This window comes from Pseudomonas sp. TE24901, from assembly GCF_054058375.1.
Window position 1 is genome coordinate 1 of record NZ_JBSSAF010000023.1, and the last position, 53,867, is coordinate 53,867.

General features: G+C 61.6%; 57 protein-coding genes, 2 tRNA genes and 1 riboswitch (1 of these 60 running past the window's edge). Of the genes, 29 read left to right on the forward strand and 30 right to left on the reverse strand.

Translation table 11 applies throughout. From position 1 onward, the window contains the following. Positions 1-402: 402 nt before the first annotated feature. The 5 genes from ACVWVP_RS29455 to dapA all read right to left on the reverse strand — a co-directional run bounded on the left by ACVWVP_RS29455 (position 403) and on the right by dapA (position 4,091). Positions 403-492 (reverse strand) — tRNA-Ser (locus tag ACVWVP_RS29455). Between the two features lie 83 nt (positions 493-575). After that, entirely contained in the window at positions 576-1,289 is a 714-nt protein-coding gene (gene purC / locus ACVWVP_RS29460) for a phosphoribosylaminoimidazolesuccinocarboxamide synthase (protein ID WP_010212191.1), read from the reverse strand. A gap of 27 nt (positions 1,290-1,316) precedes the next feature. Next, positions 1,317-2,075, reverse strand: coding sequence for an MBL fold metallo-hydrolase (locus ACVWVP_RS29465; RefSeq protein WP_178921058.1), 759 nt, complete (start codon positions 2,073-2,075; stop codon positions 1,317-1,319). Between the two features lie 4 nt (positions 2,076-2,079). Then, positions 2,080-3,195 carry an outer membrane protein assembly factor BamC gene (bamC, locus tag ACVWVP_RS29470; protein WP_178921057.1) on the reverse strand — a complete coding sequence of 372 codons (1,116 nt, stop codon included), beginning with the start codon at positions 3,193-3,195 and terminating at the stop codon, positions 2,080-2,082. A 17-nt stretch (positions 3,196-3,212) separates the two neighbouring features. Then, on the reverse strand, positions 3,213-4,091 hold the full coding sequence (gene dapA / locus ACVWVP_RS29475; RefSeq protein ID WP_178921056.1) for a 4-hydroxy-tetrahydrodipicolinate synthase: 879 nt from the start codon (positions 4,089-4,091) through the stop codon (positions 3,213-3,215). 273 nt (positions 4,092-4,364) lie between these two features. On the opposite strand from dapA, the gene ACVWVP_RS29480 reads away from it, so the two are divergent. Beyond that, a complete protein-coding gene (locus tag ACVWVP_RS29480; RefSeq protein WP_176999172.1) occupies positions 4,365-4,925 on the forward strand; it encodes a glycine cleavage system protein R in 561 nt (186 codons plus the stop codon). A gap of 10 nt (positions 4,926-4,935) precedes the next feature. Next, the gene (locus ACVWVP_RS29485; RefSeq protein ID WP_259171716.1) at positions 4,936-5,409 is read left to right on the forward strand and encodes a peroxiredoxin; all 474 of its coding nucleotides are present in this window, start codon (positions 4,936-4,938) and stop codon (positions 5,407-5,409) included. A 114-nt stretch (positions 5,410-5,523) separates the two neighbouring features. Here the strand turns inward: ACVWVP_RS29485 and ACVWVP_RS29490 are convergent, their stop codons facing one another. Together ACVWVP_RS29490 and ACVWVP_RS29495 are read right to left on the reverse strand one after the other, a co-directional pair. Next, entirely contained in the window at positions 5,524-6,594 is a 1,071-nt protein-coding gene (locus ACVWVP_RS29490; protein ID WP_176999174.1) for an AI-2E family transporter, read from the reverse strand. 30 nt (positions 6,595-6,624) lie between these two features. Beyond that, the gene (locus ACVWVP_RS29495) at positions 6,625-6,864 is read right to left on the reverse strand and encodes a sulfurtransferase TusA family protein (RefSeq protein ID WP_178921054.1); all 240 of its coding nucleotides are present in this window, start codon (positions 6,862-6,864) and stop codon (positions 6,625-6,627) included. A gap of 95 nt (positions 6,865-6,959) precedes the next feature. Between ACVWVP_RS29495 and ACVWVP_RS29500 the strand changes: the two genes are divergently transcribed. Further along, complete coding sequence (locus tag ACVWVP_RS29500; RefSeq protein WP_178921053.1) at positions 6,960-8,393, forward strand: M48 family metalloprotease; 1,434 nt, start codon at positions 6,960-6,962, stop codon at positions 8,391-8,393. A gap of 66 nt (positions 8,394-8,459) precedes the next feature. Here the strand turns inward: ACVWVP_RS29500 and ACVWVP_RS29505 are convergent, their stop codons facing one another. From ACVWVP_RS29505 to rpoE, 4 genes are all read right to left on the reverse strand, one after another. Beyond that, on the reverse strand, positions 8,460-9,899 hold the full coding sequence (locus ACVWVP_RS29505) for a DegQ family serine endoprotease (RefSeq protein ID WP_178921052.1): 1,440 nt from the start codon (positions 9,897-9,899) through the stop codon (positions 8,460-8,462). Positions 9,900-10,133: 234 nt separating this feature from the next. Next, a complete protein-coding gene (locus ACVWVP_RS29510; protein ID WP_457409571.1) occupies positions 10,134-11,093 on the reverse strand; it encodes a MucB/RseB C-terminal domain-containing protein in 960 nt (319 codons plus the stop codon). Between the two features lie 15 nt (positions 11,094-11,108). Next, positions 11,109-11,696, reverse strand: a complete 588-nt coding sequence (locus tag ACVWVP_RS29515; RefSeq protein WP_065882095.1) for a sigma-E factor negative regulatory protein — start codon at positions 11,694-11,696, stop codon at positions 11,109-11,111. Between the two features lie 32 nt (positions 11,697-11,728). Next, a complete protein-coding gene (gene rpoE / locus ACVWVP_RS29520; RefSeq protein WP_003172477.1) occupies positions 11,729-12,310 on the reverse strand; it encodes an RNA polymerase sigma factor RpoE in 582 nt (193 codons plus the stop codon). 460 nt (positions 12,311-12,770) lie between these two features. Here rpoE and nadB point away from each other — a divergent pair, with 460 nt between their 5' ends. Then, on the forward strand, positions 12,771-14,387 hold the full coding sequence (gene nadB, locus ACVWVP_RS29525) for an L-aspartate oxidase (RefSeq protein WP_178921050.1): 1,617 nt from the start codon (positions 12,771-12,773) through the stop codon (positions 14,385-14,387). Here the strand turns inward: nadB and ACVWVP_RS29530 are convergent. After that, the gene (locus ACVWVP_RS29530; RefSeq protein WP_457409573.1) at positions 14,356-14,802 is read right to left on the reverse strand and encodes a hypothetical protein; all 447 of its coding nucleotides are present in this window, start codon (positions 14,800-14,802) and stop codon (positions 14,356-14,358) included. The two genes, nadB and ACVWVP_RS29530, sit on opposite strands and share 32 nt — an antisense overlap. Beyond that, complete coding sequence (locus ACVWVP_RS29535; RefSeq protein WP_176999181.1) at positions 14,786-15,040, reverse strand: FAD assembly factor SdhE; 255 nt, start codon at positions 15,038-15,040, stop codon at positions 14,786-14,788. The genes ACVWVP_RS29530 and ACVWVP_RS29535 overlap by 17 nt, the downstream gene beginning before the upstream one ends. Positions 15,041-15,180: 140 nt before the next feature. Here ACVWVP_RS29535 and ygfZ point away from each other — a divergent pair, with 140 nt between their 5' ends. Both ygfZ and ACVWVP_RS29545 read left to right on the forward strand, forming a co-directional pair. Further along, on the forward strand, positions 15,181-16,122 hold the full coding sequence (gene ygfZ, locus ACVWVP_RS29540) for a CAF17-like 4Fe-4S cluster assembly/insertion protein YgfZ (protein ID WP_178921047.1): 942 nt from the start codon (positions 15,181-15,183) through the stop codon (positions 16,120-16,122). Positions 16,123-16,158: 36 nt separating this feature from the next. Continuing rightward, positions 16,159-16,980, forward strand: a complete 822-nt coding sequence (locus ACVWVP_RS29545) for an HDOD domain-containing protein (RefSeq protein WP_178921046.1) — start codon at positions 16,159-16,161, stop codon at positions 16,978-16,980. Here ACVWVP_RS29545 and ACVWVP_RS29550 read toward each other — a convergent pair whose 3' ends face one another. Further along, positions 16,981-18,366, reverse strand: coding sequence for a sensor histidine kinase (locus ACVWVP_RS29550; RefSeq protein ID WP_457409576.1), 1,386 nt, complete (start codon positions 18,364-18,366; stop codon positions 16,981-16,983). It lies immediately after the preceding gene. Next, positions 18,359-19,030, reverse strand: coding sequence for a response regulator (locus tag ACVWVP_RS29555; RefSeq protein ID WP_010212220.1), 672 nt, complete (start codon positions 19,028-19,030; stop codon positions 18,359-18,361). Before ACVWVP_RS29555 ends, ACVWVP_RS29550 begins: the two co-directional genes overlap by 8 nt. 235 nt (positions 19,031-19,265) lie before the next feature. On the opposite strand from ACVWVP_RS29555, the gene ACVWVP_RS29560 reads away from it, so the two are divergent. From ACVWVP_RS29560 to ACVWVP_RS29580, 5 genes are read left to right on the forward strand one after another with little or no spacing between them, the layout of a single operon-like run. Beyond that, complete coding sequence (locus tag ACVWVP_RS29560; RefSeq protein ID WP_178921042.1) at positions 19,266-20,558, forward strand: OprD family porin; 1,293 nt, start codon at positions 19,266-19,268, stop codon at positions 20,556-20,558. Between the two features lie 36 nt (positions 20,559-20,594). Then, a complete protein-coding gene (locus tag ACVWVP_RS29565; RefSeq protein WP_178921040.1) occupies positions 20,595-21,578 on the forward strand; it encodes a Bug family tripartite tricarboxylate transporter substrate binding protein in 984 nt (327 codons plus the stop codon). A gap of 60 nt (positions 21,579-21,638) precedes the next feature. Continuing rightward, positions 21,639-22,097 (forward strand): tripartite tricarboxylate transporter TctB family protein, encoded by a 459-nt coding sequence (locus tag ACVWVP_RS29570; protein WP_178921038.1) that lies wholly within the window; start codon positions 21,639-21,641, stop codon positions 22,095-22,097. Between the two features lies 1 nt (position 22,098). Beyond that, entirely contained in the window at positions 22,099-23,613 is a 1,515-nt protein-coding gene (locus ACVWVP_RS29575) for a tripartite tricarboxylate transporter permease (RefSeq protein WP_178921036.1), read from the forward strand. Then, positions 23,606-24,643, forward strand: a complete 1,038-nt coding sequence (locus ACVWVP_RS29580) for an AbrB family transcriptional regulator (protein ID WP_178921034.1) — start codon at positions 23,606-23,608, stop codon at positions 24,641-24,643. The genes ACVWVP_RS29575 and ACVWVP_RS29580 overlap by 8 nt, the downstream gene beginning before the upstream one ends. A 65-nt stretch (positions 24,644-24,708) precedes the next feature. Here ACVWVP_RS29580 and ung read toward each other — a convergent pair whose 3' ends face one another. Then, the gene (gene ung, locus ACVWVP_RS29585) at positions 24,709-25,401 is read right to left on the reverse strand and encodes a uracil-DNA glycosylase (protein ID WP_259171727.1); all 693 of its coding nucleotides are present in this window, start codon (positions 25,399-25,401) and stop codon (positions 24,709-24,711) included. Between the two features lie 136 nt (positions 25,402-25,537). Here ung and ACVWVP_RS29590 point away from each other — a divergent pair, with 136 nt between their 5' ends. Then, on the forward strand, positions 25,538-26,650 hold the full coding sequence (locus ACVWVP_RS29590) for an enoyl-CoA hydratase/isomerase family protein (protein WP_457409581.1): 1,113 nt from the start codon (positions 25,538-25,540) through the stop codon (positions 26,648-26,650). On the opposite strand, the gene ACVWVP_RS29595 is transcribed toward ACVWVP_RS29590, so the two are convergent. After that, positions 26,647-27,009: a hypothetical protein gene (locus ACVWVP_RS29595; RefSeq protein WP_178921028.1), complete on the reverse strand. Its 363-nt coding sequence runs from the start codon at positions 27,007-27,009 to the stop codon at positions 26,647-26,649. The two genes, ACVWVP_RS29590 and ACVWVP_RS29595, sit on opposite strands and share 4 nt — an antisense overlap. A gap of 313 nt (positions 27,010-27,322) precedes the next feature. Beyond that, positions 27,323-27,424, forward strand: a riboswitch (guanidine-I (ykkC/yxkD leader). A gap of 60 nt (positions 27,425-27,484) precedes the next feature. Between ACVWVP_RS29595 and ACVWVP_RS29600 the strand changes: the two genes are divergently transcribed. The 10 genes from ACVWVP_RS29600 (at position 27,485) to ACVWVP_RS29645 (ending at position 37,808) form a co-directional block, all read left to right on the forward strand. Then, positions 27,485-28,552 carry a putative urea ABC transporter substrate-binding protein gene (locus ACVWVP_RS29600; protein WP_178921026.1) on the forward strand — a complete coding sequence of 356 codons (1,068 nt, stop codon included), beginning with the start codon at positions 27,485-27,487 and terminating at the stop codon, positions 28,550-28,552. A gap of 12 nt (positions 28,553-28,564) precedes the next feature. Beyond that, entirely contained in the window at positions 28,565-29,380 is an 816-nt protein-coding gene (locus tag ACVWVP_RS29605) for an ABC transporter permease (RefSeq protein WP_259171729.1), read from the forward strand. Then, complete coding sequence (locus ACVWVP_RS29610; RefSeq protein ID WP_178921022.1) at positions 29,377-30,141, forward strand: ABC transporter ATP-binding protein; 765 nt, start codon at positions 29,377-29,379, stop codon at positions 30,139-30,141. Before ACVWVP_RS29605 ends, ACVWVP_RS29610 begins: the two co-directional genes overlap by 4 nt. Beyond that, positions 30,138-30,863 carry an urea amidolyase associated protein UAAP1 gene (locus ACVWVP_RS29615; RefSeq protein WP_259171731.1) on the forward strand — a complete coding sequence of 242 codons (726 nt, stop codon included), beginning with the start codon at positions 30,138-30,140 and terminating at the stop codon, positions 30,861-30,863. Before ACVWVP_RS29610 ends, ACVWVP_RS29615 begins: the two co-directional genes overlap by 4 nt. A 9-nt stretch (positions 30,864-30,872) precedes the next feature. Beyond that, on the forward strand, positions 30,873-31,502 hold the full coding sequence (locus ACVWVP_RS29620; RefSeq protein WP_078741260.1) for an urea amidolyase associated protein UAAP2: 630 nt from the start codon (positions 30,873-30,875) through the stop codon (positions 31,500-31,502). 260 nt (positions 31,503-31,762) lie between these two features. Beyond that, complete coding sequence (gene uca / locus ACVWVP_RS29625) at positions 31,763-35,386, forward strand: urea carboxylase (RefSeq protein WP_457409587.1); 3,624 nt, start codon at positions 31,763-31,765, stop codon at positions 35,384-35,386. Between the two features lie 48 nt (positions 35,387-35,434). Then, positions 35,435-35,647: a cysteine-rich CWC family protein gene (locus ACVWVP_RS29630; RefSeq protein WP_457409589.1), complete on the forward strand. Its 213-nt coding sequence runs from the start codon at positions 35,435-35,437 to the stop codon at positions 35,645-35,647. Beyond that, complete coding sequence (locus tag ACVWVP_RS29635) at positions 35,647-36,339, forward strand: 16S rRNA pseudouridine(516) synthase (protein WP_457409592.1); 693 nt, start codon at positions 35,647-35,649, stop codon at positions 36,337-36,339. The genes ACVWVP_RS29630 and ACVWVP_RS29635 overlap by 1 nt, the downstream gene beginning before the upstream one ends. A 304-nt stretch (positions 36,340-36,643) precedes the next feature. Next, complete coding sequence (locus tag ACVWVP_RS29640) at positions 36,644-37,528, forward strand: alpha/beta fold hydrolase (protein WP_259171734.1); 885 nt, start codon at positions 36,644-36,646, stop codon at positions 37,526-37,528. A gap of 206 nt (positions 37,529-37,734) precedes the next feature. After that, positions 37,735-37,808: transfer RNA gene (locus ACVWVP_RS29645), tRNA-Gly, on the forward strand. A gap of 111 nt (positions 37,809-37,919) precedes the next feature. Here the strand turns inward: ACVWVP_RS29645 and ACVWVP_RS29650 are convergent. The 4 genes from ACVWVP_RS29650 to ACVWVP_RS29665 all read right to left on the reverse strand — a co-directional run bounded on the left by ACVWVP_RS29650 (position 37,920) and on the right by ACVWVP_RS29665 (position 41,052). Next, the gene (locus tag ACVWVP_RS29650) at positions 37,920-38,213 is read right to left on the reverse strand and encodes a helix-turn-helix domain-containing protein (RefSeq protein ID WP_457409594.1); all 294 of its coding nucleotides are present in this window, start codon (positions 38,211-38,213) and stop codon (positions 37,920-37,922) included. Further along, the gene (locus ACVWVP_RS29655) at positions 38,213-38,521 is read right to left on the reverse strand and encodes a hypothetical protein (RefSeq protein WP_178921007.1); all 309 of its coding nucleotides are present in this window, start codon (positions 38,519-38,521) and stop codon (positions 38,213-38,215) included. The genes ACVWVP_RS29650 and ACVWVP_RS29655 overlap by 1 nt, the downstream gene beginning before the upstream one ends. Positions 38,522-38,710: 189 nt before the next feature. Further along, positions 38,711-39,892 (reverse strand): MFS transporter, encoded by a 1,182-nt coding sequence (locus ACVWVP_RS29660; protein ID WP_457409597.1) that lies wholly within the window; start codon positions 39,890-39,892, stop codon positions 38,711-38,713. Further along, positions 39,889-41,052, reverse strand: a complete 1,164-nt coding sequence (locus tag ACVWVP_RS29665; RefSeq protein ID WP_457409600.1) for an MFS transporter — start codon at positions 41,050-41,052, stop codon at positions 39,889-39,891. Before ACVWVP_RS29665 ends, ACVWVP_RS29660 begins: the two co-directional genes overlap by 4 nt. A gap of 95 nt (positions 41,053-41,147) precedes the next feature. Between ACVWVP_RS29665 and ACVWVP_RS29670 the strand changes: the two genes are divergently transcribed. The 5 genes from ACVWVP_RS29670 (at position 41,148) to ACVWVP_RS29690 (ending at position 43,928) form a co-directional block, all read left to right on the forward strand. Continuing rightward, positions 41,148-42,041, forward strand: a complete 894-nt coding sequence (locus ACVWVP_RS29670) for a LysR family transcriptional regulator (protein ID WP_457409601.1) — start codon at positions 41,148-41,150, stop codon at positions 42,039-42,041. A gap of 168 nt (positions 42,042-42,209) precedes the next feature. Next, positions 42,210-42,392: a type II toxin-antitoxin system HicA family toxin gene (locus tag ACVWVP_RS29675; RefSeq protein ID WP_178921000.1), complete on the forward strand. Its 183-nt coding sequence runs from the start codon at positions 42,210-42,212 to the stop codon at positions 42,390-42,392. A gap of 22 nt (positions 42,393-42,414) precedes the next feature. After that, positions 42,415-42,825, forward strand: coding sequence for a type II toxin-antitoxin system HicB family antitoxin (locus ACVWVP_RS29680; RefSeq protein WP_178920998.1), 411 nt, complete (start codon positions 42,415-42,417; stop codon positions 42,823-42,825). A gap of 87 nt (positions 42,826-42,912) precedes the next feature. After that, a complete protein-coding gene (locus ACVWVP_RS29685) occupies positions 42,913-43,413 on the forward strand; it encodes a methylated-DNA--[protein]-cysteine S-methyltransferase (RefSeq protein WP_457409604.1) in 501 nt (166 codons plus the stop codon). Positions 43,414-43,502: 89 nt separating this feature from the next. Then, complete coding sequence (locus tag ACVWVP_RS29690; protein WP_178920994.1) at positions 43,503-43,928, forward strand: low affinity iron permease family protein; 426 nt, start codon at positions 43,503-43,505, stop codon at positions 43,926-43,928. 54 nt (positions 43,929-43,982) lie between these two features. Here the strand turns inward: ACVWVP_RS29690 and ACVWVP_RS29695 are convergent, their stop codons facing one another. The 3 genes from ACVWVP_RS29695 to ACVWVP_RS29705 form a co-directional block, all read right to left on the reverse strand. Next, the gene (locus tag ACVWVP_RS29695) at positions 43,983-44,510 is read right to left on the reverse strand and encodes a DUF4142 domain-containing protein (RefSeq protein ID WP_457409607.1); all 528 of its coding nucleotides are present in this window, start codon (positions 44,508-44,510) and stop codon (positions 43,983-43,985) included. A gap of 120 nt (positions 44,511-44,630) precedes the next feature. Then, positions 44,631-45,272, reverse strand: a complete 642-nt coding sequence (locus ACVWVP_RS29700; RefSeq protein WP_176999214.1) for a LysE family translocator — start codon at positions 45,270-45,272, stop codon at positions 44,631-44,633. 172 nt (positions 45,273-45,444) lie between these two features. After that, entirely contained in the window at positions 45,445-46,365 is a 921-nt protein-coding gene (locus ACVWVP_RS29705) for a LysR family transcriptional regulator (RefSeq protein WP_457409647.1), read from the reverse strand. A gap of 77 nt (positions 46,366-46,442) precedes the next feature. Here ACVWVP_RS29705 and ACVWVP_RS29710 point away from each other — a divergent pair, with 77 nt between their 5' ends. Then, positions 46,443-46,931, forward strand: a complete 489-nt coding sequence (locus tag ACVWVP_RS29710) for a DMT family transporter (protein WP_457409610.1) — start codon at positions 46,443-46,445, stop codon at positions 46,929-46,931. Here ACVWVP_RS29710 and ACVWVP_RS29715 read toward each other — a convergent pair whose 3' ends face one another. The 6 genes from ACVWVP_RS29715 to yiaY form a co-directional block, all read right to left on the reverse strand. Next, on the reverse strand, positions 46,932-48,263 hold the full coding sequence (locus ACVWVP_RS29715) for an MFS transporter (RefSeq protein WP_178920986.1): 1,332 nt from the start codon (positions 48,261-48,263) through the stop codon (positions 46,932-46,934). A 59-nt stretch (positions 48,264-48,322) separates the two neighbouring features. Beyond that, positions 48,323-49,264: a hydroxymethylglutaryl-CoA lyase gene (locus ACVWVP_RS29720; RefSeq protein WP_457409614.1), complete on the reverse strand. Its 942-nt coding sequence runs from the start codon at positions 49,262-49,264 to the stop codon at positions 48,323-48,325. Next, positions 49,261-50,454, reverse strand: a complete 1,194-nt coding sequence (locus tag ACVWVP_RS29725; RefSeq protein WP_178920982.1) for a CaiB/BaiF CoA transferase family protein — start codon at positions 50,452-50,454, stop codon at positions 49,261-49,263. The genes ACVWVP_RS29720 and ACVWVP_RS29725 overlap by 4 nt, the downstream gene beginning before the upstream one ends. A 261-nt stretch (positions 50,455-50,715) precedes the next feature. Next, complete coding sequence (locus ACVWVP_RS29730) at positions 50,716-51,627, reverse strand: LysR family transcriptional regulator (RefSeq protein ID WP_457409617.1); 912 nt, start codon at positions 51,625-51,627, stop codon at positions 50,716-50,718. Continuing rightward, positions 51,627-52,301: an NAD(P)H-binding protein gene (locus ACVWVP_RS29735; RefSeq protein WP_457409620.1), complete on the reverse strand. Its 675-nt coding sequence runs from the start codon at positions 52,299-52,301 to the stop codon at positions 51,627-51,629. Before ACVWVP_RS29735 ends, ACVWVP_RS29730 begins: the two co-directional genes overlap by 1 nt. Before the next feature lie 109 nt (positions 52,302-52,410). Continuing rightward, on the reverse strand, positions 52,411-53,559 hold the full coding sequence (gene yiaY / locus ACVWVP_RS29740; RefSeq protein ID WP_178920976.1) for an L-threonine dehydrogenase: 1,149 nt from the start codon (positions 53,557-53,559) through the stop codon (positions 52,411-52,413). A 123-nt stretch (positions 53,560-53,682) separates the two neighbouring features. On the opposite strand from yiaY, the gene ACVWVP_RS29745 reads away from it, so the two are divergent. Next, positions 53,683-53,867, forward strand: partial view of a DUF4917 family protein gene (locus tag ACVWVP_RS29745; RefSeq protein ID WP_178920974.1) — the 5' end (the start) only. It continues 832 nt past the right edge of the window; 185 of the gene's 1,017 nt are visible here — the first part of the coding sequence; its start codon is at positions 53,683-53,685; the stop codon falls past the right edge of the window.

Consider the following 53,867-nt stretch of genomic DNA (forward strand, 5'->3'; position numbering starts at 1 on the left):
TCAAGTGATTATTTTCAGAAGTTTTTGAAGATTTCTTCAACAACTTCAACCACTTGCGCTTCCGATCTCTCGTTAGCGGGAGGCGAATTCTACAGATTTAAATTATGCGGTCAACCCCGTTTTAGAAATTCTTTTTACTCATCAAAGAGCCGAAGATTGCCGCTATAAAAGCCTGCTTCAGCGGGCCATCCAATCAATAGTTGTCGCAACCAAAGATAGGGCGTGAAATCGCGCACCTGCCAGGCATCGTCTCACCGAGCGATCACATCACAGCATCCACAGACTTATTAAAGAGCTATAGAGAGCAAAATCTCGCAAAACAGCATGAAGTGAAGAACAGACTTAAAACAGAAACCGCAGAATGCAAAAAGGCCCCATAAATGGGGCCTTTAAGTACAAGTATGGCGGAGAGATAGGGATTCGAACCCTAGGTACCGGTGAAGGTACAACGGATTTCGAATCCGTCCCATTCGGCCACTCTGGCATCTCTCCAACGGCGCGCATCATAACAGCGTGTTTCGCAGAAGCAAACCCCAAAAGCGATTTTTTTCCGTGCTATCAGATGCTTGCGTCGATTAAAGCGGAACACCCAGACGATTGGCAACTTCTTCGTAAGCTTCGATCACATCACCGAGGCCCTGGCGGAAGCGGTCTTTGTCCATCTTCTTCTTGGTGTCCTTGTCCCACAGGCGGCAGCCGTCCGGGCTGAACTCGTCACCCAGCACGATAGAGCCGTCGTGGAACACACCGAACTCCAGCTTGAAGTCGACCAGCAGCAGACCGGCGTCGTCGAACAATTTGCTCAGCACGTCGTTGACCTTGAGGGACAACTCCTTCATGCGAGCCAGTTGTTCAGCGGTGCCCCAACCGAATGCCACAACGTGGGATTCGTTGATAAACGGGTCGCCCTTGGCGTCGTCCTTCAGGAACAACTCGAAGGTGTAAGGGTTGAGCTTGAGGCCCTCTTCCACGCCCAGGCGCTTGACCAGGCTGCCGGCTGCGTAGTTACGTACAACGCACTCGACCGGGATCATGTCCAGCTTCTTGACCAGGCACTCGTTGTCGCCCAGCAGCTTATCGAACTGGGTCGGGATACCGGCCGCTTCGAGCTTCTGCATGATGAAGGCGTTGAACTTGTTGTTCACCATGCCTTTGCGATCAAGTTGTTCGATGCGCTTGCCGTCGAACGCCGAGGTGTCGTTGCGAAACAGCAGGATCAGGCGGTTGGCGTCGTCGGTCTTGTACACCGACTTGGCTTTACCGCGGTAGAGTTCTTCACGTTTTTCCATGATGGGCTCCGCTTACTAAAGGGTGGGCTAGGCGATGTGTCGCCAATCGAGCCCTGAATCTTGATCGGCCAGTTGCAGCCAGTCCGGGTCGCACCCAAGGGTGTCGACAAAACATTGCCGGGCAAGCTGCGGCAGGTTGTTCTTGCTGCTCAGGTGGGCCAGGACCAGGTGCTGCAGGTCTTGCCAGCCCAACTCATACACCAGGTACGCCGCCTGGTGGTTGTTCAAATGTCCCAGCTCGCCGCCCACCCGCTGCTTGAGAAAGTACGGATAGTGACCGCGAGCCAACAGGTCTCGGCAGTGGTTGGACTCGATCATCAACGCATCGAGGTCACGGTAGCCCTCCAGCACCCTAGCGCAGTACGAACCCAGGTCGGTGAGCACACCGAAGCGCCGCTCTCCCCCATTGAAGACGTATTGCGTCGGCTCGTGGGCATCATGCGCCACGGCAATCACATCAATACTCAAGGCACCGACTTGCAGTTTCTCGCCACCGGCCAGGAAACCAGTAGGTTCAATGGGCTTGCGCATCCCGCGCAACGTGCCACGACTAAGGTACACCGGCAGATTGTAGCGCCGAGACAGCAAACCCACGCCATGCACGTGATCGGCATGTTCGTGGGTCACCAGAATCGCGCTCAGCTGCGCGGGGTGAACCCCCAGGCGCAGCAGGCGCCGCTCGGTTTCTTTTAACGAGAAACCACAATCGACCAGCACATAAGTGTCGTCATGTGCGACCAGCGTGCCGTTCCCTTGGCTACCGCTGCCGAGAACGGCAAAACGCATTGGATCAGCCCAGGTTGTCCTGAATCACACCCAACACTTTGCGCGCTGTTTCAGCTGGCGCGACGGTATTGATGTTCTTCTCGACGGTCACTTGTACGCTGTCGCCCACCTTGCTCAAACGAACCTGGTAACGCTCGGCACGGGTCTCGATCTCTTCCTTGGTCGGCTTGCTGCCGAACAACTTGCCGAAGAAACCTGGCTCTTCATCTTTCTTCTCGGCCTTTTCAGCCACGTTGATGTAGTACAGGCCCAGGCTGCGGTTGATGTCTTCAACACGCCAAGGGCCCTGCTCCAACGCGCGACCGACACTGGCCCAGGCACGGTCCAGGTCTTCGCCCAGGTTCAGCACCACGTTGCCGCTGCCGTCTTCGGTGAGGCTGACACGGTTTGGCGTGTCGTAGTCACGTGCGGCAAGCAGGGACACGGAACCGCCCTTCTCAGAGATACGGCTCATGCTGGCAAGCATCTCGTCGACCAGCGCGGAGTCCACACCGGTGTTGACCGAGCGGTTGGTGAAATCAACATTGGCGGTGCTGCCGGCAGGACGCTCGGCGCTGACCACGTAGACTTCACTGGTATTGCGCTGCACGCCAGGCTCGATGCGCACACGCACACGGGCTTCGCTGTCAGCGGCTACGCCACCGGCCTGCAGGCGCTTAGCCATGCTGGCGGACAGCTCGCTGCCCTGCTGCCAGGCGGTGGTAAACTCACCGGTCTGTGGGCGCTGCTCGTCAATGCGAAAACCATTGTCCTGGAAAAACTGCAGGGCCACCGGCCAGACTTCGGCAGGTGGGCGCTGGGCCATGATCCAGCGGTTGTCGCCGCTTTTTTGCAGACTGTAGTCGCTGGCATCCGCCACGGCCGAAATCGGCTGCGGGCGAGGTACCACGTACTCACCCTTGGTGGTGTCGTCGGCAACGTTACGCGGGATCGGCAGCAACGGGTCAAGGCGCTTGGCGACGTTGACGTCCGGCGGCAGTTGCATCGGTTTGGTTGCTTGGGCTTCCAGGTAATCGCTACCGCGGTCACGGAAGTAGCCTTCCGGGCCCCAGATCCAACCGCAGCCACTGGTGCTGGAGATAATCAAGGCAAGTGCGGAAAGTCCGGCCAATCGCTTCATGCGTAGTGCTTCCTCAATTAAACCAGGACGCCGGACTGGCGCAGGGCCTGTCGCAGCGGTTCGTGACAGGCTTCGCTGAGACGGGTGAGCGGCAGACGGATACCGTCCGGCATCAGGCCCATCTCGAACAGCGCCCATTTCACGGGAATAGGGTTGGATTCAATGAACAGTGTCTTGTTGAGCGGCATCAGCTTCTCGTGGATCGCGCGGGCGGTCACTGCGTCGCCGGCAATGGCGGCGGCGCATAGTTCGCTCATGGCACGCGGGGCCACGTTGGCGGTCACGGAGATGTTGCCCTTGCCACCCAGCAGGATCAGCTCGACAGCGGTGGCGTCGTCACCGGAGTACACCAGGAAGTCGCTGCTCACGCCGGCCAGGATGTCCTTGGCGCGTTGCAGGTCGCCCGTGGCTTCCTTGATGCCGATGATGTTCGGCACGGTGGACAGGCGGATCACGGTCGCAGCCTGCATGTCGCATGCGGTGCGGCCGGGTACGTTGTAGAGGATCTGCGGGATATCGACCGCTTCGGCAATAGCGCGAAAGTGCTGGTACAAACCTTCCTGGGTCGGTTTGTTGTAGTACGGAGTCACCAGCAGGCAGGCATCGGCGCCGGCCTTCTTGGCGTTTTTGGTCAGTTCGATCGCTTCGCGCGTCGAGTTGGCGCCCGTGCCGGCGATTACGGCGATGCGGCCCGCAACACGCTTGACGACAAATTCGATGACCTGGATGTGTTCTTCCACATCGAGGGTGGCCGACTCACCTGTGGTGCCGACCGCCACGATGGCGTTGGTGCCTTCTTGCAGGTGGAAGTCCACCAGTTTGCCCAGGCTGTCCCAGTCGAGATGACCTTGTGCATCCATGGGTGTGACCAGTGCCACCATACTGCCCGCAATCATGCAACCGCTCCTGCCGGAAAAAGAGAGCCGTAATGGTACTGGCGCCAAGATGCTTGTACAAGCGAAGTACCGCGTGAGGATGCGTTCTGGGGCAAGTAAACGATGGGCAATGCCGTCATTGGGCCAAAGCATGACTTCAGACGGGATGAAATTCGACCGATCACGCAATGAAAACGCCACCTCCTAGCCCTTGGCGGCGCTTTTCGCTACCCTTCATCCTTTGATCGATACAGCCCACACGGTATCGACCGCTCATCGCTTTAGGAAGGCTGCATGTCCACCCCCACAGTTCGCGAACAATTCCTTGTTATCAGTGCCCTCGGCGCCAACCCCATGGAGCTGACCAACGTCCTGTGCCGCGCCAGCCATGAGAACCGCTGCGCCGTCGTGACCTCCCGCCTGACTCGCCATGGCGAGTGCAGTGCGCTGGTCCTGCAGATCTCCGGCACCTGGGACGCCCTGGCGCGCCTGGAAACCGGCTTGCCGGGCCTGGCCAAGAAACACGACTTCACCGTGAATGTCGTGCGCAGCGCCGCACTGGAAAATCGCCCGCAGGCGCTGCCGTATGTTGCCTACGTCAGCTCGGCCTACCGTTCGGACATCGTCAACGAGCTGTGCCAGTTCTTCATCGACCACAACGTCGAGCTGGAGAACCTGACTTGCGATACCTACCAGGCCCCGCAGACCGGCGGCACCATGCTCAACGCCACGTTCACCGTGACCTTGCCGCCCGGCGTGCAGATAAGCTGGCTGCGTGACCAGTTCCTGGATTTTGCCGACGCGCTGAACCTCGACGCCCTGATCGAACCATGGCGCCCACAGAACCCAATGTAAGGAAAACCCCATGCCGGTAGCCCTCGACACACCCGTGGCCGATTTCGAAGCCCAGGCCACCAGCGGCCAGACCTTCAGCCTCGCAGCCCTCAAAGGCAAGCAAGTGGTGATCTACTTCTACCCCAAGGACAGCACCCCGGGTTGCACCACCGAGGGCCAGGGTTTTCGTGACCAGTACGCAGCCTTCAAGGCGGCCAACACCGAAGTCTTCGGCGTGTCACGCGACAGCGTGAAATCCCACGAGAACTTCAAGGGCAAGCAGGAATTCCCTTTCGAGCTGATCAGCGACAAAGACGAGGCGGTTTGCCAGCTGTTTGACGTGATCAAGCTGAAGAAGTTGTACGGCAAGGAGTACCTGGGCGTGGACCGCAGCACTTTCCTCATCGACAAGGATGGGGTGTTGCGCCAGGAATGGCGCGGCGTGAAGGTGCCCGGACATGTGGATGCCGTTTTGGCAGCGGCTCAAGCCTTGAACAAGGCTTGATGGCTGCGGCAACCTTTTGATCACATCGCCGGCAAGCCGGCTCCTACATGTGGAACGCATTCTCCTGTAGGAGCCGGCTTGCCGGCGATAGCGTCTTCAATTCCACCACAACGTTTAAAGCAGCGGCGCAACCACAGGCTCTTGTCGTGGCCACGCATCCAGCACTGCCTTGAACAGCGTCGCCAGGGGGATCGCAAAGAACACACCCCAGAACCCCCACAGCCCACCGAACAGCAGCACCGCACAGATGATCGCCACTGGGTGCAGGTTGACGGCCTCGGAAAACAGCAGCGGCACCAGCACATTGCCATCCAGGGTTTGGATGATGCCGTAGACCGCCATCAGGTAGATGAACTGGTCGCTCCACCCCCACTGGAACAACGCGATCAACATCACCGGCACGGTCACCACCACTGCTCCCACATACGGCACCACCACCGACACCCCCACCAGCAATGCCAGCAGCGCTGCGTAGTTCAGCCCGAGGGCGACAAAGGCGATGTAGGTGACACCTCCGCAAATCACGATCTCGATGACCTTGCCACGAATGTAATTGGCAATCTGCCGGTTCATTTCCTCGGCCACCCGCGTGATCAGCGCCCGCTCGCGCGGCAGGTAGCCGCGTACCCAGCGGCCAATCATCGCGCGGTCCTTGAGGAAGAAGAACACCAGGATCGGCACCAGTACCAGGTAGATCATGATGTTGACCAGCAGCGGCAGGCTGGACAGGGAAAAGGTCAGCGCCCATTGCCCGAACTTTCCGATCTCACCGCGCGCCACCTCGATGGCCTGCAACACCTGTTCATCCGACACCAGATGCGGGTACCGCTCTGGCAGCAGCAGCAACAACGATTGCCATTTGGCGAGCATGCCCGGCAGTTCGTTGAACAAGGTGATCAACTGATGCCACAGCAACGGCACGACCACCACAATGAAGACCAGTAACACGCCCATGAACAACGCAAACACCAACCCCACTGCCGCCCCGCCTGGCAGACGCAGGCGCTCCAGCGTGGTGACCAGGCCTTGCATCAGATACGCCAAAACCATCCCCGCCAGCACCGGCGCCAACATCCCTCCGAGGGTGAGAACTGCGGTAAAGGCCAGGAACAGCAGGACAGCCAGCACCACGGCCTCCTCATCGGAGAAGTAGCGCTGAATCCAGTCTCGTAACACTTTGAACATCAATCAACCTCGGCGGGTGGGGCAAACGGTTCAGGCCTTGCGTAACCAGTAGCGGTACACACCGCCAGCGTCTTCTTCGTGCAGCAGCGTATGACCGGCCAGCTTGGCAAACGTCCGGAAATCCCGCTGGGAGCCAGCGTCCGTGGCAGTTACCTTGAGAACCGCGCCACTGGCCAGCCGATTGAGTTCCAGTTTGGCCTTAAGCAAAGGCAACGGGCAATTGAGGCCACTGGCATCAAGCTCGGCATCAAAGGCTACAGCGTCGGTCATGAATTTACTCCGGGCATGGGTTCGGGCTGCTTAGAATATCTGGTCCGAAGCTCAGTGTCCGGCTACAGTAAGCTCTTTGTCGAAAGGCTTTGTGCATGACTTTTTTGCGCCCTACCCTGCTGACGCTGGCTTGCCTGCTGGCCTCTCCGGGCTTTGCTGACGACCTGCCGTCACTTGGCGACGCCAGTTCTGCCATTGTCTCGCCGCAACAGGAATACCAATTGGGTCGCGCATGGCTCGCTTACCTGCGCGGCCAGGTCTCGCAACTCAATGACCCCCAGCTCAAGGACTACGTCGAAACCAGCGTGTACAAGCTGGTAGAGACCAGCCAGGTCAATGACCGGCGCCTGGAGTTCATCCTGATCAACAGCCCGCAGCTCAACGCCTTTGCCGCACCTGGCGGGATCGTGGGCGTCAACGGCGGCCTGTTCCTCAATGCCCAGACCGAAGGTGAATACGCCTCGGTGCTCGCCCACGAATTGGCTCACTTGTCCCAGCGCCACTTCGCACGGGGCGTGGAGGCACAATCGCGCATGCAGATCCCGATGATGGCAGCCCTGCTCGGCGGCATCATCGCGGCGGCGGCCGGTGCGGGCGATGCAGGGATTGCCGCGATTGCCGGTAGCCAGGCTGCGGCCATCCAGGAGCAGCGTCGGTTTTCCCGCCAGAACGAACAGGAAGCAGACCGTATCGGCATCCTCAACCTGGAAAAGGCCGGCTACGACCCGCGCTCCATGCCCACCATGTTCGAGCGCCTGATGCGTCAATACCGCTTCGACGCCAAGCCACCGGAATTCCTGCTCACTCACCCGGTGACCGAGTCCCGGATTGCCGACACCCGCAACCGTGCGGAGCAGGCCAAGCCAGGCGGCAAGGAAGACAGCCTGCGCTATCAGTTGATTCGTGCACGGGTGCAGTTGCAATACGAGGATACGCCCGGACTCGCGGCCAAACGCTTCCAGGCGCAGCTGGATGAAAACCCGAAAAACGATGTGGCGCGCTATGGCTTGGCCATCGCCCAGATCAAGGGCACCCAGTACAAAGAGGCACGGGAAAGCTTGGCGCCGCTGCTGGCGAAAGCTCCCAACGACATCACGTACAACCTGGCGCAGATCGAACTGGATATCGCCAGCAGCCGTTTGCCAGACGCCCAGCAACGCACCGACCGCATGCTCACCCAGTACCCCGGCAACTATCCGTTGAACCAGGTACGGGTAGATTTGCTGCTCAAACAGAACCGCACGGCCGATGCAGAGAAGGCATTGGATGGCTTGCTCAAGTCGCGCCCCGATGACCCGGACGTGTGGTACCAGGTCGCCGAAACACGCGGTTTGTCCGGCAACATCATCGGCCTGCATCAGGCGCGTGCCGAGTATTTCGCCTTGGTGGGCGACTTCCAGCAGGCCATTCAGCAACTGGACTTTGCCAAGCGCCGCGCCGGCAACAACTTCCCGCTGTCTTCGCGCATTGACGCGCGCCAACGTGAGCTGATCGAACAGGAGCGCCTGGTAAAAGGGATGATGAGCTAAACCCATCGCCCACAAAAAAGCCCCGCCTTCGCTTAGCGAAGGCGGGGCTTTTATTTTACTGGCGGCTTACTCGGCCAGCTTGAAGGTGATGAAGCTCGCACGCCCCTGACGCAGGACGCGCATCGACACCGAACGGTTCTTCGGCAGCGCCTTGGCGATGTCGGTGAACTCCTTGGTGGAGTTGATCGCCTGGTTGTTCAGGTGGGTGATCACATCGCCAGGTTGCAGGCCGATCAGCGCAGCTGGGCCGTCCTGGACCTCCTTGATCACGACACCGCTCTTGAGGTCGAAGCTCTTCTTCTGCTCATCGGTCAGCTCGACCACGGCAATGCCCAAACGGTTGCTGCTGCGCTCGGCGCCAGGTTTGGCGTTGCCCAGGGCATCCAGGGTTGCGCCTTCTTCCGGAATCGCACCGACGGTCAGCTCAACGGTCTGGCGCTTGCCTTCACGGATCACCTCAAGCTTGGCCTTGCTGCCAGCCTTGAGCGCACCCACCAGGTGCGGCAGGTCAGCCGACATGATGATTGGCTGGCCGTTCATGCTCAGGATCACGTCACCCACTTGCAGGCCACCCTTGGCAGCCGGACCATCGTCCTGGATCTGCGCAACCAGTGCGCCGGCCGGCTTATCGAGGCCGAAGGACTCAGCCAGGTCCTTGTTCACTTCCTGGATCACTACACCCAACCAGCCGCGGCTGACCTTGCCACCGCTTTTCAGCTGGTTGGAGACGTCCATGGCCACGTCGATCGGGATCGCAAAGGAAACGCCCATGAAGCCACCGGAACGGGTGTAGATCTGCGAGTTGATCCCCACCACTTCGCCAGCCAGGTTGAACAGCGGACCACCAGAGTTGCCCGGGTTGATCGGCACGTCGGTCTGGATGAATGGCACGTAGTTCTCGTTTGGCAGGCTACGGCCAATGGCGCTGACGATGCCTTGGGTGACGGTATGGTCAAAGCCGAATGGCGAGCCGATGGCGACGACCCACTGGCCGGCTTTCAGGTCCTGGGATTTACCCAGCTTCAGCACGGGCAGGTCCTTGCCATCAATTTTCAGCAACGCCACGTCGGAACGCGGATCGGTGCCCACCAACTTGGCTTTCAGCTCGCTGCGGTCAGCCAGGCGCACGAGGATCTCGTCTGCGTCGGCGATCACATGGTTGTTGGTGAGGATGTAACCGTCCGGCGAAATGATGAAGCCGGAGCCCAGGGACTGCGCTTCACGCTGCCCACCACCACTGCGAGGGGAGCGCTGTTGCGGCGGCATGCCACGCTCGAAGAACTCGCGCAGCATGGGTGGCAGGCCCTCCAGGTCTGGCATCTGCTGGTTCGACACTTTGCGATCCGGCAGTTTCTGCGTGGTACTGATGTTCACCACGGCGGGCGAGGCCTGCTCAACCAGTTGGGTAAAGTCAGGCAGTTCGGCTGCTTGCGCAGACACGGCCTGACCCAGCACCAATACCGTGGCAACTATGGATAGGTAAGACTTCAAACGTGGTATCGACATACAGCTCCCGTTACGACGAGCAGGGTTGAGCGACAGGGTTCAAGAAACGCCGGAAACTGCCACCGACATCTTTGTTCCGCGAACAAAACAAGGCCAGAGCCAACAGGCCCTGACCTATAAAAAACATAGGGGATTTTTGCAAGTGAAAATACTGATCCGGACATTTCATGCTCTCGGCAACAGACCTAGCATGCAACGACATTGAAAGATCAGGATGAACATAGGATTAACGGCTCACGGTTTTGCAGCGGTCTTTTCACCGCGTACCGAGAGCGCAATGCGCTCGGCCGTGCCGATGGGCACTTCGCCGACGACCGTCACCATCACCTCACCTTCTACCGTATTCAGGCGGCGAGACACCGCGACCGTCGGGCCCAGCTGAGTGCGGGTCTCCGTGACGCTCGCACCGTCGGTCGACTCAAGGAACACTGAAAAGCGTGCGAGCCCATCGTCATACATCAGGCTGTCGACCGTGGATTTGGTCTCGGCGTCTTTACGCGCGCTGCTATTGGTGAGCTGGAAGCCAGGGGGCAGCCAGTCGAGATGCCATGCCTGGGTCGCGGCGACCTGTGGGGCCTTGCTATCAGAAACGGCCACAGGCGTGCATTCGCTGCTGGGTTGCAGGCTGCGATCATCCGGAACTACGGACGTATTCAAGCGTGTGAACTGGAAGCGCTCCAACAACTGCCCCTGGTCATTGAGCAGCAACGACTTGAGCGGCAGTGCGGTTTCACGATCCAGGTGCAACTCAAAGCCATAGCGGTACTGGTCGCGAGGGGTGATTGAAACAATCACGGCATTACGACCGGCCACGCGGGACTTGCCGATGACGGCCAGATCATAGAATTGAGTGAGTTTTTGTGGATCAAGCGCGGGCGAAGAGCCATCCCGCGAGTTGCCAAGGCCGGCAACGAGGGAGCCACTGACGCATAGGGTTCGGCCATCTACCCGCACGACTTCTTGGGCGGACCCATCAAGCTGCAAAAGTCGCTCGCGGACCTGGCCATCCTGGACACGGTGCCAGATATCATGGGTAGAGAAACTGCCATTACGTTCATAGACGAACGTACCTTCGAAGCTTTGCTGCTGCTCTGCACGCCCAAGTCGAGTCAGCCAGTCTTGGGCTTCATCGGCGTGGGCGGGGAGTGCAAACCAACCACTGAGCAAAAGCGTAAGGAGCGGTATGGCGCGCATAGAGCTCCTTACGAATCAGCGGTTTTCCAGGCTTGCGGCACGCGCATAAGGCAGAGCGCTTTCAGTGCCTTTCAGAGCCGATTCCTGTGCATGTTGGCGCAGGTAGCCTGGAAGACGCTGGTCCTGCCAGCCGGATTGCCCTTGCAGTACACCGTTGGCCATCGGGCCGGTGCTGTCAGAGCTTTCCTTGTAGCCGGCCAATACCGCAGGGCCTTTGACCTGAGGACCCGCCATCACCGGCTGCTGGGTCTGTTGGGCCAGTTCGGCACCGGCGATTTCGTCCTGGTTGTACAGGCGAACACCGGCCAATACTGCAACAGTTACCGAGGCAGCAACTGCCAGGCGACCCAGACTACGCCAAGGTCCACGAGCAGCCTTTGCCGGAACGGCTTCATCAGCCAGCGCAGCAGAAACGGCCGCAGCAATATCCAGACGAGGGATTAGAAGATCCTTGTGCATCACCGCCCGAGCGACTTGGTAACGAGACCAGGTATCACGGGTTTCGGCGTCGTCAAATGCGTTGAGCACTCGACGAAGTTCCAGTTCATCCGCTTCGTTATCCATCACTGCGGACAGCGATTCCTGCAGGGCATCACGACTCATGGCGGTTCCTCTCTTGGCTGTCGCCGCTGTCTTTAGTTTTCCTGCAACAACGGTTGCAAGGCTTTATCGATGGCTTCCCGGGCCCGGAAAATCCGTGACCTTACAGTCCCCACCGGACACTGCATAACACTCGCAATGTCTTCGTAACTCAGACCATCGAATTCACGCAAAGTTAACGCCGTGCGCAAATCTTCTGGCAGTTGCTGAATTGTGCGATGAACGGTGCCTTCGATCTCGTCGCGCAGCAATGCACGCTCCGGCGACTCGAGATCCTTGAGGCCGTGATCACCATCGTAAAATTCTGCATCTTCTGAACTCACATCACTGTCTGGTGGGCGGCGTCCGCGAGACACCAGATAGTTCTTCGCCGTGTTGATGGCGATGCGGTATAGCCACGTGTAAAACGCACTGTCACCGCGGAAGTTACCAAGTGCACGATAGGCCTTGATAAAGGCTTCCTGTGCAACGTCCTGCGCTTCATGGGTGTCGTGCACAAACCGCACGATCAACCCGAGAATTTTGTGCTGGTATTTCAGCACTAGCAGATCAAATGCCCGCTTGTCACCGCGCTGAACGCGCTCGACCAGCTGCTGATCCTCTTCCTGGGTTAGCATGAACACTCCTCGTTGTACTTGAAGGAGGCTTGCATAACTAAACGATCAGGCTTGCAAACATAGACTCGGGCTTTTCGCAAAAGTTCTCCCCCTTCAAGCAAGTTTCCGGCACGCACTGATTTGGCACACACGAAAAGCGCAGCACGGGCATCGCCGGCTGCGCGAATAATCTTGTCGCCGGTTTTCTGACGCGTCCAATGCTCCCGACGGGCCAATAAACTCAACGTTTTCCCAGCTTTCGGGCAACCTGCTATTGAGTTCGGGCCTATGCAAAAAGTTCCGTTTCAATAACTGGCCGATCTGACCCAAGCCGTGCACCGCAATCTCACATTGCCACGAATGCCCGGCTATTGTGCCGCTCCCCCCCTCTATATACTAGTAGCCCGTGTGACCCTTTGATTCGCCGATCCAGGCGTCCTGTTTGCGCCCCCTTCGGATCGCTTTTTGCGGAATCCTTCAAATGAGCCAACAGTTTCAACACGATGTCCTGGTGATTGGTAGCGGCGCGGCCGGTTTGAGCCTTGCATTGACCCTCCCCAGCCACCTGCGGATTGCGGTACTGAGCAAAGGCGACCTGGCCAACGGCTCGACATTCTGGGCCCAGGGTGGTGTCGCCGCCGTGCTCGATGACACCGACACCGTGCAATCCCACGTCGAAGACACCCTCAACGCCGGCGGCGGCCTGTGCAACGAAGAGGCCGTGCGCTTCACCGTCGAGCATAGCCGCGAAGCCATCCAATGGCTGATTGACCAGGGCGTGCCTTTTACCCGTGACGAACACGCCAGCAGTGACGATGGCGGCTTCGAGTTCCACCTGACCCGCGAAGGCGGCCACAGCCATCGCCGCATCATCCACGCGGCCGACGCTACCGGCGCTGCCATCTTCAAGACTCTGCTCGATCAGGCCCGCCGGCGCCCCAACATCGAACTGCTGGAACAGCGTGTCGCCGTCGACCTGATCACCGAAAAACGCCTGGGCCTGGAAGGCGAACGCTGCCTCGGCGCCTACGTGCTCAACCGTGCCAGCGGCGAAGTCGACACCTATGGTGCACGCTTCACTATTCTTGCCTCGGGCGGCGCAGCCAAGGTCTACCTCTATACCAGCAACCCCGACGGCGCCTGCGGCGATGGCATTGCCATGGCCTGGCGCTCGGGCTGCCGGGTGGCCAACCTGGAATTCAACCAGTTCCACCCCACCTGCCTGTATCACCCGCAAGCCAAGAGTTTCCTGATCACCGAAGCCCTGCGCGGTGAAGGCGCCCACCTCAAGCTGCCCAACGGCGAGCGCTTCATGCAGCGCTTCGACCCGCGCGCCGAGCTGGCGCCACGGGATATCGTCGCCCGCGCCATCGACCACGAGATGAAGCGCCTGGGCGTCGACTGCGTCTACCTGGACATCAGCCACAAGCCCGAAGCCTTCATCAAGACCCACTTCCCCACCGTCTATGAGCGCTGCCTCGCCTTCAATATCGACATCACCAAAGGCCCGATCCCCGTGGTGCCGGCCGCGCACTACACCTGCGGCGGCGTGATGGTCGACCAGCACGGTCGCACCGACGTGCCGGGCTTGTATGCGATTGGCGAAACCAGCTTCACCGGCCTGCACGGCGCCAACCGCATGGCCAGCAATTCCTTGCTCGAATGCTTCGTCTACGCCCGCTCAGCGGCGGCCGACATCCTCGAACAATTGCCACGCATTGCGGTGCCCGCCGCCCTGCCCCGTTGGGACGCCAGCCAGGTGACCGATTCGGACGAAGACGTGATCATCGCCCACAACTGGGACGAGCTGCGGCGTTTTATGTGGGACTACGTAGGGATCGTGCGCACCAACAAACGCCTGCAACGCGCACAGCATCGGGTGCGCTTGCTGCTCGACGAAATTGACGAGTTCTACAGCAACTATAAAGTCAGCCGCGACCTGATCGAACTGCGCAACCTGGCCCAGGTGGCGGAGTTGATGATCCGCTCGGCCATGGAGCGCAAGGAAAGCCGGGGCCTGCATTACACCCTCGACTACCCGCAGATGCTGCCCGAAGCCCGGGACACTATCCTGGTGCCAACCACCTACGGCGGCTGAACTTCAGGCGTACCCGCAGGCGCCGGTGCACATCGGCGACCTGCGAATCCCTCGGCACACAGATCGAGCGCACCCACCACCGCCCCGGCACCCGATAGCGCAGCACCACGATCAACGGCAACGCCAGGCTGTCGGGGCGCAGTTGCACGCCGTGCCAACCACGCTCGGCACTGAACAACTGCCAACCGTCCTCGTCGCGACGCAGGCCACAAACCGACGAACGGTGAGTCAGCAGGATGTGTCGCGGTAAAACCCAGGCGGCATGCGCCAAGCACAAGAGCAGGCCGAGGCTCGAATAAGGTAAATCAACAAGAAAACAGGCGCCCAGCGCGAACAGCTGGGCAAAAAGATACGCCGCCAACAATAGCCGTGAGGCCTGCCAGCGGCATTCGAATCGATTACTTGGGCTGGACACGATCCAGGATCATCCGAACCATGCGCTGCAGCTCAGGGTCTTCGGATTCGGAACGCTCCATGAACCAGCCGAACATGTCCTGATCTTCGCAGGTCAGCAAGCGGACGTAGAGGTCGCGATCGACCTGGTTGAGGGTCGCGTAGACCTCTTTGGTGAAAGGCACCAGCAACACGTCCAGCTCCAGCATGCCACGACGGCTGTGCCAGAAGAGACGATTGATTTCTACATCTTCGACCATGGAGCGCTCCTCAAATAGGCGGCAAGTATACAGGCCCGACGGCACCGGAACAGTCGGCTTTGGTCGCCCCATACGGAAACTATCCATTTGCCGGGCGCCCCTCTATGATGCACCCATGACTTTTTGACCTGCGATGACCCATGGCTGACTCTGCTTTCTTCTGCCCCCTGTCCCACGAAGGCGTTCTCGCCGTCCGCGGCGCCGACGCTGCCAAGTTCCTGCAAGGGCAACTGACCTGCAACCTCAATTACCTGAGCGACACCCAGGCCAGCCTCGGCGCGCGCTGCACGCAAAAAGGGCGCATGCAGTCGAGCTTTCGCATCCTGTTGCAAGGTGATGGCGTGCTCCTGGCCATGGCCACCGAGCTGCTCGAACCGCAACTGGCCGACCTGAAGAAATACGCCGTGTTCTCCAAATCCAAGCTCACCGACGAAAGCGCCGCCTGGGCACGCTTTGGCCTGGCGGATGCCGATCAAGCCCTGGCGAGCCTCGGCCTTGAGCTGCCGGCTGACACCGACAGCGTCGTACGCACCGATGCCCTGATCGCCATCCGCGTCTCCCCCGGCCGCGCCGAGCTCTGGGTGCCAGCCGAACAGGCCGATGCCGTGCGCGGCCAATTGGCCGCCCACTTGAACGAAGCCGACTTGAATGACTGGCTGCTCGGCCAAGTGCGTGCCGGCATCGGCCAGGTCATGCCGCAAACCCGCGAGCTGTTCATCCCGCAGATGCTCAACCTGCAAGCCGTAGGCGGCGTCAGCTTCAAGAAAGGCTGCTACACCGGCCAGGAAATCGTCGCGCGCATGCAGTACCTGGGCAAACTCAAGCGTCGCCTGTATCACTTGAGCCTCGATGCGCCGCAAATGCCCGAGCCAGGCACCCCGCTGTTTTCCCCCAGCCATGCCAGCTCGATCGGCGAAGTGGTGCTGGCAGCAAAAGCTGACCAGACGATTGAACTTCTTGCTGTGCTGCAAGCCGAAGCTGCCGATAGTGGCGATGTGCACTTAGGCACACTGGAAGGCCCCGGCCTGCACCTGCTCGACCTGCCTTACACGCTCGACCGTGACCGAGAGATCCAGCGTTAATCGCCGTACCTTTTTGCAACACCCTAGAGATCATGAATGAACAAGCTGGCGGAAAAAGTCCAACAGGCTTTAGTGAGGGCCATCGACAACGATGACCTGGTTCTGCCGACATTGCCGGAAGTGGCCCTGAACATTCGCCAGGCCGCAGAAGACCCGGAAATCAGCATCAGCCACTTGAGCAAAGTGATCGGTCGCGACACCGCCCTGTCGGCGCGCCTGATCAAGGTGGTCAACAGCCCCTTGTTGCGGGCAACGCAGGAAGTCACCGACCTGCACACCGCCATCACCCGGCTAGGCACCAACTACAGCAGCAACCTGGCGATTGGCCTGGTGATGGAGCAGATCTTCCACGCCCGCTCTGACGTGGTCGAACAAAAAATGCGTGAAGTGTGGCGCCGCAGCCTGGAAGTGGCGGGCGTGAGTTATGCCCTATGTCGTAGCCACAGCCAACTCAAGCCAGACCAGGCGGCCCTCGGTGGCCTGGTGCACCAGATCGGTGTACTGCCGATCCTGACGTACGCCGAAGACCACTACGAGCTGCTTTCGGACCCGGTCAGTCTCAACCACGTCATCGAGAGCATTCACCCGTTGTTGGGCGATAAGCTGCTGAGCGGCTGGGATTTCCCGGAGATGCTCGCCCGACTGCCCGGCCAATACCTCGACCTGGCGCGCGATTCGGCCAGCCTGGACTACATCGACCTGGTACAAGTCGCCGTGCTTTATTGCCATCGCGGCACCGATCACCCATTGGCCAGCGTGCCGGTCTCTACCCTGCCGGCGATCAAGAAACTGCGGGTCGATCCTTACAGCGACGCCTTGCGCGTCGAGTTGGACGAAGCCCGTTCGATGTTCTATTGATCAACCCGCGATAAAACTCACCCGCACTTTCAGCCCCGCCTGCTCGCCATCGTGCAGGCTGATCTGTGCCAGGTGCGCCCGGCAGATTTCACCCACGATTGCCAGGCCCAACCCCGAGCCCATGCCCTGCTGACTGCGGCGGTAGAATCGCTCGAACACCCGATCCCGCTCGTCCAGCGGGATGCCTGGGCCATCATCTTCCACTTCCAGCACCGCCGGCGCCGTCACCCGCAAAATCACATTGCCACCCGGTGGCGTGTGGGCCAGGGCGTTGTCCACCAGGTTGCTCAGCAGTTCATTGAGCAGCGTCGGCTCCCCGCGCAACCACACGGGTTCATCCGCCTCCAGGGCCAGCGCAACACCGCGTGCGTGGGCCAAAGGCGCCATGGCCATGCCCAGCTCACGGGCCAATTGGCTGAGGTCGAGCAGTTGGGCGCCGCCTTCGGCAATGGCCCGGGCCCCGTTCTCGATACGGGCCAGGGACAACAACTGATTGGCCAGGTGCGTCAGGCGATCGGTGCCTTGGGCGGCGGTTTCCAGGGTGCTGCGCCAGGTCGCCGGGTCTTCGGCGCGCAGGCCCAGTTCGAGCCGGGCCTTGAGCGCTGCCAAGGGCGTGCGCAACTCGTGGGCCGCATCGGCAATAAACTGCGCCTGGCGCTCAAACTGCCCGCGCAGGCGTTCGGTGAAGTGGTTGAGGGAACGCACCAACGGGCCAAACTCATGCTGCACTTCCACCAGCGGCAACGGGCGCAGGTCGTCGGGCTGACGTTCTTCCACCGCCGTTCGCAGGCGCTCCAGCGGGCGCAATGCTGCACTCACGGCGAACCACACCAGCAGTAACGCACCAATGGCCAGCATGCCCAGGCGCAACAAAGTGTCAGCCATCAGGCTACGAGCCATGGCCACACGTGCTTCATCGGTTTCTGCCACGCGGATTTCCGCCATGCCGTTCATGTTCGGTTCGGAAACGGCCTTGAGCAGGCTCACCACACGCACAGGCTGGCCCTGGTACACCGCATCGTAGAAGCGCGCCAGCGCCGGGTAGTCATCGGTGCGCGGCGTGCCCGGCGGTGGGCCGGGCAAGTGCTCGTAGCCCGAGATCAGCTTCTGATCGATGTCATTGACCTGGTAATAGATACGCCCGGCGCTGTCGTAGGCAAACGTATCCAGGGCCACGTACGGCACGTTGGCGCTGAGGGTGCCGTCCACCTGAGTCAGGCCCGCCGCGATGGTGCGCGCCGAGGCCAGCAACGTGCGGTCGTAGGCCGTGTCGGCCGCTTCGCGACCGTTCCAATAGGCACTCATGCCACTGGCCAGCATCAACAGCACCAGCAACAGCGCCAAGTTCCATAGCAGCCGCCAGCGCAGGCTGCTGGGCTTATGCATCGCGGGCTTCCAGCAAATAGCCGAGGCCGCGGAACGTCACGATGGCGATGGGCTGGCCATCGAGTTTCTTGCGCAGGCGGTGCACGTAGATCTCGATCGCATCCGGGCTGGCTTCTTCGTCCAGGCCAAACACTTGTGAGGCCAGTTGCTCCTTGCTCATCACTCGGCCCGGGCGGGCGATCAATGCTTCGAGCACCGCCTGCTCGCGGGAGGTCAACGTCATCAGCTCGCCGCCGACGGTGAAGCGCCTCGTATCCAGGTCGTAGACCAACACGCCGCATGCCTGCTGGCGCTCGCCCCCCAGCACACTGCGGCGCAGCAGCGCCTTGACCCGCGCCTCCAGCTCCGTCAGCTCAAACGGCTTGGCGAGGTAGTCGTCGGCGCCCAGGTTCAAGCCGTGCACGCGGTCCTTCACATCACTGCGAGCCGTCAGCATCAATACAGGCAAGTTTTTCCCACGGGCGCGCAAGCGTGCCAACACCTCAAAACCGTCCATGCGCGGCAGCCCCACGTCGAGGATCGCCGCCGCGTATTCCTCGCTGCTCAAGGCCAGGTCAGCGGCCACCCCATCGTGCAGCACGTCGACGGTCAAACCCGTGCTCTTGAGCGCTTGGGCAACACTTTCGGCGAGCTGCAAATGGTCTTCAACCAGGAGGACACGCATGGTTTTTTACCTCATTCGGGCATGGTCGACGCCACGCTTTGCCGGGCAGTTTACAGGCGCTACCTGCCCTGTGAAGCCCGAAAACAGTGAAACGCAACTGAAAGGTTAGTGAAAGCTTCGCCCTTTAGCATCGGGTAACGGTGGGTCCTGCCCGCCCAGCTACCTGATCCGTAGCGCCCGAAAAACGCCTCGAAGCGTTTTCGCCAAAATAAGAACAATAACGGAGTACACCACGATGCTGTCGACACAGCCCCAGGCCTTCTCGCCTGTTCGTTTTTCCCGCCTGACCCAGACCGCCCTCGCCAGTGCCGCTGCCCTTGCCGGCTTTTCGCCGCTCAGCCAGGCTGCCTTCTTCGAAGACAGCAGCGCCACCCTTGAAACCCGCAACATGTACTTCAACCGCGACTTTCGCGACGGCACCAGCGCGCAGCAATCCAAGCGCGACGAGTGGGCCCAGGGCTTCATGCTCAACCTGCAATCGGGCTACACCGACGGCACCGTCGGTTTTGGCGTGGATGCGCTGGGCATGCTCGGGGTCAAGCTCGACTCCAGCCCCGACCGCACCGGCACCGGCCTGTTGCCAACCCACGACGACGGCCGCGCCGCCAATGAGTACTCCAAACTGGGCCTGACCGGCAAAGTGAAGATTTCCGCCACCGAATTGAAGATCGGCGCCCTGATCCCGGAACTGCCGATCCTCAAGCCCAACGATGGCCGCATCCTGCCGCAGACCTTCAACGGCGGCCTGCTGACTTCCAAAGAATTCAAGAACCTGGTGTTCACCGCCGGCCGCCTGGACAAAGCCAAGGACCGCGACGACACCAACTACGAGGACATCGCCCTCAACAACAAGAACAGCCGCTTCTTGACCGCTGCCACCGGCAAGCATTTCAACTTCGGCGGTGCCGACTACAAATTCGCCGACAAGATCACCGGCAGCTACCACTTCGCCCAGCTCGACGACGTGTACCGCCAGCACTTCCTCGGCCTGGTCGCCGCGCGCCCGATGGGCCCCGGTACCTTCGGCACCGACCTGCGCCTGGCCATCAGTGATGACACCGGCAGCGCCCGTGGCGGCAAGATCGACAACAAATCCTTCAGCAGCCTGTTCAGCTACGGCCTCAATGGCCATAAGCTCAGCGCCGGCTATCAGCGCATGTTCGGTGACAGCGCCTTCCCCTATGTGGATGGCAGCGATCCGTACCTGGTCAACTTCGTGCAGATCAACGACTTTGCCGGCGCCGAAGAGCGGTCCTGGCAGGCGCGCTACGACTACGACTTCGCCAAGCTGGGCATTCCCGGCCTGAGTTTCATGAGCCGTTACCTGTCGGGTGACAACATCAAGCTCAAGAACGGCGAGACCGGCAAGGAATGGGAGCGCAACAGTGAGATCCGCTACGTGGTACAGAGCGGCACGTTCAAGGATGTGGCCGTGCGCCTGCGCAATGCCACCTACCGCACCAACTACTCGGCCCGTGATGCGGATGAAGTTCGCTTGCTGGTCAGCTACAGCGTAGCCCTCTGGTAAGTAGCCACTCATAACAACAAAGACGGAGATAAACAGATGACCTTTTCACTGCGTAAATTGGCCCTCGCCGCCGGCTGCATGATGTTCGCCGGCCAACTGTTGGCCGCCGACGAGCCCAAGCGCCCGGAATGCATCGCCCCGGCCTCGCCAGGCGGTGGTTTTGACCTGACCTGCAAGCTGGCGCAAAGCGCGCTGGTCAACGAAAAGCTGCTGAGCAAGCCGATGCGCGTGACCTACATGCCAGGCGGCGTGGGCGCGGTGGCCTACAACGCAGTGGTCGCACAGCGCCCTGCGGACGCCGGCACCCTGGTGGCGTGGTCCAGTGGTTCGCTGCTGAACCTGGCCCAGGGCAAGTTCGGCCGCTTCGATGAAAGCGCCGTGCGTTGGCTGGCGGCCGTCGGCACCAGCTACGGTGCCATCGCGGTGAAAAGCGATTCGCCCTACAAGACCCTCGACGACCTGGTCAAAGCCCTGAAGAAAGATCCAGGCGGCGTGGTGATCGGCTCCGGCGGCACCGTCGGCAGCCAGGACTGGATGCAAACCGCCCTGATCGCCAAGGCCGCCGGGATCAACCCACGCGAGCTGCGCTACGTGGCCCTCGAAGGCGGCGGTGAAATCGCCACGGCCCTGCTCGGTGGTCACATCCAGGTCGGCAGCACCGACATCTCCGACTCCATGCCGCACATCCTCAGCGGTGACATGCGCCTGCTGGCGGTGTTCTCCGAACAGCGCCTGGACGAGCCGGAAATGAAGAACATCCCGACGGCCAAAGAGCAAGGCTACGACATCGTCTGGCCCGTGGTACGCGGCTTCTACCTGGGGCCAAAAGTCAGCGATGCCGACTACGCCTGGTGGAAAGACGCGTTCGACAAACTGCTGGCTTCCGACGAGTTCGCCAAGCTGCGTGACCAGCGTGAGCTGTTCCCGTTCGCCATGACCGGGCCGGAGCTGGACACCTACGTGAAGAAACAGGTGGCTGACTACAAAGTGCTGGCCAAAGAGTTCGGCCTGATTCAGTAAACGCCCCTCTCTAATGTGGCCATGCCCTCCTCGACTGAGTGCGTGGCCCAGGAGTTTCACATGCTCTTACAACGCATTTTCGCCAGCGTGATGCTGCTGGTCTGTGCCGGTCTCGCGCTGATGGCCTGGCCGTATCAGGCCGCGTTTTCCTACGAGCCGGTGGGGCCACGCGCCTACCCGCTGCTGATGCTCGGGCTGATGAGCCTGGGCCTGATCTACATGCTGTTTCGCCCACAGCCCACCAAGCACACCGAAGACGAACCGGCGCTGGACCGCGAGACCCTGATCAAGATCGGCATCTGCGTAGCGTTGCTGGTCGTGTTCGCCGGCACCTTCGAACCCCTGGGTTTCATCCTCAGCAGCATGCTGATCGGCATCCCCATGGCGCGCTTGTACGGTGGCCGCTGGTTGCCGAGCGTGGTGATCGTCACGTTGATGGCTATCGGCTTGTACCTGCTGTTCGACAAAGCCATGGATGTACCGCTGCCCCTCGGCCTGCTCGACGTTCTGGAGAACTGACATGGATACTTTCAGCTATTTGGGTCAGGGCTTCGGCGTTGCACTGTCCCCCTACAACCTGGTGACTGCGCTGTGCGGCACCCTGATCGGCACCGTGGTCGGCCTGTTGCCGGGCTTGGGCCCGATCAATGGCGTGGCACTGTTGATCCCCATCGCCTTCGCATTGGGCCTGCCGCCTGAGTCGGCGTTGATCCTGCTGGCAGCCGTGTACCTGGGCTGCGAGTACGGCGGCCGTATCAGCTCGATCCTGTTGAACATCCCGGGCGAAGCCTCCACCGTGATGACCACCCTCGACGGCTACCCGATGGCCCGCAAAGGTTTGGCTGGCGTGGCGCTGTCGTTGTCGGCGTGGAGTTCGTTCATCGGTGCGTTTATCGCCACCTGCGGCATGGTGCTGTTTGCGCCGCTACTGGCCAAATGGGCGATTGCCTTCGGCCCTGCGGAATATTTCGTGCTGATGGTGTTCGCAATTGTCTGCCTCGGCGGCATGGCCGGCGACAAACCACTCAAGACGTTTGTGGCGGCGCTGATCGGCCTGTTCCTCTCGGCAGTGGGCATCGACGCCAACAGCGGCGTGTACCGCTTTACCGGCGACAACATCCACCTCACCGACGGCATCCAGTTTGTGGTGTTGGTGCTGGGCCTGTTCTCCATCAGCGAGATCCTGTTGCTGCTGGAAAAAACCCACCGTGGCCAGGAAGCCGTAAAAGCCACCGGACGGATGATGTTCAACCTGAAGGAAGCGGGTGCGGTCTTCGTGGTGAACATCCGTTGCGGCCTGCTGGGTTTCATCATGGGCGTATTGCCCGGCGCCGGCGCCACCCTGGCCTCGGCCGTTGCCTACATGACCGAAAAACGCATGGCCGGTGCCAGCGGCAAATTCGGCCAGGGCGACATGCGTGGCCTGGCCGCCCCGGAAACCGCCATCGGCGCCTCCGCCTGCGGTGCCCTGGTGCCGATGCTGACCCTCGGCGTGCCTGGTTCGGGTACCACGGCGGTGATGATCGGCGCCCTGTCGCTGTACAACATCACCCCGGGCCCGCTGCTGTTCCAACAGCAACCGGACATTGTCTGGGGCCTGATCGCCTCGTTGTTCATCGCCAACATCATGCTGGTGATCCTCAACATCCCGATGATCCGCATCTTCACGCGCATTCTCGCCGTGCCGAACTGGGCGCTGGTGCCCGTGATCGCCATCATCACCGCGATTGGTGTGTACGCCGTTCACGCCACCACCTTCGACCTGTTCCTGATGGTCGGCATCGGCATCTTCGGCTACATCCTGCGCAAGCTCGACTTCCCGCTGTCGCCGGTACTGCTGGGCTTTATCCTCGGCGGCCTGATGGAGCAGAACCTGCGCCGTGCGCTGTCGATCTCCAACGGTGACCTGCAGATCCTCTGGTCGAGCCCGATCACCTTTGGTGTGTGGGTACTGACGGCGCTGATGCTGGCCTTCCCGCTGGTGCGCATCTACCGCAAGCGTGCCCTGCAGCGTCGTGCCCTGGCCGATGTCTGAGGTCACCTTTAAACACTGGTGGGGAACACCGCTGGTCGGCCTGGCCGGCGGTTACCTGGCCAGCCTGGTGGGCTGGCCTTTGCCGTACATGGTCGGCTCGTTGCTGGCGATCATCCTGGTGCGTTGCCTCACGCCGTGGCAGTTGGCGGAAATTCCCGGCGGCCGCAAATGCGGCCAATGGGTCGTCGGCATTGGCATCGGCCTGCACTTCACGCCGGTGGTCATCGAACAGGTGATGAGCCACTTCGGGCTGATCTTCTTCGGCGCGCTGGTCACCAGCCTGTCGAGCATTGTCGGCGTGTGGTTGATGCGCCGCAGCGGTGAAGACCGCGCCACTGCGTTTTTCTCCAGCATGCCGGGCGGTTCCGGTGAGATGGTCAACCTCGGCGCACGCAATGGTGCCGTGCTCAGCCGTGTCGCGGCGGGGCAGAGCCTGAGGGTGTTGGTGGTGGTGCTGTGTGTGCCGGCGATCTTCAAGTACCTGCTCGAAGGCGGTACGCCGCAGTTTCATCCGGCGCCGGTCAGTTGGCCTTGGCTGTTCGCATTGTTTCCGATGGGCGCACTGGTGGCCTGGGGTTGGCAGCGTTTGCGTCAGCCAAACCCGTGGCTGTTCGGGCCGTTGCTGGTGAGTGCGACTGCCAGCGTTGTGTGGGATCTGCATATCGGCTTGCCTGATGGCGGCAGCCAGATCGGCCAATGGTTGATCGGCAGCGGCCTGGGTTGCCACTTCAACCGGCAGTTCTTTCGCCGGGCGCCGTCGTTCATGGGGCGCACCTTGATCGGCACCGCGCTGACCATGGCGCTGGCCACTTTGGCAGCAGTAGGTCTAAGCGCCATGACCCACCTGGACTTACGCTCGCTGACCCTGGGCATGATGCCCGGCGGCATTGCCGAGATGAGCCTCACGGCCGAAACCCTGCAGCTGTCGGTGCCGTTGGTAACGGCGATGCAGGTGATGCGGTTGTTGTTTGTGTTGTTTCTGGCGGAGCCTTTATTCAGGCATTGGGATCGCCAGCCGGAAAAACGTTAAACACGCGACACAATTCAAATATGGGAGCGGGCTTGCTCGCTCCCACATTCGATCACGGATGACCGTTATGCCGGCGGCAGCCGCCATTCGATAGGCGTCTCGCCATTCTGCTCAAGGTACTTGTTGGTGCGACTGAAATGCCCGCACCCCAAGAACCCGCGATACGCCGACAACGGTGACGGGTGCACCGAGGTCAGCACCAGGTGCTTGGTGGCGTCGACCAGCTTCTGCTTGCCCTGGGCATGGGCCCCCCACAGCAAAAACACCAAGTGCGGCTGATGCTCGCTGACCACTTCAATAATCCGGTCGGTAAAGAACTGCCAGCCCTTGCCCGCGTGGGCGTTGGCGTTGGCGCGCTCCACGGTCATGGTGGTGTTGAGCAGCAGCACGCCCTGGTCGGCCCAGCTCTGCAGGCAGCCGTGGTTGGGAATGTCGATGTTCAGGTCGCGCTTGAGTTCCTTGTAGATGTTGACCAATGACGGCGGCGTCGGCACGCCCGGTTGCACCGAGAAGCACAGGCCGTGGGCCTGGCCGGGGCCGTGGTACGGGTCCTGGCCGAGGATCACCACCTTGACCTTGTTCAGCGGCGTAGAGTTGAGCGCATTGAAAATCAGCGGGCCCGGCGGATAGATCTCTTTGCCGGCCGCATGTTCCTGGCGCAAAAACTCGCGCAGCTCGCCCATGTAGGGCTTCTCGAACTCGTCGCGCAAGGCATGCTTCCAGCTGGGTTCGAGTTTGATACGGTCGCCGTCGGTCATGTTTGAATGGTCTTGTAAAAAAGAATGAGGCGAACCCTAGGAAAGCCGCCCCCGCTTGTCAATTGATCTGACACACAACCGCCACTTTCCTGCGAAGGGATCATACTGATCCTTCACTCCCCCGAATGAGGTCATGATGAACCTGCACTTCGAAGAGCTGACCGGCAGCGACGGTGCCCGCCTCGGCATCGCCAGCCTGGATGCTGAAAAATCCCTGAATGCCCTGTCCCTGCCCATGATCCTGGCCTTGGGCGAACGCCTGGACGCCTGGGCCAAAGACCCCAACATTGTTTGCGTTCTGTTGCGCGGCAATGGCGCCAAGGCGTTTTGCGCCGGTGGCGAAGTGCGCAGCCTGGCCCTGGCCTGCCGTGAACAGCCCGGTGAAGTACCGGCATTGGCGGCGCAGTTCTTTGCGGCGGAATACCGCCTCGACTACCGCCTGCACACCTACCCCAAGCCCGTGATCTGCTGGGGGCATGGTTATGTATTGGGCGGTGGCATGGGCTTGTTGCAAAGTGCGGCGGTGCGCATCGTCACGCCGAGCAGCCGCCTGGCGATGCCGGAGATCAGCATCGGCCTGTACCCGGATGTGGGCGCCAGCGGGTTTCTGTCGCGCCTGCCCGGCAAGCTCGGCCTGTTCCTCGGCTTGACCGGCGCCCATATCAACGGCCGAGACGCCCTGGACCTGGGCCTGGCCGACCGCTTCCTGGGCGAAGACCAACAAGACGAATTGATCGAAGGGTTGCTGCAACTGAACTGGCAGGAACAGACCGCGATGCAGCTCAACAGCCTGCTCAAGGCCCTGGCCCAGGAAGCTGTCAGCCAGCAACCCGAAGCCCAGTGGCTACCGCGTCGGGCGCAGATCGACGAATGGCTGGACGTGGGCGATGTGCGCTGCGCCTGGCGGGCCTTGAGCCTGCTGCAAGAGCATTCCGACCCACTGCTCAAGCGCGCCGGCACCACCTTGAGCGAAGGCTGCCCGCTGACCGCGCACCTGGTATGGGAACAGATCCAGCGCGCCCGTCACCTGTCGTTGGCCCAGGTGTTCCAGATGGAATACACCCTGAGCCTCAACTGCTGCCGCCACCCGGAGTTCGCCGAGGGCGTGCGGGCGCGTTTGATCGATAAAGACCAGAAGCCTCACTGGCATTGGCCGGACATCAACGCGATTCCCGACGCCGCGGTGCAAGCGCACTTCCACAAGGCCTGGGAAGGTCGCCACCCGCTGGCGGACTTGTCCGACATTTAGCGGCCGCCATGGCCGCCGTGCCCGCCACGGCCACCACCGCCGTTGTGGCCACCGCCATTGCCCCAGCGGTTGCCCCAGCCCTGGTTCGGGTAGGGCCGGTAATCGGGCCTTGGGTAATAGCGCGGCGCCGGTTGGTAGTAGCGCGGCGCCGAGTAATAGCGCGGTTGCGGCGCGTAGTAACGCGGCGCCGGGTAGTAACTGCGCCCGTATTGATACGCCGTGCCGCCGCCGTAGTAATACACCGGCGCCGGTGCGGTGTAGACCTCGGAACGGTAATAGCTCTGGCCGCCCTCGTAATAGGGCACACAGGCAGAAAGGGTCAGACCGAGTAAAGCGCTGAGAAGCAATCGTCGATACATGGCGGCCTCCTGGACCGCGGAAGAGCACCTCCAGCGACGCTGGAGGGCGGCATTCGTCTTTCACTGAATGACGAAATATCTGACATCAAAAACTGAATCTGGTGCGTTTCCGACACAGGTTGAAACATCTGTTTCAGACGAAACGGATGCCTCATCTCAGTGCGACCGCGCACCAGCACAACGCACCACCCAGCCCTGCCTGTTCACGTGTATCGCGCAAACCCGCGATCTACAGGCGCGCCTGCCACTTGGCACGACTCTCGCTTTGCCTCTGGCGTGCAGGATTGAAAACAGGTTCGCGGCACCACAATTTGCAATGGCCGACTAGGGTTCCGGCTCGCCAAAAGCGAGTGTCTGGTCCGAGAGTTGGCGACCTCCAGTTGAGGTTACACGGCGGGATAAAAGCCCGGGAGACAAGCCACCGTTCACGGTGCCGCGTTGCTCCTGCTCGCCCTTGATCAACTGGAGAAGCCCCATGCCCTCACTGCGTTTACCCGCCTTGCTCGCCGCCGCGTTCGCCGCCGTGCTGAGTGTTCAAACCCAAGCCGCCCCCAAAGACCACTTTAGCGTGTGCTGGACCATTTATGCGGGCTGGATGCCGTGGGAGTACGCCGGCAGCCAGGGCATTCTCGACAAGTGGGCCAAAAAGTACGGCATCAAGATCGACATGGTGCAGCTCAATGACTACGTCGAATCCATCAACCAGTACACCGCCGGCCAGTTCGACGGCTGCACCATGACCAACATGGATGCGCTGACCATTCCTGCCGCAGGCGGTGTGGACAGCACCGCGCTGGTGGTCAGCGACTTCTCCAACGGCAACGATGGCGTGGTGATCAAGGGCACCGGCAAGACCGTGGCCGACCTCAAGGGCATGAACGTCAACCTGGTGGAACTCTCCGTGTCCCACTACCTGCTGGCCCGCGCCCTGGAGTCGGCTGACCTCACGGAAAAAGACCTGAAAGTGGTCAACACCTCCGACGCCGACATCGCCGCGGCCTTCAACACCGACCAGGTGCAAGCCGTGACCACCTGGAACCCGATGCTTTCCGAGATCAAGGCCAAGCCCGGCGTCACCCAGGTGTTCGACTCCAGCAAAGTGCCCGGCGAGATCATGGACATGATGGTGGTCAACACCCAGGTCCTCAAGGACAACCCGGCCTTGGGCAAGGCCCTCACCGGCGCCTGGTTCGAAACCGTCGCGCTGATGAACGCCAAGGGCACCGCCAGCACCGAAGCACTCGAGCATATGGCCAAGGCCTCTGGCACCGACCTCAAGGGGTTCCAGGCGCAACTGGACACCACCAAGTTGTTCGCCACGCCCAAGGAAGCCCTGGCGTTTGCCACCAGCGCGCAACTGCCCGCCACCATGCGCAAGGTCGCCGAGTTCTCGTTTGAACACGGCTTGCTCGGCGAAGGCGCCAAGGACACCAGCGCCGTGGGCATGAGCTTTGCCAACGGTGTGACCAGCGGCGACACCGCCAACCTCAAGCTGCATTTCGACCCCCGCTACGTGCAGATGGCCGCCGACGGCACGCTGTAAGAGGACCCGGCCATGCGCCTGATCAACCGTCACCCGGAACGCTCCAGCCGCCTGTTGTTGGTGCTGCTGCCCTTCGCCCTGCTGCTGTTCGCCTACTTCGTGGGCTCGGCCGAGCGACTGGCGGACAACCCCAACGACAAGCTGCTGCCAGGCGCCGTGCAAATGGGCGACGCCATAAAGCGCCTGGCGTTCAGCGCCGACACGCGCACCGGTGAGTACGTGCTGTGGCAAGACAGTGCGTCGAGCCTGCGCCGCCTGGGCATTGGCCTGGGCATCAGCGCCCTCGCCGGCCTGTGCCTGGGGATCGCGGCCGGTACCTTGCCGCTGTTCGGCGCGCCGCTGTCACCGTTGCTGACGGTGTTGTCGATGGTGCCGCCACTGGCGATCCTGCCGATTCTGTTCATCGTGTTCGGGCTGGGGGAGTTGTCCAAAGTGATGCTGATCGTGATCGGCATCACCCCGGCACTGGCCCGTGATTTGGAACAGCGTGCACGGGAAATTCCCGTCGAGCTGCTGGTGAAAGCGCAGACCCTCGGCGCCTCCACCTGGACCCTGATGCTGCGCGTGGTCTTGCCGCAACTGTTGCCGCGCCTGCTGATCTCGCTGCGGCTGATGTTGGGCTCAGCATGGTTGTTCCTGATTGCCGCCGAGGCCATCGCCTCCACCGACGGTTTGGGCTACCGGATCTTCCTGGTGCGCCGCTACCTGGCGATGGACGTGATCTTGCCCTACGTGGTGTGGATCACCCTGCTCGCCTGGCTGATGGACTGGGGCCTCAAGGCCCTGACCCGACGTGCGTTCCCCTGGTACGAAGGAGCGCGGCCATGAGCTTTATCAGCGTCAACAACGTGTGGCAGCGCTATGGCGACCAGGTGGTGCTCGAAGGGCTCAACCTGCACGTCAACGAAGGCGAGTTCTGCACCTTGGTCGGCACCTCCGGCTGCGGCAAATCCACCTTCCTGCGCCTGCTGCTGGGCCAGGAAACCGCGAGCAAGGGCCAGATCCTGCTCGACGGCAAAGCGCTCGCAGCCGAACCGGACGCCAGCCGAGGCGTGGTGTTCCAGCGCTACTCGGTGTTCCCGCACTTGCGCGTGCTCGACAACGTTGCCCTCGGCCTTGAACTGCCGCGTTCACGTTTACTCGGGCGGTTATTCGGCAAGGCCAAGCAAGACGCCCGCGAACACGCCGCAATCTTGCTGCAGAAAGTCGGCCTCGGCCATGCGCTCGACAAGTACCCGGCGCAACTCTCCGGCGGCATGCAACAGCGCCTGGCGATCGCCCAGGCACTGATCATGAAACCCCGCGTCTTGCTGCTGGACGAACCCTTCGGTGCCCTCGACCCGGGCATTCGTAAAGACATGCACCAGTTGCTGCTGGAACTGTGGCGCGAAACCCGGCTGACCGTGTTCATGGTTACCCACGACCTCAGCGAGGGTTTCAGCCTGGGCACCCGCCTGCTGGTGTTCGACAAGGTCCGCGTCGACCCGCACGCCCCCGGTGCCTATGGCGCCCGCATCACCTACGACATCCCTTTGAACAGCGAACGCCGCAAGGCGCTCGCCGCTGAACTTGGAGCCACGTCCAAATGACCGAATCCACCCCACTGTTCCCCCCCTTCGCCGAGGAAATGCTCCCCGGTGGCGGCCACCGTTCCTTCGTACTCAAGCGCGGCCAGCTGTTGCGCCTGACCGACCTGCGTGGTGGCGCCAACGTGAGCTTGACCTTGCTCAACGCCAACGAAAAAACCGAGCGCCTGAACCTGCCCGACAGCCTCAAATGCCAGCACACCGCCAAGCTCACCACGGGCCACTGCCTGTACTCGGACATGGGCCGCGTACTGGCTGCCATTACCGCCGACACCTGCGGCTGGAGTGACAGCATTGGCGGCGTGCTGTGCGCCGCCGAAGTCGCCGAAAAGTATGGCCAGGGCCGCTACCAGGAACTGCGCAACGGCTTCTTCCGCAACGGCACCGACAACTTGCTGGTGGAGTTGGGCAAGTGGGGCCTGGGGCTATCTGACCTGCTGATGACCCTCAACCTGTTCAGCCGCGTCAACGTGGACAGCGAGGGCGGTTTGCATTTCGTGCCGGGCAATTCCAAAGCCGGTGACTACATCGAACTCTATGCACCGATGGACACCCTGGTGGTGCTCACCGCCCTGCAACACCCGATGGATCCCAACCCCGACTACGCACCCCAACCGCTGAAACTCAGTTGGATGAACGCTGACCCCAGCGTCGCAGAACACTGCCGCACCTCGCGCCCGGAAAACGAGCGCGGTTTTATCAACACTGACCGCTTGTTCGCCTGAGGAGCTGCCATGTCTATCGCACTGAAGCAACCGGATGCGGCCGTGTACCGCGCCACCATTCCCGCCGGTGAACCCTGGCTGATGGAGGTCAAGGCCGGGCAGACCCTGCGCATCCTCGACCTTGAGGGCAACCAGGCCGTCGACACGCTGTTCTACAGCCTCAAGAACCCGCGCGAACGCTACGATGTGCAACGCACGTTGCGCCGACAGAACAGCGTGTACCTGGGCACTGGCAGCGTGCTGTATTCCAACCTCGGCCAACCGATGCTGACCATCGTCGACGACACCTGCGGGCGCCACGACACCCTCGGCGGCGCCTGCGCCCAGGAGAGCAACACCGTGCGCTACGCACTGGAAAAACGCTACATGCACAGCTGCCGCGACAACTACCTGCGCGCCTGTGCCCACGACGGCCGGCTGGGTAAAGGCGACATTGGGCCGAACATCAATTTCTTCATGAACGTGCCGGTCACGGCCGACGGTGGGCTGACCTTTGAAGACGGTATTTCTGCCCCCGGAAAATACGTCGACCTGCGTGCGGAAATGGACGTGATCGTGCTGATTTCCAACTGCCCGCAGTTGAACAACCCGTGCAATGCGTACAACCCCACCCCTGCGGAGCTGCTGGTATGGAACTGAAGATAAAGCGGTTGCGTAAATGGCTGTTTGCCCTGTGCCAGGCCCGCGCCGGGCAGTGCCTTAAAAAACAATGACGTTCAAAAATGTGGGAGCGGGCTTGCTCGCGAATGCAGTGGGTCAGCAAATGCATCTGTGACTGAAACTCCGCTTTCGCGAGCAAGCCCGCTCCCACATTTGGATCTCCACTGTTTTCGGAATTTGCGCCACGGACGACCGTGGGCGCTTGCCCCATTGTGCGGGACGGCCCGCAGGGTTTTGCCATGTTCGAAAAAGTCTTGATCGCCAACCGTGGCGCCATCGCCTGCCGCATCCTGCGCACCCTGCGCGAGCTGCACGTCAAAGGCGTCGCCGTGTATGCCGAAGCCGACGCGGCCAGCCTGCATATCCAGCAGGCCGACGAAGCCTATTGCCTCGGTGAAGGCGCGGCGGCGAACACTTACCTGGCGGTGGAGAAAATCCTCGCCACCGCTAAGGCGACGGGTGCCCGGGCAATTCACCCGGGCTATGGATTTCTCTCGGAAAACGCCGCCTTCGCCGAAGCCTGCGAAAACGCCGGCATTGCCTTCATCGGGCCAACGCCGGAACAACTGCGTGTGTTCGGCCTCAAGCACACGGCGCGGGCCTTGGCCAAACAGCATCAGATCCCACTGCTGGAAGGCACCGAGCTATTAGACAACCTTGAAACCGCCTTGCTGGCCGCCGACAACGTGGGCTACCCGGTGATGCTCAAGAGCACCGCCGGCGGTGGCGGGATCGGCATGCGCGTGTGCCGCAGCGCGACGGAGTTGAGCGAGTGTTTCGAGGCGGTCAAGCGCCTGGGGCAGAACAACTTCAGCGACGCCGGTGTGTTTATCGAGAAGTACATCGAGCACGCACGCCACCTGGAAGTGCAGGTGTTCGGCGATGGCGCCGGCGAGGTCATTGCCCTCGGTGTGCGCGACTGTTCGGTGCAGCGGCGCAACCAGAAAGTCCTCGAAGAAACCCCGGCACCGAACCTGCCTGACGGCATGGCCGAAGCCCTGTGCGCGGCCGCCATCACCCTGGCAAAAGCGGTGAACTACCGCAGTGCCGGCACCGTGGAATTCATCTTCGACAGCGCCGACGGGCGCTTCTATTTCCTTGAAGTGAACACGCGCCTGCAGGTGGAACATGGCGTCACCGAACAGGTGTGGGGCGTGGACCTGGTGCGTTGGATGGTGCAACTGGCGGCGGGTGAAATGCCGCCGCTGAGCGAGCTGGCGTTGACGCCTCGGGGCCACGCCATTCAGGCGCGCCTGTACGCGGAAGACCCAGGTCGGGATTTCCAGCCCAGCCCCGGCTTGTTGACCCAGGTGGATTTTCCGCTGGCCGAGGGTTTGCGGGTCGACACCTGGGTGGAGGCGGGTTGCGAGATCCCGCCCTACTTCGACCCGATGATCGCCAAGCTCATCACCTGGGCACCCACCCGCGAACAGGCGCGCCTGGCCCTGCATCAGGCACTCAGCGACAGCCAGTTGTACGGCGTGGAAACCAACCGCGACTACCTGCGCCAGATTCTGCTCGCGGCCCCCTTCGCCAGCGGCCGGCCATGGACGCGTTGCCTGGAAGGCCTGGTCTACGCCGCCGACACGTTCGAGGTACTTAGCGCCGGTACCCAGACCAGCGTGCAGGACTACCCCGGGCGCCTCGGTTATTGGGCCGTGGGCGTGCCGCCGTCGGGGCCGATGGACAGCCGCGCATTGCGCCTGGGCAATCGCCTGCTGGGCAACAGCGAAGGCGCCGCCGCGCTGGAAGTCACCATGAGCGGGCCACTGCTGCGCTTCAATTGCGCGGCGGTGGTGGCCGTCACCGGGGCTGAAATCCCGCTGCTGCTGGACGATCAAGCGGTGCCGATGAACACCGCATTGCTGATCCCGGCCGGATCGGTGTTGAGCCTCGGCGCGATGCCCGGCGCCGGTGCGCGCAGCTACCTGTGCCTGCGCGGCGGGTTGCAGGTGCCGGACTACCTGGGCAGCAAGAGCACCTTCACCCTCGGCCAGTTTGGCGGGCACGGCGGGCGCGCGTTGCGGGCCGGGGATGTGCTGCACCTGCTGCCGTTGCAGGACACCAGCGCCGGGCGCCAGATTGTCCCAGAGCCCTTGGCAGGCGTGCGCAGGATCCGGGTGATTTACGGCCCCCACGGCGCACCGGAATACTTCCTGCCCGCGTACATCGACACCTTCTTCGCCACTCAATGGGAAGTGCATTTCAACTCCAGCCGCACCGGCGTGCGGCTGATCGGGCCCAAGCCATTGTGGGCACGCACGGATGGCGGTGAAGCCGGCCTGCACCCGTCGAACATCCATGACAACCCCTACGCCATCGGCGCAGTGGATTTCACCGGAGACATGCCCGTCATCCTCGGGCCGGACGGGCCAAGCCTGGGCGGTTTTGTGTGCCCGGTCACCGTGATCGAGGCCGACCTCTGGCAACTGGGCCAGCTCAAGGCCGGCGATAAAATTTGCTTCGAACCGGTCGATCTCAAAACCGCCCGGGATCTTGCCTTGGAATGGGATCAACGGTGGGAGCCGGGCTTGCCCGCGATGCAGGCGACTCGGTCCCACAGCCACACCGAGGTGATGCCATCGCGGGCAAGCCCGCTCCCACAGTTGACCGAGTCACCTGTGGTGCTCGATAGGGGTGAAGACAGCACCCGGCTGGTCGCGCGCGTTGCCGGCGACACCCACCTGCTGCTGGAGATCGGCGCGCCTGAGTTGGACCTGGTGCTGCGCTTCCGCGCCCACGCCTTGATGCAAGCGCTCGAAGCCCGTGCCCTGCACGGCGTGATCGACCTGACGCCGGGCATCCGCTCGCTGCAAATCCACTATCAGCCCGAGCAATTGCCCCTGGCTGAATTGCTCACGCTGATCGCCAGCGAATGGACCGCCGTGTGCGCCACGCCAAACCTGCAAGTGCCATCGCGCATCGTGCATCTACCCCTGTCGTGGGACGACCCGGCGTGCCAGCTGGCCATCGAAAAATACATGACCACCGTGCGCAAGGACGCGCCGTGGTGCCCGAGCAACCTGGAGTTCATCCGCCGCATCAACGACCTGGCCAATCTCGATGAAGTGCGCCACACGGTATTCGATGCCCGCTACCTGGTGATGGGCCTGGGCGACGTCTACCTCGGCGCGCCCGTGGCCACACCGCTGGACCCGCGCCATCGCCTGGTGACCACCAAGTACAACCCCGCGCGCACCTGGACGGCGGAAAACTCGGTGGGCATCGGCGGCGCCTATTTGTGCGTGTACGGCATGGAAGGCCCGGGGGGTTACCAGTTTGTCGGGCGCACCTTGCAGATGTGGAACCGCTATCGCGAAGTGGCGGCGTTCGAGGGCAAGCCGTGGTTGTTGCGCTTCTTTGACCAGATCCGCTTCTACCCGGTGAGTGCCGATGAGTTGCTGCGCATTCGCCGTGACTTTCCCCTGGGGCGCTTTGACCTGGCAATCGAGCAAAGCCAATTGAACCTGGCGGATTACCAGGCCTTTTTGGCGCGCGAAGCCTCGGGCATTGACGCGTTCCGCACGCAACAGCAGCAGGCGTTCAACGCCGAACGCGAACGCTGGATCGCCAGCGGCCAGGCGCATTTCGACAGCGAGGAACTGGCGGCACCGCAGGCTGCGGACACACCGTTGCAGGCCAATGAACACAGCATCGACAGCCCTATCGCGGGCAACCTCTGGCAGGTTCAGGTGGTGGCAGGTGAACGTGTTTCAGCGGGGGATGTGCTGGTGATTCTGGAGTCGATGAAAATGGAGATCCCGGTGCTGGCGCCGTTTGCCGGCGTGGTGCGGGAAATCCCGGTGCAACCGGGCAGTGGCATCGGCGCCGGCCAACGGGTCGTGGTGCTGGAACGGGACTGACCGGCGCTGTATCGTGCAGGCTCTGAACCGTCCTGCACGATACCCCCCATGACCACACCCAACCTCTGCCCGGCCTGCGGCGCCCGCAACGATTGCACCCTGGCCGACCCACGCACGGCCGACCAGGCGTGCTGGTGCTACAGCGTCACCATCGACCCTGCGGTGCTTGAAGCGTTGCCCGATGAACTGCGCAATAAAGCGTGCCTGTGCCCGCGCTGTGCCCAGGTGGACGCACAGTTGCGTGGGGCCGAGCGCTCGTAATGCGCGTTGATCGGTTCCTCAGCAACCTGCCGCGTTTCAATCGCAAGCAAGTGCGCCTGTTACTGGTGGAGCGGCGGGTGACGGTGGATGGTGTAGAGGTCAGCGATCCTCACCATGAGGTGCGCGCGTTCAGCCGGGTGTGCGTGGGCGATGAGGTGCTGCAGGCGGGTAAGCCAGCGCGGTATTTCATGCTGCATAAACCCCAGGGATGTGTGAGCGCCACGTCGGACCCGCAACACCCGACGGTGCTGGACTGGCTCGATGAGCCGGATATGGATGAGCTGCACATTGCCGGTCGTCTGGATTTCAACACCACCGGTCTGATGGTCATCACCAATGACGGCCAATGGTCGCGCCGCCTGACCCAGCCCCAGACCAAGCTGCCCAAGATCTACCTCGTGGAGACCGAACAGGCCATCGGCGCCGAGTACGCCGCGACCTTTGCCGGGGGCCTCTATTTCGCCTTCGAAGATCTCACCACCCAGCCTGCCGAGTTGGAGGTTCTGGGGCCGACCACGGCGCGGTTGAGCATTGTCGAAGGCCGTTATCACCAGGTGAAGCGCATGTTCGGGCACTTTGATAACAAGGTGATTGGCCTGCACCGCGAACAAATGGGCCCGCTGGTACTGGACGCCGCCCTCGCACCAGGCGAATACCGCGCATTGACCGACGACGAAATACGACAGGTCTGATGACCGTTCGGCCGGTGATGGCAAAAACCCATTTGTGTGACTTGCGACATCCCGGGTCTGCTGCTTGAATCAAACCGTCAGCCGAATAATGACTGACGAGTCGCCCATAACCTCCAAGAAACACCTTGCCCCGCCCGCGCTTGATCTACGGGCCTCTCAGGCAAACAGCCCGCCATAACAACACCCGTCGGCCAGCCGTCATCGGATCGACATGGGCCCTCCTTTTCCAGGCGTATGCCTACCTGTCACAAAGCTCGTGCAGAGTGATCTGCGCGCCCTACCCGCTTGCCAGGAGTCTTACGACATGAGGCCAGAAATCGCTGTGTTGGATATACAGGGTCAGTATCGGGTTTACACGGAGTTCTATCGCGCGGACGCTGCTGAAAAGACCATCATCCTGGTCAACGGCTCGATGGCCACTACGGCATCCTTCGCCCAAACCGTGAAAAGCCTGTACCCGCAGTTCAATGTGGTTTTGTACGACCAGCCCTACGCTGGCCGCTCCAAACTCCATAACCGTCATGAGCAGATGCTGACGAAGGAAGTCGAAGGCCAGATTCTGCTGGAACTCATCGACCACTTCGCTGCTGAACACGTGCTGTCATTTTCCTGGGGCGGCGCGGCCACCCTGGTCGCCCTCGCCCACCGGCCACGCCGCGTCGAGAAGGCGGTGATCAGTTCGTTCTCCCCGGTGATCAACGCGCCCATGCGCGACTACCTGGAGCGTGGGGTCGACTACCTCGGCAACCTCGATCGCGACCGCGTCGGCCACCTGGTCAACAGCACCATCGGCAAGCACCTGCCGTCGCTGTTCAAGCGGTTCAACTACAAGCACGTGAGCAGCCTGGCCGAGCATGAGTATGGGCAGATGCACTTTCACATCAGCCACGTGCTCAACAGCGATCGACTGTGCTACCTCAGGGCGGCCAAACAGATCGACATCCCGGTGCTGTTCCTGAACGGTGAATGGGACGAGTACACCAGCGCCCAGGACGCCAAGCTGTTTGGCCAGCATGTGGCCAACAGCAGCTTCAGCACCATCCAGGCCACCGGGCATTTCCTGGACATGGAGCACAAGGCGGCGTGCCGGGATAGCCGGGACGCGGTCGTCGGTTTTCTGAAACCGCAGCGCCCGGCCAGTCGCTTGCGCTACCACCAGGGCCAGACGCAGCATGCCTTTGCCATTTGAAATGGCACGGTCGGACGGTTACCTGGTTATGCAGGGGCCAGGCTTGTGTGGGAGCTGGCTTGCCTGCGATAGCATCACCAAAGTGTGACTGACACACAGAGGTGCCGGTATCGCAGACAAGTCAGCCTCTGCACCTGTAACCCACACATTTTTGAAGAAAAACTTCAAATCCCGGCAAACATCTGGTACAAAGTCAGCCGCTCTGAGCGGGTATAGTTTAATGGTAGAACAGTAGCTTCCCAAGCTTCCGACGAGGGTTCGATTCCCTCTACCCGCTCCACTCAGATTCTGCTCTCGCGCCAGGTTGGTTTTGGCGGGGGATGCATAAAAAAACCGGTCCTTGGTGGCCGGTTTTTTTGTTTCTATCTACCTGAAACTCAGCATTCCAGGGTTACCTGTATTTCAAGGCTGCCAGTACATGATCAGGATCATTATAGAGCGCACGTAATAACGCCCTTGCAGGCCCCTCCGGCTCGCGTCGCCCTTGCTCCCAGTTTTGAAGCGTCCCTACCGGCACATCGATCGCCTTAGCAAACCGTGCTTGTGACAGTCCCGTGGCTTGTCGAATCTCTTTTACCTTCAAAGCATCAACAAAAAATTCGCGAGAGGGGGCGCACTCACCTCTTACGATTTCGTCCATCTGGGTCATGCTTTCGACCAGACGGTTGAACAGCTTTTTATCCATCACTCCCACCTTCGGTTTATCTCGCTCAGAATTCTCTTTTCTGCAGGAGATAGATCATCTTTGATGCCTTTGCGATAGATCAGAATCAATCTAATTTGATAGGCCACGCAGAAGTGGTAATAGATCACTCTGACACCACCGCCCTTACCCTGCACAGCCCAGCGGATCTTCCTAAGTCCATTGGTGCCTTGAATCACATCACCCGCCGTGGGATTTTCGGCTAGAAATGCCTGTAATTCACCGTAGCTTTCCTCACTCAAAAGCGTTGCCAGGTCTTCTGTAAATGCGAGCGACTCGATAAATATCATACCCACGCCTATACGTCATTGGCGCACACAACGCTTAATCGGATCGTTTCCTATCATGCAACTGCCGCTCGTCATTCATTGATAGGCATACGAAAAATGCGCCGGGATTGATGAAGGGCAGACTCTACCTCCAGGCAACCTGTGTCATGACGTAGGACGGAACTGAGTTTTCAATCCGAAAAAGCTCCATCATCTTTCCATCTCTATGCCCTTCTCCACCCCCCACGCCAACGGCAACGTCACCGACAACACCCCCGCCAACACCATCACCGCCACCGGCACGCCCAGCGCATCCCCCACGCCACCAAACACCACTGGCGCCAACGCTCCGCCGCCGATGGTGCCTGTGTAGAACAGCGCAAACGCCTGCTCCCGCTTACCCGCGCCGGCCAGGTCGGGCACGGCGCCGTACAGCACCGAAGACGTGCCATTGAGCACCAGGCCGAGCAGCGGCAGCATCAGCATCAAGCCTTCCAGCGGAAGGTACACCGCCATAACAATCAGCACGGCCGTGCTGGTTTCCGTCAGCCACACGGTCTTCATCATGCCGATGCGCGCGCCCAGGTAACCACAGAACAATTTGCCGAACGCGCCGCCGACAAACAGCAGGGTCAGGGCCAGGCCGATGCCGGCGGTGCCCGCACCTTTGGTTTGCAGCAGGAACGGCAGGAACGTGAGGAAACCCATGCGCACTGCGCTGTCGAGGGTGCCCAGGACAATCAATGCGCGCAGGCCCGTCACGGAGCCGGTTCCGGCATGAGGCTTGGCGGCCACTGGGGCCGTGGCGGTGCGCGACTGGCGGGGAATCAACCACCACAGCAACCCGGCCGATGCGAGCCCCAGCACGCCCAGCAACGTGGCGCTGGCACGCCAACTGATCACCGTCAGCAGCAGGCCCACCAGGCCGGGCACCAAGGTCTTGCCGATGTCGCCGGAAAAGTTGTACTGGGACAAAGCCTGCTTCACGCCCCCGCCGTCTTCATAGGCGTCGGTGATCATCGAAGAGGCCAAGGGATGCTGGGTGCTGGCGCCCAAGCCGCCCAACAGCAGCGCCAGTAGCAGCATGACCAGCCCCGTAGCTTGCCCGACCAGCATGTAGGCAACCCCGGCCAGGGCAGTCCCGCCCACCAGCAACGGCACGCGGCCCCAGCGCCTGGCGGCTCGGCTGGCCATCAGTTGGAACACCGCCATCATCCCGGAATAGGCGCCGCGTAAAAGCCCGATCTGAGCGTAGGACAAGGCAAACTGCGCTTGCCAGATCGGCAGCAACACGTAGATCACATCGGTGAGACCATCGTGCACGGCATGGGCGCCGCAGCCGGCGATCAAGTGGCGACGGCGGGTATTTGTTTCGCGGGCAGTCAGGGTCATGGTGTTGGAATCGGTTCAGGTTTGAGGGGTTTCCAGCCGGTCAGGGCGATCAGCAGGGTCAACAGTTGAAAGGTGATGATCAGCACCACGCAGCCACCCCAGCCCCAACGCTCCCAGATCAACGCCGGGACGATGGCACCGCAACTGCCGCCCAGGTAATAGCAGGTCAGGTACACGCCCACGGCGCCGGCCTTGTTGTCGCGCGCAGTGGCGGTGGTGAAGGCATTCGCCGCCGCCTGGGCCAGGAACACACCCGTAGAACTGAGGGCCAGGCCCAGCACGATGCACCACAGGGATGGCACCAGGGTCAGGGCTGACCCGACGACGCCCAGCACGGCGGCCACGCCGAGCAGTTCGGCATGGGGCCGCGCTTTGCTGAGACGGCCGGCGATGGGGATCACGATCAGCGCCAGCAGGAACACCATGTAAAGCGTGCCTAATGCGGCAGGCCCAAGGTTAAAAGGCGGTAGGCCAAGGTACAGACCTGCGTAGGTAAACGCGGCAACCTGGGAGAACAGCACGCAAAAACCGACGGCGTAGGCGGCCAGCAGCGGCCTGCGAAAAACACTCGAAACCGACGCCTTGACCTGCACAGGCCGAGGACGACTGGGCGGCAACAGGAACTGAATGAACCCGCCTACCATCAGGCTCAGCACTGCCAGCAATTCAAAGGCTTCGCGCCAGCCCACGTATTCGGTCATCACACCGGTCACGAAACGCCCGGCAAACCCACCCAATACGGTGCCTGCCACGTACAGGCTGGTGACCTCCGTCACAGTGCCGCCGCGCCAGCGATCGCCGATGTAGGCCACGCTGGTGGCAAACACCACCGGAATCAGCATGCCTTCAGCAAACCGCCACACCAGCACCTCGGTAAAGCTGTTGGCCCTGGCGGTCATCAAGGCCGGAACCGCCAGCAGCAACGCGGCCACGCTGATCACCGTCCGCTGCTCGAAACGCCCGGTCAGGCGGCTGACAAAGGGCGCGGTGATCGCCACGGCCAAGGTGGTGACGGTGATGCTCCACCCCGCCGCCCTGGCGCCGATATCGAACTGTGCAGCAAACACCTGGAGAATGCTCTGGGTGGCATAGAGGTTGAGAAACGCCGCGCAGCCACAGAGGAACAGGGCCAGACGGGCACAATGCAGGCGCAGTTTCATGAAACCTCTCGTTTTATTTTGTGAGGTCTTTATAGAATGGCGGGCAGGTTCTGAACCAATACCGAATTCGGACCGATCAATACCCTGGGGCCAGGATGCTCGACCTACGCAAGCTGCGGTACTTTCTGACGGTCGCCGAAGAATTGCACTTCGGCCGCGCCGCTCTTCGCCTTCACCTGGCCCAGCCGCCGCTGACCCGGCAGATTTCTGCGCTGGAAGCCGAGCTGGGTTTCAAGCTGTTTGACCGCACCAGCCGCACGGTAACCCTCACCGCGCAAGGCCGATCATTTTTGCCCTACGCGCGCGGAGTACTGGAGCAAGTGGAGCTGGCGCAGGTGATTGCCGGCAAACTGGCGGCGGGCACGGCCGGGCAACTGTCGCTGGGCTATGTCAGTTCGATCGCCTTGTCCGACCTGTTCAGCCACGCCATCCAGGCGTTTGCCCAGCGCTTCCCCGACGTGCAACTGACCCTGGTGGAATGCGCCTCCGGCAGCCTGGGTGCGCAGGTCGCAGATGGCCGATTGGACATTGGCTTGAGCCGCTTGCTACCCCAGGGCAACGAGGTGCAGGCGCTATCCTTGGGCGAGGAACGCCTGGTAGCGGCAGTGTCCACCGACAGCCCGCTGGCCGAGCTCGCTGAAGTCAATCTCGCGCAACTCAGTGCCTACCCCTTGATCCTGTTTCCAACGGATTACGGCTCGGGGCTGAACCAGTCCATCGAACAGCTTTACCGCCATCACGGCCAGCCCCTGCGCCCAGGGCCGACCGGACGGCAGATCACCTCGATCATTGCGCTGGTGGCGGCCGGGCAAGGCGTGGCATTGGTGCCGGCATGCACGCAGAGCCTGATGAACAAGGGCGTAACGTACAGGCCGCTGTTGGAGGTCGATGCGTGTGCGCAGCTGTTGGTGCTGACGCCTGCCAAGACTAAAAGTGTGTTAGTCGATGCGTTTCTCAACGTGATCACCGACGCCTTACACATCCGCTAATACCTTCGAAAAACCTCGCAATACCTCTCTCCGGCGCCATTCCTGCGCGCTCATACACTGCATTGACCCCCTACCGAAATACCGGCCAACGACCGCCGGTAGGTAGAGTGTTGATAAATTATTTTCAGTGGTTATAGTCACCACCAACACACACCACAAGGAGGTGTTGTGGATAGCCGATATTTGATAGGTCACATCGTTGCAGACGGCTGGTATCTGGTGCGCATACGAGGCAGTCATCACCACTTCAAGCCCCCGACAAAACCGGGGCTGGTGACGATCCCTCATCCAAAGAAGGACCTGCTGGACAAGACCGCCAAGAGTATTTTGAAACAGGCGCTATTGAGTTGAGCGTCCCTGGAGGACAACAGACATGCTTTACCCCATCGCAATATCAACCGGCGACGACGAACACGCCTGGGGCGTGGAAGTACCCGACATCCCTGGCTGCTACTCGGCGGGTGACGACCTGGATGACGCCATGGCCATGGCTCGCGAAGCAATCGAAGGGCACTTCGAGATCCTTGCCGAAGATGGCGCACCGATTCCCACCGCGCAAAAAGTCACCTTGCATGCTGCCAACCCGCAATACGCGGGCTGTACTTGGGCTGTCGTAGACATTGATGTCACCAAGTACCTGGGCAAGGCGCAAAAGCTCAACATCACGCTGCCGGGTTATCTGCTCAACCGCATTGATGAATATGTACTGCACCACCCCGAAGAAAAAAGCCGCTCGGGCTTCCTCGCTTCGGCTGCGCTCAAGGTGCTTCAGCAGGGCAACTGACCAGACCGAATTCAACCGCAAGAAACGTAGTTTGCCGATGTGCCCGTCGCCCTAGACTGCAAGGACACCTCACCCAGGAGCCCGACCATGCTATTCCACTACACGCTCATGCCCTCCCCCGTCGGCCAGCTCACCCTGGTGGCACGCGACGGCAAACTCAACGCCATCCTGTGGGAAAAAGACCGGCCCAACCGCGTACGCCTGGGTGATTTGCACGAGGTGAATGACAGCCCGGTGCTGCTGGAAACCCAGCGTCAGTTGAAGGAGTACTTCGCAGGTACGCGCAACAGGTTCGAACTGGAACTGGACTTCACCGGCACCGATTTTCAGAAGCAGGTCTGGCAGGCATTGTTGACCATTCCCTTCGGCGAAACCCGCAGCTACAGCGACATCGCCCGGCAGATCGGCAACCCGAAGGCCGTGCGTGCGGTCGGAGCGGCCAATGGGCGCAACCCGATCTCGATCATCGCACCCTGCCATCGGGTCATCGGTGCTTCAGGCGAGCTGACCGGGTTTGCCGGAGGGCTGGAAGCCAAGCAATATCTACTCGCGCTGGAAGGTACAGGCCAGGCGCGGTGGGCGTTCTGAGCCACCCACCGGCCTAAATGTAAAAAGAAATTTCAGAGCGACCCTGCGGTCCATACTTTCATCACCCCCTTGTTCAAGGAATCACGGTCATGAAATTCTCCGCAGTGTCGCAATCCCTGTCCCGCTGGGCAGGCAGCCCCCGCACGTTCTACGCGGCGGTGGTGTTGATTCTGGCGTGGAGCCTGAGCGGGCCGTATTTCCATTACAACGACACCTGGCAGCTGATCATCAACACCTCGACCACCATCATCACCTTCTTGATGGTGTTCCTGATCCAGAACACGCAGAACCGCGACAACGACATCCTGCACATCAAGATCGACGAACTGCTGCGGGTGACCAAGGATGCACAGAATGCGGTGTTGAGCCTGGACGGCCTGGACCGCAAGGAGCTGGAAAAACTGCGCCAGGAATACCGCAGCATCGGCAACACCGGCACCGTGAGCCTCAACAGCAGCTGCGGGCAGGCTGCCGATGATGCGGCGCCGAACAAGACTGATTTGAACCAGGCCTAAAAAAACGGCGGCTGGAGAGATTCCAGCCGCCGTTGTTCATTTCAAGTGACGTGATCAACCGTCGCCTTGATGAACTTTGCCATAGGTCGATGCGAGGGCACGGGCCTTTTGCAGACGCTCTTCGAGCTTGGGCAGCGTCTCATCCACCAATGCTTTTATTTCTGGCACGTCCGACGCCGCGCCTTCCTGTTTGAACAGGGCAATGGCGTCTTCGTTTTCCTTGACCTGCTGGGCGGTGTAGGCGGCATCAAAGGAATCACCGTCCTTGAGTTCAGGCATCAAGGTCTCGGCCTTGTCGACGATCTTTTCCCGGGGTGCCACGGGCAAGTCGAGCTTCTTGGCGATCGCCGCCAAATGCTGGTTGGCCAGGGTGCGTTCGTTGATCACCTCGATGGTGTAGTCCTTGATTTCCTGGGACGAGGTTTTGGCGTGGGCCATGCGACTGGTTTCGATATCGGCCATACCTTTGGCCGAAGCCTGCTCGATGAATTCGGCAGGCGACTGGGCGAAAGCATTGCTGGCGCCGAGGCCCAGCAGCATCGCGAAACTGGCGGTGCGTAACCGGATAGCCAAGCGGCTCATGATGGGTTCCTCCAGGGCAAAAATAGGTGCGGGGGGAATATGCCCCGCCCTGAATTCGAATTTTCAGGGCGGCAAAGGTTTAGAAAAAACTCGCCAGTGCGACGAACGGTCGTCGGTCCGTCAGGCGGGTTTGCTGCCAAACAGGCCCGGCAACGCGTGTGCCAGGGCATTGATGGCGAAGCCGATGAACATCACACCGCAGAGCTTGGTGATGAGGATTTCATGACGCTGGTACACCGTGCGCACGCGCTGGGCACCGACCACGCCGATGAGGATGGCGTAGGCCAGCAGGCCGCCGACAAAGCTCAGGAAGATCAGCGAAGGCAGCATCGCCCAGGTCAGCAATTCGGCACGGCTGGACAGCAATGCCGTGAAGGTTGCCACCGCCACCGGGTAAGCCTTGGGGTTGGTCAGGCCAAACAGGATCCCGTGCCAGAACGGGTGGCGGGCCGCGCCCTGAGGCGCATCGCTGCTGCGACGCTGGGTGCGGATCGCGCGCCAGCCGAGCCAGAACAAGTACAGACCGCTGAGCACGCCCAGCACATCAAACGCACTGCTGCCGACTTCCCGCGCGCCCACAATGGCGATCAGCGCGGTACTGCACCACACCACATCCCCCAGCAAGTGCCCGCACAGGAAACCCGCACCGGCACGACGGCCGCGAGCGGCGCCAATACCGAATACGGCCAGCACCCCCGGGCCGGGTGTAATACCGTAGATAAAACCCGAAGCAAGGACGGCGAGCAGCAAGGATGGGGTCATGGGCGCGACTCAAACAGACGGTTGGAAGGTCAAGGGATTCTGCACGTTCTGCCGAGGAGCGCAATCCTGAAAACACCCCCGATCCACTGTAGGAGTCGGCTTGCCGGCGATTGGGGACGGTCAGGCAATACGTGGGCAAGCTGACCCGGCGCAATCGCTGGCAAGCCAGCGCCTACAGTGAGGAGGTGTTATACAAGACGCCTTGCACCTGCCCGATCAACCACTGCAAGCCCGAATCCCCTCCTCGCCGTGCATGCCACGCCAGTTCAACGGCAAACGAAGGAATATGAAACGGCGGCGGCACGGTCACCAGCGCCGGGTGATCGATGCTGAGCAAGCCCCGGGACGACACGGTCAGGATCAGGTCCGTGCCCTGGATCAACTGTGGCGCCACGCCCCAATGCGGCAGGCTGATCGCCACATGTCGACGCTCACGAATGGCACTCAGGGCGCGCTCGATTTCCGGCGTGCCGCTGCCGCGCATTTCCAGCAGCACATGGGGCCGCGACAGGTAAGCGGCCAAGTCCAGCGCGCCATCCACCGGCAGGCTGCTACGGTCCACCAGGCAGGTGTAGTGCTCTTCAAACAAGGGCGTGGTGCGCAGCTCAGCGGGCATGTCGGGGAACACGCCCGCGGCCAGATCAAGGTCGCCATTGAGCACGCCATCCACCATGCCTTCGCGGCTGGCCTGGACAATCTGCAAGTCAATACCCGGCGCTTCGCGGCGCAATGTGCGCATCAGATCCGGCAGGAAAATCGCGGCGCTGTAGTCCGACATGGCCACCCGAAACCGGCGCTTGGCCGACGCCGGATCAAACCGGTTCGGCGCCAGCAGTGCCTGCACCTGGGCCAACGCTTCGGCCAGTGGAGTTGCCAACTCCAGCGCACGTGCCGTGGGCACCAGGCTGCCGCCCTGGCGGACCAGCAGCGGGTCGTCCAGCAAATCCCTCAAGCGCGCCAGCGCGTGGCTCACAGCCGGCTGGCTCAGGTGCACACGTTCGGCCGCGCGGGTGACGTGTTGCTCGGTGAGCAAGGCGTCGAGGATCACCAGCAGGTTGAGGTCGATGCGACGCAGATCATTCATCAGCTGCATATTCATCATATAAACTTGGAATTTAAATGTGCGCGACGAATACCTTAGAGTCCAGCAAAACCTCTGGGAGATTCGACATGACGACATTGCATTGGGTGGGTTTGCTGGTGCTGGCAGTGATCGCCGGCGCGGTGGTGCCGTTTCAGAGCGCGATCAACGCCAACCTCGGGCGCGGGCTTGGCCATCCGTTGTGGGCCACCCTGGCCTCCTTGCTGGTGAGCATCATCGTGTTGCTGCCGGTGATCCTGGCATTGCGCCTGCCGTTGCCGAGCCTGGCGTTTATCAGCAAAGCGCCGCTGTGGATGTGGGCCGGTGGTGCATTCGGTGTGTGCTTTATTTCCCTGGCATTGATGCTGTTGCCCAAGCTAGGGGCCTCAGGGTTTATCGCGCTGGCCATGGCCGGGCAAATTCTCGCCTCGCTGCTGCTCGATCACTTCGGCCTGTTCGGCCTGGTGGAGCGCCAACTGACGACGCCCCGCGTGTTGGGGGCGTTGTTGTTGATCGGCGGCGTGGCGTTGATTCAGTTCAGCGCCACACCGGCCAGGGCCTTGGCAACGGCGGGCTGATCAGCCCTTGTCGAGGGTGCGCAGTTTTTGCGGCAAGCCCCACAGCAACAGGGCTGCTGCCAACAGCGCACACACGCCAATCACGTACAGCGCCGGGGTGGTGCTGCCGGTCAGGTCCTTGATGCGCCCCACCATCACCGGGCTGACGATGCCGCCGAACTGCCCGAGGGTATTGATCACCGCAATACCGCCCGCCGCACCGGCACCGGCGCCGGCCAACAATTTGGGTGGCAAGGTCCAGAAGGTCGGGATCGAGGCGATGATGCCCGCGCCCAACATGCCCAGGGCGATGATCAGGAAGGTGGTGTGGTCGGCAAAGATGCCGGCACTGAAGAAGCCCACGGCGCCTAGCAACACCAGGCCGCTGACAAACTTGCGGCGCTCGCCGGTAGCGTCGGACAAACGCCCGATCACCACCATGCTGATGGCACCGCACACATAGGGAATGGCCGTGAGCAAACCGATCATCACCGGGCTCTGGGTACCCGCGCTGCGGATCAGCTGCGGTGCCCAGAAGTTGAGGCCGTAGGACGCCACCTGGATCAAAAAGTAGATAAAACCGAGCATCAGGAAACCGGGAATACGGATCGCCGACAGCAGCGAACCACCGTGCGAGTTCGGCTCATGCTTGGCGATACGGCTCGACAGCAAGGCCTTCTCCGCCGATGTCAGCCAATGGGCGTCTTCGATGCGGTCCTTGAGCAGCGTCAACACCATGAAGCCCAGGCCGATGCACGGCAAGCCGCCGAGCAGGAACAACCAGTGCCAGCCACGCATTTGCAGCACGCCGTCGAGGTGCTCCAGCACCAGGCCGGAAAACGGTGCGCCTACCAGCCCGGCAAAGGCCGAGGCCAGGAACAGCATCGAGGTGATGCGCCCACGAAAGTGCTGAGGGAACCACAACGTCAGGTAATACAGCACGCCCGGCGCAAAGCCCGCTTCCATCGCGCCGATGATGAAGCGCAAGCCGTAGAACTGCCACTCGGCGGTGACAAACACCATGGCCGCCGTGGCCAAGCCCCAGGACATCATGATCCGCGCGATCCAGCGCCGGGCGCCGACCTTGTACAGCATCATGTTGCTCGGCACTTCGAAGATCACATAGCCCACCACAAACAACCCGGCACCCAAACCGTAGGCGGTGTCGCTCAGGCTCAGGTCGGCCTGCAACTGGAACTTGGCGAAGCTGATGTTGATCCGGTCAAAAAACGCAAACAGGTAGCACACCATGATCAGTGGCATCAGGCGCCAGGCGACCTTGCTGACCAGGGCTTTTTCCGCGTCGATCTCATTGGCCGTGCGCGCGCCGGCCTCTAACGTATTAGTGCTCATGGTTTCTCTCCAGCGGGCTGCTCACAGGCGCCCGATTGTTTTTGTTGTCTGGTGCGGCGTTACAGCGTGGCGATGTACGCCGGTGGCGGATGCAGGTCGCAGTTGCGCCCGGCCTTGGCCACCTGGCCGGGTAACTCATGGCCCAGCAGGGCCGGCAAGCGGCGGGACATGTCTAGCAGGTGCGGCAGGTCGATGCCGGTGGGAATGCCGACTTCGTCGCAGAGGTTCACTAGGTCTTCGGTGCAGATATTGCCCGAGGCTCCTGGCGCGAACGGGCAGCCACCCAGGCCGCCAAGGGCCGCGTCAAAACGCCGGGCGCCGGCTTCAAAGGCGGCCAGCACATTGCATAGACCCAAGCCCCGCGTGTTATGGAAATGCAGGGTCAGGTCACTGGCCGGCACACGTTCCAGCACACGCTTGACCAGGCACTGCACCTGACGCGGGTTGGCCATGCCGGTGGTGTCAGCGAGGCTGATGCCCTTAATGCCCAGTTCCAGGTAAGCGTCGACAATGTGCAGCACGCGGTCCTCATCAATCTTGCCCTCGAACGGGCAACCGAAAGTGGTGGCGATGCTGCCATTGAGACTGACCGGATGCCCGGCAGCAAAACTGACGATGTCGCCAAACGCTTCCAACGACGCTTCACAACGCATGCGCATGTTCGCCAGGTTGTGGGTCTGGCTGGCGGACATCACCAGGTTCAGCTCATCGGCGCGGGACGCGATGGCGCGCTGGGCGCCCTTGAGATTGGGAATCAGCGCCACGTAAACCACACCCGGCTTGCGCGCGATGCCCTGGAACACCTGCTCGCCATCGCGCAGGGCCGGTATGGCCTTTGGCGAAACGAACGAGCCGGCTTCGATCCGCGAAAAACCGGCCTGGGACAGCCCGTCGATCAGGGCGATCTTGTCGGCGGTTTCGACCCAGGTCGGTTCGATCTGCAGGCCGTCACGCGGGGACACTTCCTGCACGATCAGCGCGTCGGAATAATCAGCAATCATTGCACCACTCCCGCAGTTTTCAGGCGTTGGATATCGGCCCCGGTCAGGCCCAGGCTGCCGAGGATATCGTCGGTGTGCTGGCCCAGGGTCGGCCCTTGCCAGTTCACGCCGCCAGGGGTTTCGGACAGCTTGGGCACGATGCCCGGCATCTTCACCGACACACCACCGGGCAACTCGGCATTGAGCAACATGTCACGCGCCTGGTAGTGCGGGTCGCTGACGATATCGGCCACGGAGTAGATACGCCCGGCCGGCACTTCGGCGGCTTCCAGGGCGCTGAGCACCTGCTCGATGGGCAAGCTGCTGGTCCAGTGGGTGATTGCCGCATCGAGCAGACCGCTCTTGGCGGCGCGGCCATCGTTGTGGGCGAACTCGGGCGCGTCGGCCAGGTCGGCGCGGCCGATGGTGGTCATCAGGCGCTTGTAGATCGGGTCGCTGTTGCCGGCGATCACCACATAGGCGCCGTCGGCGGTCAGGTAAGTGTTGGACGGCGCAATGCCGGGCAACGCCCCGCCGCTGCGCTCACGCACATGGCCGAGCATGTCGTATTCGGGCACCAGGCTTTCCATCAGGTTGAACACGCTTTCGGCCAGGGACACATCGACCACCTGCCCGTCGCCCTGCCCGGTCTTGACCCGCAGCAGCGACATCAGCGCGCCGATCACGCCGTGCAATGAAGCCAGGGAATCGCCCAGGCTCACGCCGACCCGCGCAGGCGGTGAGTCCGGGTTGCCGGTGGTGTAGCGGATGCCGCCCATGGCCTCGCCGATGGCGCCGAAGCCAGGGCGGTCGCGATAGGGGCCGGTCTGGCCGTAGCCGGAGATGCGCACCAGGGTCAGCTTGGGGTTGATGGCCTGCAGCACATCCCAGCCCAGGCCGAGTTTTTCCAGGCCACCGGGGCGCAGGTTTTCGATGAGTACGTCGGCGTCGCCGAGCAGTTGCTTGATCAGGCCCAGGCCTTCCGGGGACTTGAGGTTCAGGGCCAGGGATTTCTTGTTGCGCGATTGCAGGTACCACCACAGCGACGTGCCTTCGTGCAGCTTTCGCCATTTGCGAAGCGGGTCGCCCTGGCCCATGGCTTCGATCTTGATCACCTCGGCGCCAAACTCGGCCATCAGCCGCGCGGCGAACGGCGCGGCAATCAGGGTGCCGATCTCGATCACCTTGATACCGCTCAGGGGAGCCGTCATGGGGTGTACCTCTTGTTCTTGGAATGTGGGGCCAAGACTAGAGGGCAGCCACAGGAGAAATCCAACCGTCAGTTGGCAACGAGCGTTCGCCAAACACGAACATCCAAGGAATTATCTGTAGGATCCGACTTACCGGCGATGGCTGTCTCAAGGTTTGCGCCGGTTTCGAGGCCGCCATCGCCGGCAAGCCGGGCTCCTACAGATAACCGCATTCCCCTGTGGGAGCCGGGCTTGCCCGCGATGAGGCCGACAGGGTTTCAGTTACACCAGCGCCTTGCGCAAGTAGTCGAAAAGCAGGCGACTGACTGGCGACAGTTGCGCCTCATCGCGCACCACCAGGATCAGGCTGCGATCCGACCAGGCATCCGTCAACGGCACCGCGTGCAGGCCCAGCGCCCGGCCGAACAATTCATAGGCCTTGTGCGGCAGGATGCCAATGCCCATGTTCGCCTGGACCATCCGGCACATCGCATCAAACCCCGGCACATGAATGCGCAGGCGCAGCATCTTGCCCGCCTCGCGCGCGGCGGCGTGGGTGCGCATGTTGATCGAACTGGCGGCGTGCAAGCCGACATAATCGCTGTCCAGGGTCTCGGCGAACGCCAGGCTGTCGCGCGTGGCCAGCGGATGATCGGCGGGCATCAGCACCACCAGTTTGTCGAGACGGTAGGTCACGCCGGGCAAGCCTTTGGTGTCGGTGTCACTGGAGCAGATGCCCAGGTCGGCCACGCCATCGAGCACGCCTTGCACCACGCCGTTGCTGGGGCGCTCTTCCAGATCGGTTTTCACTTCGGGGTGCAGCTGGGAAAAATCCCGTAAATCTTCAGGAAGAAACTGAATGATCGCCGACAGGTTGGCCAGCATCCGCACATAACCGCGCACGCCGTGGCTGTGCTCGCCCAGCTCCAGGCCCATTTTTTCGACGTTGAACAACATCTGCCGGGCGTGGTGCAACAGGGTTTCCCCGGCGGCGGTCAGGTCCATGCCTTTGGCACGGCGCACGAACAGGCTCACACCCAGCACTTGCTCCAGCTCCATCAAGCGCTTGCTGGCCGCCGACACGGCAATGGCTTCGCGGTTGGCGGCACGGGTCAAGGTGCCCTCCTCGTAGACCGCGACGAACAGTTGCAAAGTGATCAGGTCCAGCCGGCGCACCAGGCTTTTGTGCAACATCAGTGACGCTCGTCAGCCAAGCGATTAATCCCGGCCTGTTCCACCACCGGCTGCGGCGCCCCCACGCTCGCCGCCTGCAACATCGCCCGGCCGACGGTCTCGGTGCTCACTACCCAATCCGGTTTGATCCGGCGAAAGAACGACAGCAACGGCCCGAGCACGGTATAGAACGACTGGTACAACGGCGTTTTGGAACGCACGCCATGCAACGGCTGGATCACCCCCGGCCGAAACAGGTACATCGCCTTGAACGGCAGGCGCAGCAAGGCGTTCTCGGTCTTGCCCTTGACCCGCGCCCACATCGACTTGCCGGCTTCGGAACTGTCGGTGCCAGCGCCGGACACGTAGATAAACGTCATCTGCGGATTGAGCCGCGCCAGAGTGCTGGCCGCGACCAGCGTGAGGTCATAGGTGAGGTGGGTGTACTTGATCTCGTTCATCCCCGCCGAAGAAACGCCAAGGCAGAAGAAGCAGGCGTCGAAGCCTTGCAGCAGGTTTTCCAGTGGCTGGAAATCCAGCATGTCGCTGTGCAACACCTGATGCAGCTTGCCGTGTTGCTGGGTCAACGGCGTGCGGCCGACGGCGACGACTTCCTGGACATCGGCGGCCAACAGGCACTCACGCAGCACGCCTTGGCCGACCATGCCGGTGGCGCCGAATAGCAGAACTCTCATAGGGGGACCTCAGCGGCAAGCCGCAAGCTTCATGCTCAAGTTGAATGCAGTGCGAGATTCACACCTTACCAGCTTGTAGCTTAACGCTTGCAGCTTGCCACTGCCCGGCTCAGAACGCGCTGCGAAAGATCTCCTCGATCTGACGCTGATCGGCGCGCCGTGGGTTGGTCAACCCGCAGGCGTCCTTCAAGGCATTGGTGGCGAGCAGGGGAATGTCCTGCAATTTGGCCCCCAGTTCCCGCAGGCCGGCCGGGATCTCGACGTCGTGGGACAAGCTGCGGATCGCGGCGATGGCGGCTTGCGCGCCCTCTTCCGGGGTGCGGCCCTTGATGTCGGCGCCCAGTGCGCGCGCCACATCGCTCAAGCGTTTGGCGCTGACGCTGGCGTTGAAGCTTTGCACATGGGGCAGCAACACCGCGTTACACACGCCGTGGGGCAGGTCATACAGGCCGCCCAGTTGATGAGCCATGGCGTGCACGAAACCCAGGGACGCGTTGTTGAAGGCCATGCCTGCCAGGAATTGCGCGTAGGCCATGTTTTCCCGCGCCGCCTGATCGCTGCCATCGCGGACCGCCAGGCGCAGGTTGGCGCTGATCAGCTCGATGGCCTTGATCGCACAGGCGTCGGTGATCGGCGTGGCGGCGGTGGACACGTAGGCCTCGATGGCGTGAGTCAGGGCGTCCATACCGGTGGCGGCGGTGAGGCCCTTGGGCATGCCGACCATCAGCGCCGGGTCGTTGACCGACAGCAGCGGCGTGACGTTGCGGTCGACAATGGCCATTTTCACGTGGCGGGTTTGGTCGGTGATGATGCAGAAACGGGTCATCTCGCTGGCGGTGCCGGCCGTGGTGTTGATGGCCACCAGCGGCAGTTGCGGCTTGCTCGATTGATCGACCCCTTCGTAGTCGCCGATGTGCCCGCCGTTGGTGGCGCACAGGGCGATGCCCTTGGCGCAGTCATGGGGCGAACCGCCGCCCAGGGACACCACGCAATCACAGGCGCTCTGCTGCAACAGCGCCAGGCCGTTCTCGACGTTCTCAACCGTGGGGTTGGGTTTGGCGCCGTCGTAGATCACTGAGTCGATGTCCTGCATGGCCAGTTTCTCGGCAATCATGCTGGCAACGCCGGCCTTGGCCAGGCCCGCATCCGTGACGATCAGCGCCTTGCGAAAACCATAGTTGCGGATGGCGGTCATGGCTTCGTCGAGGCAGTCGATGCCCATGATGTTGACGGCGGGGATGAAGAAGGTGCTGCTCATGGTCAATCCTCAGAGGCGTTATGCCAACAGAATCCACCTCTACCGCGCGGCGTATCTTGATCAGGATCAACGCCCGCTCGTGATAAAGTCACCGCCCAGCCGATTTCGAGTAGACCCGCCGCAATGAAGGATTTCCAGGATATTGACGCCCACCTAGACGACTGGAATGCGCTGCGCAGCGCCGTCGACTTCAGCGCGATTCTGATCGGCAACGGCGCAAGCCGTACGATCTGGGAAGACTTTGCCTACGACTCGCTGTTCGAAAACGCGCGCACCGTCGAAGAAAAACCCCTGAGCCAGTCCGAACT

Excerpts from the sequence above, each read along its gene's own strand:
- ACVWVP_RS29735 (WP_457409620.1), bottom strand. The coding sequence starts at position 52,301 with ATGAGAGTTCTGCTATTCGGCGCCACCGGCATGGTCGGCCAAGGCGTG.
- ACVWVP_RS29560 (WP_178921042.1), top strand. The coding sequence starts at position 19,266 with ATGCTGTCGACACAGCCCCAGGCCTTCTCGCCTGTTCGTTTTTCCCGC.
- ACVWVP_RS29690 (WP_178920994.1), top strand. The coding sequence starts at position 43,503 with ATGAAATTCTCCGCAGTGTCGCAATCCCTGTCCCGCTGGGCAGGCAGC.
- dapA (WP_178921056.1), bottom strand. The coding sequence starts at position 4,091 with ATGATTGCGGGCAGTATGGTGGCACTGGTCACACCCATGGATGCACAA.
- ACVWVP_RS29630 (WP_457409589.1), top strand. The coding sequence starts at position 35,435 with ATGACCACACCCAACCTCTGCCCGGCCTGCGGCGCCCGCAACGATTGC.
- nadB (WP_178921050.1), top strand. The coding sequence starts at position 12,771 with ATGAGCCAACAGTTTCAACACGATGTCCTGGTGATTGGTAGCGGCGCG.
- ACVWVP_RS29700 (WP_176999214.1), bottom strand. The coding sequence starts at position 45,272 with ATGACCCCATCCTTGCTGCTCGCCGTCCTTGCTTCGGGTTTTATCTAC.
- ACVWVP_RS29730 (WP_457409617.1), bottom strand. The coding sequence starts at position 51,627 with ATGTTGCACAAAAGCCTGGTGCGCCGGCTGGACCTGATCACTTTGCAA.
- ACVWVP_RS29695 (WP_457409607.1), bottom strand. The coding sequence starts at position 44,510 with ATGAGCCGCTTGGCTATCCGGTTACGCACCGCCAGTTTCGCGATGCTG.
- ACVWVP_RS29535 (WP_176999181.1), bottom strand. The coding sequence starts at position 15,040 with ATGGTCGAAGATGTAGAAATCAATCGTCTCTTCTGGCACAGCCGTCGT.
- ACVWVP_RS29620 (WP_078741260.1), top strand. The coding sequence starts at position 30,873 with ATGTCTATCGCACTGAAGCAACCGGATGCGGCCGTGTACCGCGCCACC.
- ACVWVP_RS29660 (WP_457409597.1), bottom strand. The coding sequence starts at position 39,892 with ATGACCCTGACTGCCCGCGAAACAAATACCCGCCGTCGCCACTTGATC.
- ACVWVP_RS29505 (WP_178921052.1), bottom strand. The coding sequence starts at position 9,899 with ATGTCGATACCACGTTTGAAGTCTTACCTATCCATAGTTGCCACGGTA.
- ACVWVP_RS29510 (WP_457409571.1), bottom strand. The coding sequence starts at position 11,093 with ATGCGCGCCATACCGCTCCTTACGCTTTTGCTCAGTGGTTGGTTTGCA.
- ACVWVP_RS29715 (WP_178920986.1), bottom strand. The coding sequence starts at position 48,263 with ATGAGCACTAATACGTTAGAGGCCGGCGCGCGCACGGCCAATGAGATC.
- ACVWVP_RS29570 (WP_178921038.1), top strand. The coding sequence starts at position 21,639 with ATGCTCTTACAACGCATTTTCGCCAGCGTGATGCTGCTGGTCTGTGCC.
- ACVWVP_RS29480 (WP_176999172.1), top strand. The coding sequence starts at position 4,365 with ATGTCCACCCCCACAGTTCGCGAACAATTCCTTGTTATCAGTGCCCTC.
- ACVWVP_RS29565 (WP_178921040.1), top strand. The coding sequence starts at position 20,595 with ATGACCTTTTCACTGCGTAAATTGGCCCTCGCCGCCGGCTGCATGATG.
- ACVWVP_RS29580 (WP_178921034.1), top strand. The coding sequence starts at position 23,606 with ATGTCTGAGGTCACCTTTAAACACTGGTGGGGAACACCGCTGGTCGGC.
- uca (WP_457409587.1), top strand. The coding sequence starts at position 31,763 with ATGTTCGAAAAAGTCTTGATCGCCAACCGTGGCGCCATCGCCTGCCGC.
- ACVWVP_RS29650 (WP_457409594.1), bottom strand. The coding sequence starts at position 38,213 with ATGGATAAAAAGCTGTTCAACCGTCTGGTCGAAAGCATGACCCAGATG.
- bamC (WP_178921057.1), bottom strand. The coding sequence starts at position 3,195 with ATGAAGCGATTGGCCGGACTTTCCGCACTTGCCTTGATTATCTCCAGC.
- ACVWVP_RS29705 (WP_457409647.1), bottom strand. The coding sequence starts at position 46,365 with ATGCAGCTGATGAATGATCTGCGTCGCATCGACCTCAACCTGCTGGTG.
- ACVWVP_RS29615 (WP_259171731.1), top strand. The coding sequence starts at position 30,138 with ATGACCGAATCCACCCCACTGTTCCCCCCCTTCGCCGAGGAAATGCTC.
- ACVWVP_RS29685 (WP_457409604.1), top strand. The coding sequence starts at position 42,913 with ATGCTATTCCACTACACGCTCATGCCCTCCCCCGTCGGCCAGCTCACC.
- ACVWVP_RS29720 (WP_457409614.1), bottom strand. The coding sequence starts at position 49,264 with ATGATTGCTGATTATTCCGACGCGCTGATCGTGCAGGAAGTGTCCCCG.
- ACVWVP_RS29555 (WP_010212220.1), bottom strand. The coding sequence starts at position 19,030 with ATGCGTGTCCTCCTGGTTGAAGACCATTTGCAGCTCGCCGAAAGTGTT.
- ACVWVP_RS29500 (WP_178921053.1), top strand. The coding sequence starts at position 6,960 with ATGACTTTTTTGCGCCCTACCCTGCTGACGCTGGCTTGCCTGCTGGCC.
- ygfZ (WP_178921047.1), top strand. The coding sequence starts at position 15,181 with ATGGCTGACTCTGCTTTCTTCTGCCCCCTGTCCCACGAAGGCGTTCTC.
- ACVWVP_RS29600 (WP_178921026.1), top strand. The coding sequence starts at position 27,485 with ATGCCCTCACTGCGTTTACCCGCCTTGCTCGCCGCCGCGTTCGCCGCC.
- ACVWVP_RS29485 (WP_259171716.1), top strand. The coding sequence starts at position 4,936 with ATGCCGGTAGCCCTCGACACACCCGTGGCCGATTTCGAAGCCCAGGCC.
- ACVWVP_RS29515 (WP_065882095.1), bottom strand. The coding sequence starts at position 11,696 with ATGAGTCGTGATGCCCTGCAGGAATCGCTGTCCGCAGTGATGGATAAC.
- ung (WP_259171727.1), bottom strand. The coding sequence starts at position 25,401 with ATGACCGACGGCGACCGTATCAAACTCGAACCCAGCTGGAAGCATGCC.
- ACVWVP_RS29725 (WP_178920982.1), bottom strand. The coding sequence starts at position 50,454 with ATGACGGCTCCCCTGAGCGGTATCAAGGTGATCGAGATCGGCACCCTG.
- ACVWVP_RS29550 (WP_457409576.1), bottom strand. The coding sequence starts at position 18,366 with ATGCATAAGCCCAGCAGCCTGCGCTGGCGGCTGCTATGGAACTTGGCG.
- ACVWVP_RS29490 (WP_176999174.1), bottom strand. The coding sequence starts at position 6,594 with ATGTTCAAAGTGTTACGAGACTGGATTCAGCGCTACTTCTCCGATGAG.
- ACVWVP_RS29575 (WP_178921036.1), top strand. The coding sequence starts at position 22,099 with ATGGATACTTTCAGCTATTTGGGTCAGGGCTTCGGCGTTGCACTGTCC.
- ACVWVP_RS29610 (WP_178921022.1), top strand. The coding sequence starts at position 29,377 with ATGAGCTTTATCAGCGTCAACAACGTGTGGCAGCGCTATGGCGACCAG.
- ACVWVP_RS29640 (WP_259171734.1), top strand. The coding sequence starts at position 36,644 with ATGAGGCCAGAAATCGCTGTGTTGGATATACAGGGTCAGTATCGGGTT.
- ACVWVP_RS29655 (WP_178921007.1), bottom strand. The coding sequence starts at position 38,521 with ATGATATTTATCGAGTCGCTCGCATTTACAGAAGACCTGGCAACGCTT.
- ACVWVP_RS29710 (WP_457409610.1), top strand. The coding sequence starts at position 46,443 with ATGACGACATTGCATTGGGTGGGTTTGCTGGTGCTGGCAGTGATCGCC.
- ACVWVP_RS29595 (WP_178921028.1), bottom strand. The coding sequence starts at position 27,009 with ATGTATCGACGATTGCTTCTCAGCGCTTTACTCGGTCTGACCCTTTCT.
- rpoE (WP_003172477.1), bottom strand. The coding sequence starts at position 12,310 with ATGCTAACCCAGGAAGAGGATCAGCAGCTGGTCGAGCGCGTTCAGCGC.
- ACVWVP_RS29495 (WP_178921054.1), bottom strand. The coding sequence starts at position 6,864 with ATGACCGACGCTGTAGCCTTTGATGCCGAGCTTGATGCCAGTGGCCTC.
- ACVWVP_RS29665 (WP_457409600.1), bottom strand. The coding sequence starts at position 41,052 with ATGAAACTGCGCCTGCATTGTGCCCGTCTGGCCCTGTTCCTCTGTGGC.
- ACVWVP_RS29670 (WP_457409601.1), top strand. The coding sequence starts at position 41,148 with ATGCTCGACCTACGCAAGCTGCGGTACTTTCTGACGGTCGCCGAAGAA.
- yiaY (WP_178920976.1), bottom strand. The coding sequence starts at position 53,559 with ATGAGCAGCACCTTCTTCATCCCCGCCGTCAACATCATGGGCATCGAC.
- ACVWVP_RS29680 (WP_178920998.1), top strand. The coding sequence starts at position 42,415 with ATGCTTTACCCCATCGCAATATCAACCGGCGACGACGAACACGCCTGG.
- ACVWVP_RS29605 (WP_259171729.1), top strand. The coding sequence starts at position 28,565 with ATGCGCCTGATCAACCGTCACCCGGAACGCTCCAGCCGCCTGTTGTTG.
- ACVWVP_RS29545 (WP_178921046.1), top strand. The coding sequence starts at position 16,159 with ATGAACAAGCTGGCGGAAAAAGTCCAACAGGCTTTAGTGAGGGCCATC.
- ACVWVP_RS29590 (WP_457409581.1), top strand. The coding sequence starts at position 25,538 with ATGAACCTGCACTTCGAAGAGCTGACCGGCAGCGACGGTGCCCGCCTC.
- purC (WP_010212191.1), bottom strand. The coding sequence starts at position 1,289 with ATGGAAAAACGTGAAGAACTCTACCGCGGTAAAGCCAAGTCGGTGTAC.
- ACVWVP_RS29635 (WP_457409592.1), top strand. The coding sequence starts at position 35,647 with ATGCGCGTTGATCGGTTCCTCAGCAACCTGCCGCGTTTCAATCGCAAG.
- ACVWVP_RS29465 (WP_178921058.1), bottom strand. The coding sequence starts at position 2,075 with ATGCGTTTTGCCGTTCTCGGCAGCGGTAGCCAAGGGAACGGCACGCTG.